The 56,592-nt window shown below is 64.6% G+C and carries 56 protein-coding genes; 28 read left to right on the top strand and 28 right to left on the bottom strand.

What is annotated here, in order from left to right; translation table 11 throughout:
* Positions 1-46: 46 nt before the first annotated feature.
* From VFA60_11105 to VFA60_11065, 9 genes are all read right to left on the bottom strand, one after another.
* On the bottom strand, positions 47-313 hold the full coding sequence (locus VFA60_11105; GenBank protein HZQ92332.1) for a hypothetical protein: 267 nt from the start codon (positions 311-313) through the stop codon (positions 47-49).
* The gene (locus VFA60_11100) at positions 310-615 is read right to left on the bottom strand and encodes a cytochrome C oxidase subunit IV family protein (protein HZQ92331.1); all 306 of its coding nucleotides are present in this window, start codon (positions 613-615) and stop codon (positions 310-312) included. Before VFA60_11100 ends, VFA60_11105 begins: the two co-directional genes overlap by 4 nt.
* Before the next feature lie 79 nt (positions 616-694).
* Positions 695-1,495: a cytochrome oxidase subunit III gene (locus VFA60_11095; GenBank protein HZQ92330.1), complete on the bottom strand. Its 801-nt coding sequence runs from the start codon at positions 1,493-1,495 to the stop codon at positions 695-697.
* Positions 1,496-1,511: 16 nt separating this feature from the next.
* Complete coding sequence (locus tag VFA60_11090) at positions 1,512-2,249, bottom strand: cytochrome c oxidase subunit 3 (GenBank protein ID HZQ92329.1); 738 nt, start codon at positions 2,247-2,249, stop codon at positions 1,512-1,514.
* A gap of 55 nt (positions 2,250-2,304) precedes the next feature.
* A complete protein-coding gene (locus tag VFA60_11085; protein HZQ92328.1) occupies positions 2,305-4,038 on the bottom strand; it encodes a cbb3-type cytochrome c oxidase subunit I in 1,734 nt (577 codons plus the stop codon).
* Entirely contained in the window at positions 4,035-4,844 is an 810-nt protein-coding gene (gene coxB, locus VFA60_11080; GenBank protein ID HZQ92327.1) for a cytochrome c oxidase subunit II, read from the bottom strand. Before coxB ends, VFA60_11085 begins: the two co-directional genes overlap by 4 nt.
* Positions 4,845-5,197: 353 nt before the next feature.
* Entirely contained in the window at positions 5,198-5,755 is a 558-nt protein-coding gene (gene pdxT, locus VFA60_11075; GenBank protein HZQ92326.1) for a pyridoxal 5'-phosphate synthase glutaminase subunit PdxT, read from the bottom strand.
* A 106-nt stretch (positions 5,756-5,861) separates the two neighbouring features.
* Complete coding sequence (pdxS, locus tag VFA60_11070; protein HZQ92325.1) at positions 5,862-6,800, bottom strand: pyridoxal 5'-phosphate synthase lyase subunit PdxS; 939 nt, start codon at positions 6,798-6,800, stop codon at positions 5,862-5,864.
* Between the two features lie 209 nt (positions 6,801-7,009).
* Complete coding sequence (locus VFA60_11065; protein HZQ92324.1) at positions 7,010-7,483, bottom strand: PaaI family thioesterase; 474 nt, start codon at positions 7,481-7,483, stop codon at positions 7,010-7,012.
* Positions 7,484-7,846: 363 nt separating this feature from the next.
* Here VFA60_11065 and VFA60_11060 point away from each other — a divergent pair, with 363 nt between their 5' ends.
* Positions 7,847-10,369, top strand: a complete 2,523-nt coding sequence (locus VFA60_11060; GenBank protein ID HZQ92323.1) for a prolyl oligopeptidase family serine peptidase — start codon at positions 7,847-7,849, stop codon at positions 10,367-10,369.
* Positions 10,370-10,406: 37 nt separating this feature from the next.
* Here the strand turns inward: VFA60_11060 and VFA60_11055 are convergent, their stop codons facing one another.
* A complete protein-coding gene (locus VFA60_11055) occupies positions 10,407-10,613 on the bottom strand; it encodes a hypothetical protein (GenBank protein ID HZQ92322.1) in 207 nt (68 codons plus the stop codon).
* 136 nt (positions 10,614-10,749) lie between these two features.
* Between VFA60_11055 and VFA60_11050 the strand changes: the two genes are divergently transcribed.
* A complete protein-coding gene (locus VFA60_11050; protein HZQ92321.1) occupies positions 10,750-10,962 on the top strand; it encodes a hypothetical protein in 213 nt (70 codons plus the stop codon).
* 124 nt (positions 10,963-11,086) lie between these two features.
* Here the strand turns inward: VFA60_11050 and VFA60_11045 are convergent, their stop codons facing one another.
* The 4 genes from VFA60_11045 to VFA60_11030 all read right to left on the bottom strand — a co-directional run bounded on the left by VFA60_11045 (position 11,087) and on the right by VFA60_11030 (position 15,819).
* Entirely contained in the window at positions 11,087-12,010 is a 924-nt protein-coding gene (locus VFA60_11045; protein HZQ92320.1) for a hypothetical protein, read from the bottom strand.
* An 8-nt stretch (positions 12,011-12,018) separates the two neighbouring features.
* Positions 12,019-13,218 (bottom strand): hypothetical protein, encoded by a 1,200-nt coding sequence (locus VFA60_11040; protein ID HZQ92319.1) that lies wholly within the window; start codon positions 13,216-13,218, stop codon positions 12,019-12,021.
* A gap of 14 nt (positions 13,219-13,232) precedes the next feature.
* Positions 13,233-13,781 carry a hypothetical protein gene (locus VFA60_11035; protein ID HZQ92318.1) on the bottom strand — a complete coding sequence of 183 codons (549 nt, stop codon included), beginning with the start codon at positions 13,779-13,781 and terminating at the stop codon, positions 13,233-13,235.
* A gap of 439 nt (positions 13,782-14,220) precedes the next feature.
* Complete coding sequence (locus tag VFA60_11030) at positions 14,221-15,819, bottom strand: S41 family peptidase (GenBank protein ID HZQ92317.1); 1,599 nt, start codon at positions 15,817-15,819, stop codon at positions 14,221-14,223.
* Between the two features lie 336 nt (positions 15,820-16,155).
* Here VFA60_11030 and VFA60_11025 point away from each other — a divergent pair, with 336 nt between their 5' ends.
* The 3 genes from VFA60_11025 to VFA60_11015 are packed head-to-tail and all read left to right on the top strand — an operon-like array spanning position 16,156 to position 18,213.
* Positions 16,156-16,467, top strand: coding sequence for a TatA/E family twin arginine-targeting protein translocase (locus VFA60_11025; GenBank protein ID HZQ92316.1), 312 nt, complete (start codon positions 16,156-16,158; stop codon positions 16,465-16,467).
* A complete protein-coding gene (gene tatC / locus VFA60_11020; protein ID HZQ92315.1) occupies positions 16,460-17,266 on the top strand; it encodes a twin-arginine translocase subunit TatC in 807 nt (268 codons plus the stop codon). The genes VFA60_11025 and tatC overlap by 8 nt, the downstream gene beginning before the upstream one ends.
* Positions 17,263-18,213 carry a M28 family peptidase gene (locus VFA60_11015; protein HZQ92314.1) on the top strand — a complete coding sequence of 317 codons (951 nt, stop codon included), beginning with the start codon at positions 17,263-17,265 and terminating at the stop codon, positions 18,211-18,213. Before tatC ends, VFA60_11015 begins: the two co-directional genes overlap by 4 nt.
* Positions 18,214-18,363: 150 nt before the next feature.
* Here the strand turns inward: VFA60_11015 and VFA60_11010 are convergent, their stop codons facing one another.
* Positions 18,364-18,867, bottom strand: coding sequence for a Rieske 2Fe-2S domain-containing protein (locus VFA60_11010; GenBank protein ID HZQ92313.1), 504 nt, complete (start codon positions 18,865-18,867; stop codon positions 18,364-18,366).
* A 175-nt stretch (positions 18,868-19,042) separates the two neighbouring features.
* On the opposite strand from VFA60_11010, the gene VFA60_11005 reads away from it, so the two are divergent.
* The 3 genes from VFA60_11005 to VFA60_10995 all read left to right on the top strand — a co-directional run bounded on the left by VFA60_11005 (position 19,043) and on the right by VFA60_10995 (position 22,573).
* Complete coding sequence (locus tag VFA60_11005) at positions 19,043-20,494, top strand: M20/M25/M40 family metallo-hydrolase (GenBank protein ID HZQ92312.1); 1,452 nt, start codon at positions 19,043-19,045, stop codon at positions 20,492-20,494.
* An 87-nt stretch (positions 20,495-20,581) separates the two neighbouring features.
* On the top strand, positions 20,582-21,505 hold the full coding sequence (locus tag VFA60_11000) for a carbon-nitrogen hydrolase family protein (GenBank protein ID HZQ92311.1): 924 nt from the start codon (positions 20,582-20,584) through the stop codon (positions 21,503-21,505).
* Positions 21,506-21,655: 150 nt separating this feature from the next.
* Complete coding sequence (locus tag VFA60_10995; GenBank protein HZQ92310.1) at positions 21,656-22,573, top strand: TerC family protein; 918 nt, start codon at positions 21,656-21,658, stop codon at positions 22,571-22,573.
* Positions 22,574-22,644: 71 nt separating this feature from the next.
* Here VFA60_10995 and nadB read toward each other — a convergent pair whose 3' ends face one another.
* Positions 22,645-24,213 (bottom strand): L-aspartate oxidase, encoded by a 1,569-nt coding sequence (gene nadB / locus VFA60_10990; GenBank protein HZQ92309.1) that lies wholly within the window; start codon positions 24,211-24,213, stop codon positions 22,645-22,647.
* A gap of 212 nt (positions 24,214-24,425) precedes the next feature.
* Between nadB and aroB the strand changes: the two genes are divergently transcribed.
* Positions 24,426-25,523 carry a 3-dehydroquinate synthase gene (aroB, locus tag VFA60_10985; GenBank protein ID HZQ92308.1) on the top strand — a complete coding sequence of 366 codons (1,098 nt, stop codon included), beginning with the start codon at positions 24,426-24,428 and terminating at the stop codon, positions 25,521-25,523.
* A gap of 133 nt (positions 25,524-25,656) precedes the next feature.
* Positions 25,657-26,436, top strand: a complete 780-nt coding sequence (locus VFA60_10980) for a ubiquinone/menaquinone biosynthesis methyltransferase (GenBank protein HZQ92307.1) — start codon at positions 25,657-25,659, stop codon at positions 26,434-26,436.
* 94 nt (positions 26,437-26,530) lie between these two features.
* On the opposite strand, the gene VFA60_10975 is transcribed toward VFA60_10980, so the two are convergent.
* Together VFA60_10975 and VFA60_10970 are read right to left on the bottom strand one after the other, a co-directional pair.
* Positions 26,531-27,604 (bottom strand): NAD-dependent epimerase/dehydratase family protein, encoded by a 1,074-nt coding sequence (locus VFA60_10975; protein HZQ92306.1) that lies wholly within the window; start codon positions 27,602-27,604, stop codon positions 26,531-26,533.
* Positions 27,605-27,629: 25 nt separating this feature from the next.
* Positions 27,630-28,673 (bottom strand): peptidylprolyl isomerase, encoded by a 1,044-nt coding sequence (locus VFA60_10970; GenBank protein ID HZQ92305.1) that lies wholly within the window; start codon positions 28,671-28,673, stop codon positions 27,630-27,632.
* Between the two features lie 162 nt (positions 28,674-28,835).
* Between VFA60_10970 and VFA60_10965 the strand changes: the two genes are divergently transcribed.
* The 4 genes from VFA60_10965 to VFA60_10950 all read left to right on the top strand — a co-directional run bounded on the left by VFA60_10965 (position 28,836) and on the right by VFA60_10950 (position 31,979).
* Positions 28,836-30,260 (top strand): cation-efflux pump, encoded by a 1,425-nt coding sequence (locus VFA60_10965; GenBank protein ID HZQ92304.1) that lies wholly within the window; start codon positions 28,836-28,838, stop codon positions 30,258-30,260.
* 3 nt (positions 30,261-30,263) lie between these two features.
* Complete coding sequence (locus tag VFA60_10960; GenBank protein ID HZQ92303.1) at positions 30,264-30,671, top strand: OsmC family protein; 408 nt, start codon at positions 30,264-30,266, stop codon at positions 30,669-30,671.
* A gap of 156 nt (positions 30,672-30,827) precedes the next feature.
* Entirely contained in the window at positions 30,828-31,025 is a 198-nt protein-coding gene (locus tag VFA60_10955; GenBank protein ID HZQ92302.1) for a glutaredoxin domain-containing protein, read from the top strand.
* A gap of 3 nt (positions 31,026-31,028) precedes the next feature.
* Positions 31,029-31,979: an EamA family transporter gene (locus tag VFA60_10950; protein ID HZQ92301.1), complete on the top strand. Its 951-nt coding sequence runs from the start codon at positions 31,029-31,031 to the stop codon at positions 31,977-31,979.
* A gap of 62 nt (positions 31,980-32,041) precedes the next feature.
* Here VFA60_10950 and VFA60_10945 read toward each other — a convergent pair whose 3' ends face one another.
* The 5 genes from VFA60_10945 to VFA60_10925 form a co-directional block, all read right to left on the bottom strand.
* Complete coding sequence (locus VFA60_10945; protein HZQ92300.1) at positions 32,042-33,289, bottom strand: MFS transporter; 1,248 nt, start codon at positions 33,287-33,289, stop codon at positions 32,042-32,044.
* A 28-nt stretch (positions 33,290-33,317) separates the two neighbouring features.
* Positions 33,318-34,277 (bottom strand): bifunctional riboflavin kinase/FAD synthetase, encoded by a 960-nt coding sequence (locus tag VFA60_10940; GenBank protein HZQ92299.1) that lies wholly within the window; start codon positions 34,275-34,277, stop codon positions 33,318-33,320.
* A 117-nt stretch (positions 34,278-34,394) separates the two neighbouring features.
* The gene (locus tag VFA60_10935) at positions 34,395-35,162 is read right to left on the bottom strand and encodes an MBL fold metallo-hydrolase (GenBank protein HZQ92298.1); all 768 of its coding nucleotides are present in this window, start codon (positions 35,160-35,162) and stop codon (positions 34,395-34,397) included.
* Positions 35,159-35,734, bottom strand: coding sequence for a DUF1844 domain-containing protein (locus tag VFA60_10930; GenBank protein HZQ92297.1), 576 nt, complete (start codon positions 35,732-35,734; stop codon positions 35,159-35,161). Before VFA60_10930 ends, VFA60_10935 begins: the two co-directional genes overlap by 4 nt.
* Positions 35,735-35,787: 53 nt before the next feature.
* Entirely contained in the window at positions 35,788-36,846 is a 1,059-nt protein-coding gene (locus VFA60_10925) for a folate-binding protein (protein HZQ92296.1), read from the bottom strand.
* A 221-nt stretch (positions 36,847-37,067) separates the two neighbouring features.
* Here VFA60_10925 and VFA60_10920 point away from each other — a divergent pair, with 221 nt between their 5' ends.
* From VFA60_10920 to VFA60_10910, 3 genes are all read left to right on the top strand, one after another.
* A complete protein-coding gene (locus VFA60_10920; GenBank protein HZQ92295.1) occupies positions 37,068-38,132 on the top strand; it encodes a 3-isopropylmalate dehydrogenase in 1,065 nt (354 codons plus the stop codon).
* 203 nt (positions 38,133-38,335) lie between these two features.
* Positions 38,336-39,808 (top strand): hypothetical protein, encoded by a 1,473-nt coding sequence (locus tag VFA60_10915; protein HZQ92294.1) that lies wholly within the window; start codon positions 38,336-38,338, stop codon positions 39,806-39,808.
* Positions 39,809-39,821: 13 nt separating this feature from the next.
* Positions 39,822-40,541 carry a class I SAM-dependent methyltransferase gene (locus VFA60_10910; GenBank protein HZQ92293.1) on the top strand — a complete coding sequence of 240 codons (720 nt, stop codon included), beginning with the start codon at positions 39,822-39,824 and terminating at the stop codon, positions 40,539-40,541.
* Between the two features lies 1 nt (position 40,542).
* Here the strand turns inward: VFA60_10910 and VFA60_10905 are convergent, their stop codons facing one another.
* Complete coding sequence (locus VFA60_10905) at positions 40,543-40,911, bottom strand: hypothetical protein (protein ID HZQ92292.1); 369 nt, start codon at positions 40,909-40,911, stop codon at positions 40,543-40,545.
* A gap of 51 nt (positions 40,912-40,962) precedes the next feature.
* Positions 40,963-41,223 (bottom strand): hypothetical protein, encoded by a 261-nt coding sequence (locus VFA60_10900; protein ID HZQ92291.1) that lies wholly within the window; start codon positions 41,221-41,223, stop codon positions 40,963-40,965.
* A gap of 95 nt (positions 41,224-41,318) precedes the next feature.
* Here VFA60_10900 and mtnP point away from each other — a divergent pair, with 95 nt between their 5' ends.
* The 9 genes from mtnP to VFA60_10855 all read left to right on the top strand — a co-directional run bounded on the left by mtnP (position 41,319) and on the right by VFA60_10855 (position 51,516).
* The gene (gene mtnP, locus VFA60_10895; GenBank protein ID HZQ92290.1) at positions 41,319-42,188 is read left to right on the top strand and encodes an S-methyl-5'-thioadenosine phosphorylase; all 870 of its coding nucleotides are present in this window, start codon (positions 41,319-41,321) and stop codon (positions 42,186-42,188) included.
* A gap of 72 nt (positions 42,189-42,260) precedes the next feature.
* Entirely contained in the window at positions 42,261-43,187 is a 927-nt protein-coding gene (locus tag VFA60_10890) for a PfkB family carbohydrate kinase (protein ID HZQ92289.1), read from the top strand.
* Between the two features lie 36 nt (positions 43,188-43,223).
* Positions 43,224-44,882 (top strand): hypothetical protein, encoded by a 1,659-nt coding sequence (locus tag VFA60_10885; GenBank protein HZQ92288.1) that lies wholly within the window; start codon positions 43,224-43,226, stop codon positions 44,880-44,882.
* Between the two features lie 49 nt (positions 44,883-44,931).
* The gene (locus tag VFA60_10880) at positions 44,932-45,651 is read left to right on the top strand and encodes an MgtC/SapB family protein (GenBank protein HZQ92287.1); all 720 of its coding nucleotides are present in this window, start codon (positions 44,932-44,934) and stop codon (positions 45,649-45,651) included.
* A 3-nt stretch (positions 45,652-45,654) separates the two neighbouring features.
* On the top strand, positions 45,655-46,437 hold the full coding sequence (dapF, locus tag VFA60_10875; protein HZQ92286.1) for a diaminopimelate epimerase: 783 nt from the start codon (positions 45,655-45,657) through the stop codon (positions 46,435-46,437).
* Between the two features lie 71 nt (positions 46,438-46,508).
* On the top strand, positions 46,509-47,516 hold the full coding sequence (locus tag VFA60_10870; protein HZQ92285.1) for an LD-carboxypeptidase: 1,008 nt from the start codon (positions 46,509-46,511) through the stop codon (positions 47,514-47,516).
* Entirely contained in the window at positions 47,513-48,946 is a 1,434-nt protein-coding gene (gene mpl / locus VFA60_10865) for a UDP-N-acetylmuramate:L-alanyl-gamma-D-glutamyl-meso-diaminopimelate ligase (protein HZQ92284.1), read from the top strand. Before VFA60_10870 ends, mpl begins: the two co-directional genes overlap by 4 nt.
* Positions 48,947-48,991: 45 nt before the next feature.
* A complete protein-coding gene (locus VFA60_10860; GenBank protein ID HZQ92283.1) occupies positions 48,992-50,815 on the top strand; it encodes a PDZ domain-containing protein in 1,824 nt (607 codons plus the stop codon).
* The gene (locus tag VFA60_10855) at positions 50,812-51,516 is read left to right on the top strand and encodes a lysophospholipid acyltransferase family protein (protein ID HZQ92282.1); all 705 of its coding nucleotides are present in this window, start codon (positions 50,812-50,814) and stop codon (positions 51,514-51,516) included. Before VFA60_10860 ends, VFA60_10855 begins: the two co-directional genes overlap by 4 nt.
* A gap of 74 nt (positions 51,517-51,590) precedes the next feature.
* On the opposite strand, the gene VFA60_10850 is transcribed toward VFA60_10855, so the two are convergent.
* Positions 51,591-52,910 (bottom strand): amino acid permease, encoded by a 1,320-nt coding sequence (locus tag VFA60_10850; GenBank protein HZQ92281.1) that lies wholly within the window; start codon positions 52,908-52,910, stop codon positions 51,591-51,593.
* Between the two features lie 89 nt (positions 52,911-52,999).
* On the opposite strand from VFA60_10850, the gene VFA60_10845 reads away from it, so the two are divergent.
* The gene (locus VFA60_10845; GenBank protein ID HZQ92280.1) at positions 53,000-53,356 is read left to right on the top strand and encodes an iron-sulfur cluster assembly scaffold protein; all 357 of its coding nucleotides are present in this window, start codon (positions 53,000-53,002) and stop codon (positions 53,354-53,356) included.
* Between the two features lie 424 nt (positions 53,357-53,780).
* Positions 53,781-55,112: a VWA domain-containing protein gene (locus VFA60_10840; GenBank protein ID HZQ92279.1), complete on the top strand. Its 1,332-nt coding sequence runs from the start codon at positions 53,781-53,783 to the stop codon at positions 55,110-55,112.
* 22 nt (positions 55,113-55,134) lie between these two features.
* Here VFA60_10840 and VFA60_10835 read toward each other — a convergent pair whose 3' ends face one another.
* Complete coding sequence (locus VFA60_10835) at positions 55,135-56,097, bottom strand: Ig-like domain-containing protein (protein HZQ92278.1); 963 nt, start codon at positions 56,095-56,097, stop codon at positions 55,135-55,137.
* 368 nt (positions 56,098-56,465) lie between these two features.
* The coding region (locus tag VFA60_10830; protein ID HZQ92277.1) for an IS5/IS1182 family transposase at positions 56,466-56,592 on the bottom strand (127 nt) is incomplete at its 5' end.

Genomic DNA, 56,592 nt, shown 5'->3' with positions numbered 1-56,592 from the left:
CCCGAAGGTCTGCTGCCTGAATCCTGATGCCGAAGGCTTAAATACCCTACCAGCGATCCGCGTCACTCACCCCGGCCTGTTTGAATTGATGGCTCTTCCGGTGGAGCACAAAGAAAGCGAATGCCGTAAGGATCGTCGGTGGAACCACCAGGATCAGAATTCCGCTGCGCAATGCCTCGATCATCCGCGCGCCCGACGAAGCCGCCTGCGTGTAGCACAACGCGCAACTCTGGGAGAACGCCGGCATGGGCACTGCCACCGCCACCCATGCCGCCACTGCAAATATCACAAGCCTGCTGAAACTCATCTTCACTGCTGCACGACTCCTGGTTTCGGCTGGGTGTAAGGAACTCCAAGCTCCATGCGGAAGCTGTCTGTCCAGCCATACTGCATGGTGATCAGCGCAAATCCCGTGAAGATCAGCACGAACAGTAGGAATCCGCGCTTTTCCGCCCACAGGTGCATGAAGAACAGCAGGGCCAGCCCGGCCTCGACGATCGCCAGGAACAGCATGCGCGCAAACATCGCCGCCGTTCCCACGTGGCTATACGCGATCACGAACTGCAATGCCGCAATGATCAACAGGCAAATGTAGATCACAACATATTTGCCCATTGAATCTTTGTACGTTGCCGCGGGCTCAGATATATGGACATCCGGTGCGTCAACCATATTGTTCTACTCCCAATCTTCTTTAGTGACCGAGGTTCAGCAGATAAACAAACGGAACCACGAACATCCACACCAGGTCCACGAAGTGCCAATACAAGCCGCTGACTTCCACGTCGTGCGCGGTGTAGTCCTTGGGCTTCAGGAACAGGACCAAGGCGCAGACGACGAGCGAGACCAGCAGCACGTGCGCGCCGTAGTGGAACGGGCTCCAGGCAGGCGTCCCCAGCCAGGCGACGAGCCACAGAATGGCCAGGATGGGCAGGAACTTCTTGCGCAGCGCGACCACGCCCAGATAAACGACGCCGATGGTCACGTGCAGCATGTGCATGCCGGTCAGGGTGAAGAAGGTGCCGGCAAACTGCGGGGCAGACTTGGTAATGTCGGCGAACTCGCCGGTGGTCTGCACGTGCGGGGGCGCGGTGAAGCCGGAGATCCGCAAGCCTTCATGGATGAGGCCGTGCCACTCCATGCCGTGCAGCACGACGAAGCCGGCGCCGCAGAGCATGGTGGCCAGCAGCCACCCGGTGGTCCACTTCCGGTCGCCGCGATTGGCGGCGGCGACTCCCAGCACCATGGTCAGGGAGCTGGTGAGCAGGAAGAAGGTCATGATGCTGGCGCGCGCAATGCTTTCCCCGTGGAAAGGCGTGGGCCAGTGCGGAACCGAGATGCGCCCGTAACTGTAGGCGAAGAGCAGCGCCCCGAAAGTGAGGGAGTCGGAGAGCAGGAAGAGCCACATCCCTATCTTCTTCGAGTAAGTGCGGAACAGCGACGGCTCGTACACCTCGCCGTGGTAGCTAACGACTTGCTCAGCGGCAGTGCTCATCCCTTGTTCATCCTCGTCAACGCGAGAAGTGGAGCAGCGCAAAAATGTAAATCCACAGCAATCCCATGAAGTGCCAGTACCAGCCGGTGGCGTCAACCGCCAGGCGACGGCTGTCGAGCGGCTTATGCAGCAGGGGCATGCAGGCGGCGTAGAGCAGCGCCAGCAGGCCTCCCATAAGGTGCGCCGCGTGGGCGCCGGTCAGCACATAAAAGAACGAGCCGCTGGGGTTGGTGGCCAGGAACACGCCGGCGCGACGCAGTTCGTGCCACGCCGTGACCTGTCCGGCAAGGAAGGCGAAGCCGAGCACGAGCGTGATCCCCATCCACGGAAACGAACGTTCCGGCTCCTCGGCGACGCCGGGGACGTGCAGTCCCACGGTGGCGGCGTAGCGGTTCAGGCTGCGCCGCGACTTCTCCAGCGTGAAGCTGGAGGCCAGGAGCACCAGCGTGTTGATTGCCAGCAACGCGGTGGGCAGCGGGATTGGGCGCCAGTCAACAACGTATTGGCCGGCGTGGTCGTCCCATGAGCTGAGGCCCTGGCGCACGATGTAGGCGCTGGTAAGCGCCACGAAGAGCATGACAACCGAGGCGAGCCCGATGGCGACACCCAGCCGATAGCGGCGCAGGCGCTCGTAATAGCCGGGCGCGTCGCCGGCGGCGTCGTTTCCATCGTCGCCACCGCCGTGCGGCGGCAGATCGGGCGGACGCCCTCCGTGCCGCTTGTCGAGCGTGAGTGTCGGGTTCATGGTCGCCATAACGTTGGATGCGGTCGTCACAGCGAGACGCAGCAAGCTACGTCTCTGCAAAACCTCAATCGCCTGCCGCGTGCACCGTGGCCGGGTCGGTCTGCATGATGAAGTCTTTCGTCGCGCCGGGCACGCTGTATTCGTACGGGCCGTGGTGCACGACCGGGGCCTTGCCGGCAAAGTTGTCGAAGGGCGGCGGCGACGGAACGGTCCACTCCAGCGTCGTCGCCTCCCAGGGGTTCTCGCTCGCCTTCGCGCCCTTGAACATGCTCCAGAACAGGTTGATGAGGAACACGAACTGGCCGGCAATGGTGATGATGGCCGCGATCGTGATGAATCCCTGCACCGGTTTGAGCGGCTGCAAATAATCAAAGATGAGTTGTGAGTAGCGCCGCGGATGTCCCGCCATGCCGAGGTAATGCATCGGCATGAAGATGGCGTAGGTGCCGATGAACGATATCCAGAAGTGGACCTTGCCCAGCGTGTCGTTCATCATGCGGCCGAACATTTTGGGGAACCAGTAATACGTTCCGGCGAAGATGCCGAAGATGGCGGCCACGCCCATGATCAGGTGGAAGTGCGCAACAACGAAGTAGGTATCGTGCAGGTAGTTGTCGATCGAGGGCTGCGCCAGGAACGGGCCGCTGAGTCCACCGGTCACGAACAGCGAAACGAAGCCGAGCGCGAACAGCATGGGGACGGCGAAGCGGATGCGGCTGCGGTAGAGCGTGCCAAGCCAGTTGAACGTCTTGATGGCGGAGGGAACGCCGATCGCCATGGTCATGAGGCTGAACGTGAACGCCGAGTACGGGCTCATGCCGCTCATGAACATGTGGTGGCCCCACACCATGAAGCCCAGCAGGCCAATGCCGATGATGGCGTACACCATGGCGCGGTATCCGAAGATCGGTTTGCGCGCGAAGGTGGAGAGCAGCTGCGAGGCCACGCCCATGCCGGGCAGGATGGCGATGTAGACCTCGGGGTGTCCGAAGAACCAGAACAGGTGCTGCCACAGCAGAGGCGAGCCGCCCTGGTGTTTGATCTGCACGCCGCTGACGACGAGGCCGCCGGGCACGAAGAAGCTGGTGCCGAGGTTGCGGTCCATGAGCAGCAGGATGCCGCCGGCCAGGAGGACGCCGAAGGCGAGCAGGCCGAGGATGGCGGTGACGAACCAGGTCCAGCAGGTGAGCGGCAGCCGCCACATGCTCATGCCGCGGGCCCGCAGATCGAGCGTGGTGGTGATGAAGTTGAGCGCGCCCATCAGCGACGCAACGCAGAAGATGGCGATGCTGGCGATCCACAGGTCCGCACCGAGTCCCTGCCCGGGGCCGGCCTGCGGGATGGCGCTGAGCGGCGGATAGAACGTCCAGCCGGAAAGCGGCGCGCCGCCCTGCACGAAGAACGCCGCCAGCATCACCACGAACGAAACAAAGGTCGTCCAGAACGAGAGCATGTTCAGGACGGGGAAGGCCATATCTTCGGCGCCGATCTGGATCGGCAGGAAGTAGTTGCCGAAGCCCGACTGCGGCGCGGTGGTCAGCACGAAGAACACCATGATGGTGCCGTGCATGGTCAGCAGCGTGAGGTAGGTCTCCGGCATGATGTGGCCGAAGATGGGCAGGTTCACGTCAGGCCAGACCAGGTGGATGCGCATCAGCAGGCTGAGAAACATCCCGGTGAAGACGGCGACCAGGGCGAGGAAGTAATACTGGATGCCGATCACCTTGTGGTCGAGGCTGAAGATGTACTTGCGAACGAATCCCTGCGGCGGGTGATGGGCTGCATGGGTCTCGGTCATTGGGCTTGTTTCTCCGCCAGGCGCTCGGCCTGCCATTTCGAGAAGTCTTCTTCGCTTACCACGCGCAGCTTGGCGCGCATCTTGTAGTGGCCTAGCCCGCAGAGCTCGGCGCAGGCCACTTCGTATTCGCCGATCCTGGTCGGCGTGAAGTGGACGTGAATGTTGAGGCCGGGCACGGCGTCCTGCTTGAAGCGCAGCTCGGGCACGAAGAAATCGTGGATCACGTCTTCGGCGTGCAGCGTAGCGTCGATCTCGCGGTTCACCGGCAGAACCAGCGTACTGGTGACCACGTCGTCTTTGCCGGCGGGGTCGTCGGTGTCCACGCCGACGGCCGCTTCAGGGCCGGCCGAAGGATCGATCAGCTCGGGCCTGGTGCGCGCGAACTTGCCGTCGGGCCCGGGATAGCGGAAATACCATGCGAACTGCAGACCGGTGATCTCCACCTGCATGGCGCCCGGCTTCGGGCCCTGAAAGCGCTGCTCCGCCCACACGCGCGAACCCATCAGGTTCAGGCCAATAAAGAGGATGGCGGTGAGCACCGTCCAGGTGACTTCCATGCGCAGGTTGCCATGGCTGTATTCCACCCTGGCGCGCTCGCGGTCGCGGTACTTCCAGCAGAACAACCCGAGAGCGAGTTGCGCCGCCAAAAACACCACGCCCATGGCGATGTAGGTGACGTGGATCTGCGCGTCAATCGGCGCCGCATAGGCGGAGGCGCCCGCCGGCATCCACCAGGTTTTCGCTACGAAGAAATATGAGCTTGCCAGCGTGATGAGCCAGACAACGAACAGCAGTGCCAGCCCCATTTTGTTCCGGCCTCGTGCGTTCTGAAGTGAACCACGCGCTCGCCTGCACAGAAATCACAAATTTTAGCGAGCCGGGAAGAATAGCACACGCGCTGCGACGGGCTGCAAGAGGGGATTGTGCTTGGTCCTACAGCTCTGCTTTTTGTTCTTACATCCCGAGCGCAGCGAAAGAGCCATATCCGGACCCGCGCAGCTCGGGTCAAGGCGGGAATCCTTCGACTCGCCCTTTCCCGCTTCGCGGGACCGGGACTTCGCCCAGGATGCCACACTTTCGTGAGGGCCCGCCGGGAGCGGCACGGGCCGCGGTATAGGTCCTTCGCTTCCGCTCGGGATTTTCTCACGCAGCCGGTCAATCAGCGAACCAGCTTCAGGAACTCTGCGTGCACCCGCGTGTCTGCGCTCAGCTCGGGATGAAACGTGGCCGCCATGACCTTGCCCTGGCGGACGAGAACCGGATCGTTGCCTTCGCGCGCGAGGACTTCCACCTCTTTCCCAACGCGCTCGATCTTGGGAGCGCGGATGAAGACGGCTTCGAGCGGGCCGCCGGGCAGGGAAGTTTCGGCGGTGTGGATGGCGCTGTCGACCTGGCGGCCGTAGGCGTTGCGCCGCACGCCGATGTCGAGCGCGCCCAGGCTCTGCTGTTCGGGCCCGGTCACCTCACGCGCGAGCAGAATTGCGCCGGCGCATGTGCCGAACGTCGGTTTCGAGCGCACGAAATCGCGCAGCCTGCGCTCAAATTCCGCACCGAGAAGCTTCAGGAATGTGGACGATTCTCCGCCGGGGATGATGAGAGCGTCGAGGTTGTCGAGTTGTTCCGCCTTGCGCACCAGGACGACCTGGGCCCCGAGCTGCTCGAGCCGGCGGCGATGCGCGTCGAAGTCGCCTTGCAGTGCGAGAACACCAACCGTCATGGGAACAAAACCTTACCGCGGACCGGCGCGGATGAACGCCGATCCAAAGCGAACCGTGATACGCGCTTGTCCGCGTCAATCCGCGGTAGGAATTTTCTTCAGCCGCTTACCAGCCTCGCGTTTGCAACATGTCGGCCTCGCTCATGGCGCCGACGGCGAGGCCCTTCATCGAGCTGGGCACGTCCCGCGACACTTCAAGTAATACTTTAGGGTCTTGATAGTGCGTCGTCGCCAGCACGATGGCCCTGGCGCGGCGATAGGCTTCATCGGGCGGGCAGAAATTGACCGAATCCGCCATGAAAATGCCGGAGCCGACGAACACGGCCTCGGCGCCGAGTTGCATAACCAGCGACGCGTCTGCGGGCGTCGCAATGCCGCCGGCTGAGAAGTTCGGCACCGGCAGCTTGCCGTCGCGGGCGACGATGCGCACCAGCTCGTAAGGGGCCTGGTGTTCCTTGGCCTTGGCGTAGAGTTCTTCCTCACCGAGCACGGTGAGGATCTTCATCTCCTGCACGATCGAGCGCATGTGTTTGACGGCGTGGACCACGTCGCCCGTGCCGGCCTCGCCTTTGGTGCGGATCATGGCTGCGCCCTCGGCGATGCGCCGCAGGGCCTCGCCCAGATTGCGCGCGCCGCACACGAACGGGACCTTGAAGGCGTGTTTGTCCACGTGATGCGCCTCGTCGGCGGGGGTGAGGACCTCGGACTCGTCAATGTAATCAACCCCGAGTTCCTGGAGAACCTGCGCCTCGGCGAAGTGGCCGATGCGGCACTTGGCCATGACGGGAATGGAGACGGCGTCCATGATCTCGCGGATTTTTTTCGGCGAGGCCATGCGGGCCACGCCGCCCTCGGCGCGGATCTGCGCCGGCACGCGCTCCAGCGCCATGACGGCGACGGCGCCAGCCTTCTCGGCGATGGAAGCCTGCTCGGCGTTGGTGACATCCATGATGACGCCGCCCTTCAGCATCTCGGCCAGGCCGGTCTTCAGGCGCAACCCGGTGTCGCCGGGATTGAAGCTTTTGTTGCCGTTGTTGTCCGCCATAGAACCCTCCCCCGAACGCGTGTGCGCAGGCACGCTCCCGCTTTGGCCTACTGATGTGAGCAGTGGCTGGGCGGGAACACTTTATTTTAGCTTAAACCTCTCTCACCGCAGAGGCGGAGTGCAGGTGCCCGGCGCCCAAGATCACGCGCCGGGCTTTCCCGGCGTAGCGCTCGAACATCGCTTGCTCTCCGCTGGGTTTTTCGGGGGGCTCAGCGTCCTCGGCGTTGAAAAGCCATGAACTGTCCTGGATCGATCGCAATGAACACGCCGGTGCTGCGCGCCAGCACGTCGCCCTGTTCATTGAGGATGTGCGCGGCGTTCAGGTGGCGCCGTCCGCGGACGCTGCGTTCGTAGCCTTCCACGATGATCGGCTTGCCCAGCGGCACGGGTTTCAGATACTCCACGCGCATGTTGCGGGTGAGCGCGATGACGGAGCGCAATTTGTTGACCTTGCCCATGGCTTCGTCGAGGAGCGTGGCGATGATGCCGCCGTGGGCGTGGCCGGGAGGGCCCTGGTAGCGGCGCGGCAGGCGGAAGCGGCCCACGAAGCGGTGTCGCTTCTCGTCATAGTGGAAGCGCAGGCGCATGCCGTCGGGATTGTCCTGGCCGCAGCCAAAGCAGTAGTTGCGCGGAATCTTGACGAGCGCGGTGTCGTGTCCGCGACCGTGTCTCAGGGTGCTCATATAAGAGGATGCGGTACGAAGCTACCGTGCCGCGAGGGTAGCGGGCAACTGTGCGCTGGGACGGGCGGCGCCGCATCCAGATAGCAAACGACGCCGAAAAGGGACTTAGGCCACGAACACGCACGACCGCGCGGCGCCGGACCCGGCAAGGCCTGTTCGGGCGCCGAAAAGGTCTTCGACTCCCGGCGCAGCCCAGAGATCGCTTCGCAAAGCGCCTAGCCCCGGAACTTTCGTTTGGCTTCGGGGTTGTTGTCACCGGCGGCCACGCCGGAAAGCGCTGCCCAGCGGCCCGTACCCGGCTTGTCAATTCATCAGCTCTGAGCGAAACTTTCGCTTCGCCAGCCCGCTGATGTGAGGAGATCCATGCGCACCCGTTCAACACTCGTCCTGCTCTTTCTGTTGCTGTTCGCGTCCCTAGCCGCCTTCGCTGCCGACACGCCCGCAGTGGCGGCGCACGCGCCGTTCAAGTATCAGCGGCCGCCCGACCCGATTCCGGCCATGGTGGAAGCGTCGCCCACGCCGGAACTGGTGGTGAGCCCTACGCGCGACACCGTGATCCTGGTGGACTGGCTCCGCAATCCGCCCATCAGTGACCTGGCGGCGCCCATGCTGCGGCTCGCCGGGCTGCGCATCAATCCCGCGACGAACGGCGCACACCGCATCCAGCACAACATCGGCCTGCGCATCGTGACGATTGCCGGCGGCAAGGAGCAGAAGGTCGCTCTACCGTCGAATGCGCTGGTCAGCGTGCCAAGGTACTCGCCTGACGGGAAGAAGTTTTCCTTCACCAACACCACCGCGAACGGCATCGAGCTCTGGGTCGGCGATGTCGGCAGCGCGACCGCGCACAAAGTGCCGGGCGTGACGGTGAGCGCCATCTTCGCGAGCGGCTTTGGCGGACGCGATCCGGTGGAGTGGATGCCGGGCAGCAAGTCGCTGCTGGTGACGACCGTGCCGGCCGGCCGCGGGGCGGCGCCGAAGGCCGCCGACGTTCCCGATGGCCCGAACGTACAGGAAAGCTACGGCAAGCCTGCGCCGGTGGCCACCTACGAAGACCTGCTGAAAAATCCGCACGATGTGGCGCTGTTCGACTACTACGCCACCGCGCAGCTGGCGATGGTGGACGTGGCCAGCGGCCGCGCCACGCCGGTAGGTAAGCCGGCGGTGTTCGGCACAATTTCGCCGTCGCCCGACGGAAAGCACATTCTCGTGGCGAGGATCCACCATCCCTACTCGTACCTGGTGACGGTCGGCGAGTTCCCGCGCACGGTCGAAGTCTGGGACAGGACGGGCAAGCTCGAGCACACCGTGGCCGAAGTGCCGTCGGAAGAGGGCGTGCCCATCGAGGGCGTCGTTACCGGGCCGAGGAGCTGGGCGTGGCGTTCGAATGCTCCGGCCACGCTGGTCTGGGCAGAAGCGCTTGACGGCGGCGATCCGCGCAAGAAGGCTGACTTCCGCGATCGCCTGATGATGCAGGCGGCCCCGTTCACCACACCGGCCGTCGAACTGGCGAAGCTGGAGAAGCGCTTTGTTCCGCGCGCGGCCGGGGTGGGCGGCGTTGGGGCGCGCTCCACCGGTGGATACCTCTGGGGCAACAACGGACTGCTGCTGGTGAGCGATTACGACCGCGACAAGCGCTGGCTGCGCACGCTCATGCTCAACGCCGACAAGCCCGGCGAAGCGCCACAGGTGCTTTTCGCCCGCAATATTCGCGAGCGCTACAAAGACGCGGGAGCGCCGGTCACGCGCATGCTGCCGAGCGGGCACCTGGTCCTGTGGCAGCAGGGAAGCAGCATTTTCCTGCGCGGCGATGGCGCCTCGCGCAACGGCGACTTCCCGTTCCTCGACCGCTACGACCTGGAGGCGAAAAAGGCCGAACGTCTTTTCCAGGCCGCTGACCAGACCTTTGAAGAAGTGACCTCGCTGCTCTCCGACGATGGCACTCGCTTCCTCACGCGCTTTGAGACACCCGGCGATCCGCCGAACTACTACGTCCGTACGGCGGGCTCCAGCGAGCGCAAGGCGCTGACCCATTTCCCCGACCCGGCGCCGCAGTTCAAGGGCGTCACCAAAAAGTTCGTCACTTACAAGCGGGCCGACGGCGTGGACCTGAACTTCACCCTCTACCTGCCGGCGGGCTACAAGCAGGGCGAGCGGCTGCCCACGATTGTGTGGGCGTATCCGCTGGAATTCAGCGATGCCGATACGGCCGGGCAGCTCTCGGGCTCGCAGTATCGCTTCACCATCCCGACCGGCTATTCGCACCTGTTCCTGCTCACGCAGGGCTACGCCATCCTGGACAACACGGCCATGCCGGTAATCGGCGACGCGCGCACGATGAACGACACCTACGTCGATCAGGTTGTGGCTGACGCGAAAGCTGCGATCGACAAAGCGGTCGAGATCGGCGTGACCGACCGCAACCGCGTGGGAGTGGGCGGGCACAGCTATGGCGCGTTCATGACCGCCAACCTGCTGGCGCACTCCGACCTGTTCCGCGCGGGCGTGGCGCGCAGCGGCGCCTACAACCGCACGCTGACCCCGTTCGGCTTCCAGAGCGAGCGGCGCACCTTCTGGGAGGCGCCGGAGATGTACATGAACATTTCTCCGTTCCGCTACGCCGACAAGATCAAGTCGCCCATCCTGCTCATCCACGGCGAGGCGGACGACAATTCGGGGACGTTCCCCATCCAGAGTGAGCGCCTCTACCAGGCCATCAAGGGCAACGGCGGCAACGTGCGCTACGTCACCCTGCCCTATGAGGCGCACGGCTACACCGCGCGCGAGTCGGTGGAGCACACGCTGTGGGAGATGGTGAACTGGTTCAATAAGTACGTGAAGAACGCCCCGGCGGCGGCGGAAACAGCGACGGCGGCGGCGAAGTAGTGCGCATCCCCCGGGCGCGGGCGCCGCAGGCCGGCCGCTAAGCTGCTCGTTGAAACTGCCGAATGAACTCGACCAGGGCCTGGGCGGCCGTGTGCGCTTCCTGAGGGTCGCCCCCATGGCCCCGGCCCAGCAGGATGCCGGCTTCGCTGAACACCTTGTACTCGAACAGGGGCAGCAGGCCCCGGCCGAGGCGCAATGCGCGCTCGATCACGATCCGGAAGGCGGGGTCGGGGGAAACCGGCATAGTACCTCGACGCGCAGAGACTATAGCAGGCGACAGAAAAAATCGTAGCCTGCCGTGCGGGGAAACCAGTCGCACCCTGCATTACCCGACGCTTCGCGGGTGCCAGCGCCGGGCTGTCCCGCCGGGCGGCGCCGCCGTGCAGAAGAACTATCGCGACTTCCGCGTGATCACCATGGCCGAGGCGCCCGAGGTCGCGGTACACATCATCGAGGGCGCCGATCGCCCGGGCGGATTTGGCGAGACAGCCGTGCCGCCCGTCGCGCCCGCCGTCGCCAACGCCGTATTCGCCGCGACAGGAAAGCGGGTTCGGGCGCTGCCCATCAATGCGGCGGCGCTGCACTCAGGATGACAAACGAAAGGCCCGCCCATAGAGGCGGGCCTTCTTCCTTGCAGGTTGAATCGCTTACTGGCTGCCGGTGCGCATGGTGGCGGTGCGCTGGGCGACGGGGAAACGTCGGGCCACCCGGGCCATACTAGCTCCGAGGCCTTTGCGGTGCGCTTTCAAGGAGCTTCAGCGCTTGACGCGCAAAGTCCCTGATCTCTGCCTCCGTCCGGCGGGAAACATCGTCACCCTGGGTCGGTTCGGCCTCTTCGGCCAATTTGCGAAGAATAGGTTCCGCCAGACGCACCGGCTCCTTGCCCATGCGGGCGATTCCCTGAACGGCCGTGAACCGGACTGCGCGGTCTTCGCTTTGCAGCCCTTCAATCATTATTTCCACCAGCCTCGAATCGGCTGGAACCTCGCGGCTACGAATGTTAGCGAGCCCGTTCAGGACGCGAACTCTGGATTGCTCCGTCAACTGGCGGCGCCAGAAGCCCTGTACTGCGGTTATCACCGATTTATCGCCGGCCGCAACTCGTATAACCGCGCCGACCGCCCCGGCCTGCACGTATTCATCAACATCGGTACGTTTCAGATAGGCCAACCAGATCGGGACAACCTCGGGAGGAGGCGCAGGCTGAAGGCCGCCGAGCGTCATTAAGGCCAGGCTCCGAATCCGCTGATCCGGTGAGTTCAGCTCCCGAGCGACATCCGGCAGGTGGTCACGAAGGAGTGTTGCGCTGTCCGGCCGTGCACTAACGGCAAAGAGTGCTACGGCAGCGCAGATACGCGCGTCCAACCGCGAGTCTTTGACTGCCGAAGAAAATTCGGGCATCGTGACCTGGACCTCAGCAGCCTGCGACTTCAGGATGCTGTCTGAAATCTGCTTAACATCGTGATCATTGTAGGAATCATCGGCGCAGCTTCGCTGTCGCAACATCTGCTGAAACTCTTCTGCAAGCGGTCGAGGTGATGACGTCAGCTTCTCGCCTGGTTGAGCGAAGGCTTGCACAGAAAAGAAAATCAGCAGTAATAACCAAATTGCTCTTCGTCCGGGCTTGGGGGTCGCTGGCATGGTTCCTGCTACCGTCCCGTCACTGCCAGCGGGCCTATCTGCGTTGGTCCAACTGAGTTTAGTCCCGCAAGACAGCGACCTATTGAAAGGTAGTCATGGTCCGGGGCGGCAAAATGATAGACAACGGTTCCATTTACCTTAACCTGATGATCGGGATAGCAGTCGTGGCTGTATGTGATCGTGGCGGTCGGGTTTGCGGGAGTGGTCGTGTTGATGACCACGGTGACATCCCAGTCGATGTCGTTTGAGAACACCTGAATCGGGTCGCTTGCAGCTCCGACGAAGTGCACCTGAGCCCGGTGCGCTGCGGGGAATGTCGGGTCGGCGGTAAAACCACCGGACGGCGCCTGCCCTTGCGCATCCCAGAAATAGCAGTCATTCGGTACATGGTCTTCATCAGCGGCGGACAGAGTCGAGCCGTTTGCCGGCGAGCCCCACGCGTACCGGTCACTCAAACCCGTGCCAGGCTGGAAGTTGCTCCAGTTCCCAGTGTCCGGAGCCAGCGTAATGACTTCACGGGTGCGAACCGTTCCTCGGCCGCCGTCGCCTTTGTATATGGCTGGGGCCAACTGCCCCTGGAAGAAGCAGTAGCTAGGAACGGTAACGTGATCAACAGCGATAAAGCTGGCGTATTCCACATCAAACTGCGGAGCGGGCGGCGTTCTCAAGGATTTCCTGGTCTGGTTGGTATACAGATTGTCCACGTTACCCTGAACGGCAGGACCGGGTCCTTGGTTGCGTACAATAGGGCAATTGCAGGTGAAGTTGAAGCCCATGATGTACAAGAAATTAACGAGATCATTGTACATCGTCACCCAGTGCCCATTCTGCCAGACCGGCTCTGACATGATAGCCTCGGCGTAATGCCTGCCCTGCGCGGTGTAATTGGTGTCGAGCTGGGCATCGATTTGGAGTGTTACCGTCGCCGTTCCCCATCCTGTCAGGGTCTGCCCAGCCAGCGCATTGCCGTTATCGTCGAGGATCGAGCAGCGCACGTTAGGGCGGTAGTATTCCTGGATGTCCAGGTCAAGCTGAGTCGTGCAGGTGGCGATAATCTTATTGTTGTTCGCGTCGAAGCTGATCGTTGTGCTGCCTGTAATACCACTTGAGTCGCCGGGAGTGCCGCCGCCACCGCCGCCGTCCTGGGCGGAGACGTGGGTAGGAGCGAGGAGCAACAGCAATAGGGCGGAAATGGCGGCTTTCTTCATGATGTCTCCTTGGATCAGCGCGCGGGGGAGGTGGCCTGTGTTTCGGTTACGTCTTTCTTTACGTACCGGTCAAACTTCGCGAATGAGTCCTCGCCCAGCTCATTGCGAAGGCGGTCGCGAGCCAGCAGAACGAGGTTATTGCGCTCGGTCTGCATGGGTTTGAGCTCGGGCGGAGGCGGCGCCATGGGAATGCTGCTGTTGACAATGCCGTAGGGATAGCGCTCCAGATACTTGTTGATAATGACCTGAGCGCGAGCATCGAGCGCGGCCAGGTCCGCCTCACATTGCAAGGCAATCCGCTCAAGCACTGCGCCTTCAGACTCCGACAGCCGCGCTTCCTTGCGCACGATGCTGCGCAGGTTGGAGCGGTCGTCGCCTTTCTTCTGCGCCTCGTCCGCGATGCCTTTGAGCACCGCAATCTCGTGGAAGATGCGGGCGTAGGCGGCGTGGTCGGGGACGGGCGGCGGCGTATTGGACTGGGCAGGCGTCTGCGCCAAGCAGGTTGCGGCTAAGGACAGAATTGTCGCGGCGCAGACGTAAAGTCTCAGCGCGAAGCTGGTCATCGCGGGCCTCCGGTGAGCGCGCATCCAGCTCGCGCTCAGGCACTCCGCGACTCTACGCGCCCCCCCCCGCGAGGGAGCAAGCGCCATGAAACGTCAACCCGCTAGTTTGGCAATCGCTCCACTGGTTCAAATGCTTTTGAGACCGACCACCTGCTCACGTTGGCCAGAGCGCCGCCTGCAAATCCGCTGAAGGGCCTGAGTACTCTATGGAGGGGAGGGGACGGGTCCCCAACGAAACCCAAGGCCCGGTCTGCGAGTGCACGGGCGAGGTCGCCCGCGTCCACATGGGCCGTGATGGCTTTCCTTTCGTGCCCACCCACTACGTGGGGTAATGCACCGGGCGCGGTGAGAACCTTGCCGGAAATAAGACGCCAGCACCGTACCGCAAAACATAAGCCCGCCGGTGAGGCAGGCTTTGGGTTGACGCGTTCGGAATCGCTTACTGGCTGCCGGCGCGCATGGTGGCGGTGCGCTGCGCAATGATGCGCCGCGCGTTGTCGGCCAGTTCCTTCGCCTTGGGAAGCAGGTCGAGCGCCTTGAGCACTTGCGGGTCCGTTTCGGCGCGGACCTTGAGGCCCTCGGCTTGCCCGAACTCCGCGATGAAGATTTCGCTCTTGATGCTGGCCTTCACCCAGTCGTTGACGTCTTGCAGTTCGGCGTCGGTGAAGGGGACCTTCTCGTCGGCGAGGAAGGTGCGGAAGTCGTGCAGCACCGCGTCGTTGACCTCGAAGTTGCGGTCCACGTGCTTGCCGATCAGATAGCGCTTGGCGAAGTTAAAGAACGCGAAGTGCTGGAGCAGCACGTCCTGGAAGTGGTTGTTCTTGATGGCGGGGCTCTTGATGTCGGGCGTGATGCCGCCGCCGCCATACACCTGGCGTCCACTGTCGGTGGTCTTCAGCTCTTTGTTCGGGTTGTTGTCTTCGTTCTCGAGGTGGTTGTAGTAGTCGTAGAGCGAGACGCCGGAGTACTCGCGCTGAATCAGGCGGCCGCTGGGCGTGTAGTACTTGGCCGTGGTCAGCGCCAGGCCGGTGTTTTCCGACAGGGGATACACGGTCTGCACCAGGCCCTTACCGAACGTGGCTTCACCGACGATGAGGCCGCGGTCGTGGTCCTGGATGGCGCCGGCCACGATCTCAGCCGCTGAGGCAGTGTTGCGGTTCACCAGCACCACCACCGGATACGCCTTGCCGCCATTGCCGCGGCTGGCGCGATAGACCTTTTCCGCCGAAGCGCGCCCGTGGTGCGAAACGATGACCGCGCCCTTGGGCAGGAACTTGTCGCTCACGTCCACCGCTTCGCTGAGCAGCCCGCCGGGGTTGCCGCGCAGGTCGAGCACCAGGCCCTTCAGATCGCCGAACTGATCGAGCGCCTCGGCGACCTCGTGGCCGGTGGTCTCATTGAAGTTGGTGATGTGGATGTAGCCGACGCCCGGCCGGATGAGGAAGTGGACGTCGACGCTGTAGCGCGGAATTTCGTCGCGCGTGAGGGTGAACTCCATGGGCTTGTCCACGCCTTCGCGCAGGATGGTGATGTGAACGGTGGTGCCCTTGGGCCCCTTGAGCAGGTCGGCGACTTCGCCGGTGTTCATGTTCTCGGTGCTCTTGCCGTCAACGGCGACGATCACATCGCCCGGGCGCAGGCCGGCGCGATAGGCGGGCGTGCCCACGAACGGCGCGACCACGATGACCTTGTTATTGCGCGGACCCACCTGCATGCCCACGCCGTAGTACTTGCCGCGCTGGTCTTCGCGCAGCAGGGCGTAGCTCTTGGGGTCGAAGAAGTTGGAGTGCGGGTCGAGCACGCGCAGCATGCCCGGGATGGCGCCGTTGTAGATGGCCTTATCGGCATTCACCGGCTCAGCGTAGTTCTTCTCCACGAGGTCGTAGACCTGGGAGAAGTTACGCAGGCTGTCGCGGATATCAGTGTCACCCGAGGCGGCGCCGGCGCCGATGCGCTGTCCAAAGAGGGCGCCCAGGCAGCCAAACACCAGGATGACGATGAAAACAGAGTAGAAGGAGCGGCGAGAACTGGTGGCCATCGTTGACCTGACACCCCCGGCCGCGTGCTCGCGAAACACGCGGTCGCATGGAAATTACGTGCAGTATAGCACGCTGTTGCGCGGCTTCCCGTGCCGGCGAATCGGCTCCGGCACGCGCCCAAAACACTTTCGGCTTAGACGCGTGCCCGGCCCGGAAGCCACCAGAGAAATAGATGCGCAAGGCCCGTGGCGCGCTTCCACTCAGGCTGCAAACGCCTGAAAAAAGAGAACGCCGGACAACACCCGGCTTGCGCCCGGGTTCCAGTTGCATGGCCACGGCGGCCGCTGGCCCGCGTGCCGCCACTGCTTTATCATGCTGGGGGAAGGATTTGGGCAATGAACCTGGGAATGCCGGAAATGATCTTCATCTTCCTGCTGGCCCTGATCATCTTCGGGCCGCGGAGGCTGCCGGAGATCGGGCGCCAGCTGGGCCGCGCGCTGACCGAATTCAAGCGCGCGTCAAACGAGTTCAAGTCGCAGCTCGAGCAGGAAATCCGGGAAATCGAGTACCAGGAAGCCAACCGCATCGGGCCGCCGGCGGCCGCGCCGGAGGGCACGGTGAGCCAATTGCCCTCCACCACTTCGAGCAGCCCGGCGGTTGACGCCGAGCTGCACTCCCACCACGAAACCCACGGATACGATGCCTGAACTGGAAGTGGAACCGGCGCCGCCCGCCACCGGGCGCGAGCCCATGGCCAGCATGAGCTTCCTCGAGCACCTCGAGGAGCTGCGCCGGCGGATCATCTGGTCGATCGTGTTCATCGCGGCCGGGTTCTTCGCCTGCTGGTGGAAGGCCGAGGTCATTTACAAGTACATGAAGGTGCCGATCGACCAGGCGCTGGTCCGGCACAAACTCTCGCCCGACCTGTTCTTCACCAATCCCACCGAGCCGTTCAACATTTATCTGAAGATCGGGCTGCTGGCGGGAGTGTTCGTCGCGTCGCCATTTGTGCTCTACCAGGTGTGGGCGTTCATCGCGCCCGGGCTGTACCGCCACGAGCGGCGCTACGTGCTGCCGTTCATGTCGTCGAGCGTGTTCCTGTTCCTGGCCGGCGGATTTTTTGCCTACAAGCTGGTGTACCCGGCGGCGCTCGACTTCCTGATCGGCTACGGGGAGCAGTTCAAGCCGATCATCACCATCGGCGAGTACACGGACCTGTTCCTGACCATCATCATCGGGATGGGCATCATTTTCGAGCTGCCCATCCTGGTGTTCTTCCTCTCGCTGATGGGGATCGTGTCGCCCGGCTGGATGTGGCGCAACCTGCGCTACTCGATCCTGGTGATCTTCGTCATTGCCGCGATCATCACGCCGACGACCGACATCCTGAACATGTGCATCTTCGCCGCGCCCATGGTGGCGCTCTACCTGCTGAGCATCGGGGTCGCGTGGATTGTGCATCCCGCACAGCGTAAGAAGCGGGCGGCGAAGAAAGCCGCGCAATGAAGGCCGCCACCCTTAAGGCGGCGGGCCTCGCGCTGACCGCGGCGATCGGCCTCGCATTCACTGTTCCGGGTTGCGCGCAGGCGGGCAAGTCGTCAGCTAAGAAGATTTCGCAATCGCAGCCTGCGCCCGCGACCGGCCCGTTCAGCGGCGAACGCGCGATGCAGTACACGCGCGAGGTCGTGGCCATGGGGCCGCGGCCGGTGGGCAGCGCCGGGCACAAGAAGCTGGAAGAGTATCTGCACGCGCACCTGGCCAAAGACCAGGCCGAGGAAGACGCCTTCACCGCCTCCACTCCGGCCGGCACGTTCGCGATGAAAAACATCATCGCGAAGTTTCCGGGTACGAAGGACGGCATCATCGTTGTCGGGTCGCACTATGACACCTGTTATCCGCTGAAAACGTTTGTCGGCGCCAACGACGGCGGCTCGACGACCGCGCTGCTGCTCGAGCTGGCCAATCATCTGCGCGGCGGCAGGCGCGACGGATACAGCGTGTGGCTGGTGTGGTTCGACGGCGAGGAAGCCATCCGGCAGTGGACGCCCGACGACAGCCTCTACGGCAGCAAGCATCTCGCCGCCAGGTGGAAGGCTGACGGGACCGCCGCGAAGATCAAAGCGTTCCTGCTCGCCGACATGATCGGCGATCGCGACCTCAATATTCAGCGCGACACCAACTCCACGCCCTGGCTGCTCGACCTGGTCGGGCAGGCGGCTGCGAAGCTCAACTACCGCTCCTACTTCTTCGAACAGCAGACGGCGGTTGAGGACGATCACCTGCCATTTGCGCGCATCGGCGTGCCGGTGGCCGACATCATCGACCTCGACTACGGCTACAACAACGTCTTCCACCACACGCCGGAGGACACGATCGACAAGGTGTCCGCGAAGAGCCTGGGGATCTCGGGGAGCGTGATTTTGGAGACGATCAAGATGCTGGACAGTCGTTAGGCTCCCGAAGTGATCCTGAGCGAAGCCTGAGGATTCGCGAAGGCGAGTCGAAGGACCCCTACTCGACCCGTGCAGCCGAGGGTCAGCAGGGACCCTTCGACTTGGCCTCTCCCGCTTCGCGGGGCCGGCGTGCGCTCAGGATGACAAGCCTTACGCCGCCTTCCGCTCCAGCCCCCTCGGCGCCACGTAAACCTCGCCGCCGCGGACTTCCGTTTCGTAGGCCTCGATCTTGCTCTTCGCCGGTCCGGTAACGACGCGGCCGGTGTGGACGTCGAACTGCGAACCGTGCCACGGACACTGCACCGTGCAGCCGACCAGAGCACCGTCGGAGAGCGGTCCACCACGATGCGTGCAGCGGTCGCTGAAGGCGACGATGCCGTCGGAGCAGCGGCCGATGACGACCCGCTCGCCGCGCACACGCAGCAGCATCATCTGGCCCTGGCCGAGCTCGCCGGTGTTGCAGGCAGGATCGTTCCAGCTCGCCAACTCGCGCTCGCGGAATTGTGCGGCGTTGGCGTAGCGGTGGTCCACGCCGATCTGGTTGCGAAACACCAGTGTTCCCCCGGGCCATCCGGAGATGCCGAGCAGCACCACTCCCAGCAGCGACACGAGCAACGACCAGCGCCAGACCTCCGCCTCAGGGCCGCCGCGCATGACCACGACCAGACCCCCTGGAGCGCCAGCGCTGGCTGCAGACGGTGAAGCCGGGGACTGCGTCAAACGCCGCGCTGGTCAGACTGTTCGGCACCGATCTGATGACGGTGCGGATTGATCTGGATCCCAAGTAGCAGGTTGCGCTCGCCGCTCTCATCATTTCTAATCGCGCGCCATGAAGCGACTGCTGATTTGCACTCTTTTGTTTCTTTCTGCCGCCGCCCTTGCCCAGATGCCGGGCGAGCGCGTGATCGAAGAGGCGCTGAAGCCTTCGCCGCTCGGCGAGAACCTCCGCAAGCTGACCGATGAAGTGGGCGGACGCGTGCCCGGCACGCCGGCTTTCGACGGCGCCATCGCCTGGGCCCGGGAGGCGTTCAAGGCCGCCGGCGCCGACTCGGTGACGACGGAGGAATTCACCATGCCGCAGGGCTGGGAGGAAGGCGCGACCTCACTCGACGTGACGGCGCCCACTCGTTTCCACGCCCGTGCCATTTCCATCGCCTGGTCGTCGCCGTTGGCGAAGACGCGTGCGCGCGTGGTGGACATCGGTCGCGGCACGCCTGGCGATTTCGCCAAGGCCGGCGACGTCAGCGGCACGGTAGTGCTGGTTCACTCCGGCGTGCTGAAGACGTGGGAAGACCTCTTCGCCGAGTACCTGGAAGCGCCGGCGATCATCGATCAGGCGGCGAAGGCGAAAGCGGCCGCCATTGCCTTTACCGCGACGCGCGAGCACGACATCCTCTATCGCCACATCAATACTTTCAGCGGCAAAGTGTTCGGCATTCCGCAGGTGCTGATCGCGCGGGAAGATGCCGAGCGGATCGCGAGGCTGCTGGCGGCAGGAAAGCAGGTGGAAGTGGACCTGTCGCTGCCCAATCGCGTGTTGCCGCCCATCCATACGTCGAACGTGATCGCGGAGCTGCGCGGCTCGGAACGCCCAAATGAGTTCGTGATACTCGGCGCCCACCTGGATTCCTGGAACCTCGGCACCGGCGCGCTTGACAACGGCTGCAACGCGGCGCTGGTGGTGGACGCGCTGCGGGCGATCAAAGCGTCAGGCGTGAAGCCGCGGCGCAGCATCCGCTTCGTGTTGTTCTCCGGCGAAGAGCAGGGCACGTTCGGCTCGTGGGACTACGCCAAACGGCACCGCGCCGAGCTCGACAACATGGCGGGCGTGGTCATCTTCGACACCGGCATCGGCGAGGTCACAGGCTTTTCCGTCGGAGGCCGCAAAGATATTGCTACCGAACTGGCGCGCGCCATGCGTCCGCTGGAACGCTTCGGCGCCACGCAGCTCACTGCCGACGCGTTCGTGGGCACCGACAATTACGACTTCCTGATCGAGGGCGTGCCGAACTTCGTGGCCAACCAGAAAGAGGACAATTACCTGGTGAACTACCACGCGACCAGCGATACGTTCGACAAGGTGGACCTGGAGCGGCTGAAGCGGCACGTGGCGATCGCGGCGTATCTCACGACCGCGCTGGCGCACTCGCGGGAGAAGTTCAGCCGCCAGTCACGCCCGGAGATCGAGCAGCTCATGCGCGAAACCCACCTCGACGACCAGATGAAAGCGCTGCGCCTGTGGGACGAGTGGGAGAACGGGAGCCGCGGCCGGCAGAAATGAGAAGAGCGTCATCGGCCCTTAGCGATTCGCCCTTGGCCACAGGCCAAAAGCTGAGAGCCAAAAGCGCCATTCCCGAATCTGATGAGCATGACCTCACGCACAATCCGCGTCGCCATCGTGCAGGGTTCGCCGGAGTTCCTCGACCTGGCGGGCACGCTGCGGAAAACAATCTCGCTGGCCGAGAAGGCGGCGAAACAAGGCGCTCAGCTTGTCTGCTTCGGCGAGACGTGGCTGCCGGGATATCCGGCGTGGCTCGATTCGTGTCCTGACGCGGCGCTCTGGGACCACGCGCCAGCGAAGGAAGTGTTCGCCCGTCTGCGCGCCAACAGCGTTGCCGTGCCGGGTCCGGCGACGCAGGCGCTGTCGGAGGCGGCGGCACGGCTGAAGATCGCCATCGTGATCGGCATCAACGAGCGCGTGGACAGCGGGCCGGGACATGGCACGCTCTACAACAGCATCCTGACCCTCGGTCCCGACGGCGCGCTGCTCAACCGGCATCGCAAGCTGGTGCCGACCTTCACCGAGCGGCTGGTGTGGGGACAGGGCGATGCGCGCGGCTTGCGCTCGGTGGAAGCGCACGGCGTGCGCGTAGGCGCGTTGGTGTGCTGGGAGCACTGGATGCCGCTCGCGCGGCAGGTGCTGCACAACAGCGGTGAGCAGGTGCACATTGCTCTGTGGCCGCACGTCCACGAGATGCTGCAGATCGCCAGCCGCCACTACGCGTTCGAAGGGCGATGCTTCGTCCTCGCTGCCGGACAGATTCTGCGCGTGCGCGACCTGCCCGCGGAGTTGAAGCGGCCGGAGGGAATGGCGCCGGATGATCTCCTGCTGCGCGGCGGAAGCGCCATCATCGGCGCGGACGGAAAATACGTTGCCGGGCCGCTGGGCGCGGAGGAGCAGTTGCTGGTGGCTGATCTTGATCTCACCCAGATCGATCGCGAGAGCATGACGCTCGACGTGACCGGCCACTACTCCCGTCCGGATCTGTTCGATTTTGCGGTGAAGGCGTAAGCGGCGCGTCGCTTGCGAGAACTTCCGCCACAGAGGCGGCGACACAGAGAAAAGCGGGATCAGGCGCCTGCGTCGCGTTTGTCTCTGTGCCTCTGCGGTGGTACGCACTTTTTTCTTTTGCCTTTTGTCTTTTTCCTTTCTACTTAGCGGATGGAAGGTCCCGCCTTCTGGATTGGCTTCAACGTCTTCGTGCTGGCCATGATTGCGATGGACTTTTTTCTGGCCCAGCGCAAGCCGCATGCCATCAAGTTCCGCGAAGCGATGTGGTGGACGGCCTTCTGGGTCGGCCTGGCCGCCGCCTTTGCCGTGCTGGTTTACATCTGGCGCGGGCCGCAGAAGACCCTGGAATTCGCCACCGGCTACCTGATCGAAGAGTCCCTCAGCGTGGACAACCTGTTTGTCTTCCTGGTGCTTTTCGGCTACTTCAAGGTGCCGGAGCAGTACCAGCGCAAGGTGCTCACGCTGGGGATCCTGGGCGCGCTGGTGATGCGCGGGCTGTTCATCCTGGCGGGCGTGGGCCTGATCAACCGCTTCCACTGGATCATCTACGTGTTCGGCGTGTTCCTCATCTACACCGGGTTCACGCTGCTGCGAAAGAGCGACGAAGACGTGGAGCCGGAGAAGAACATTGTCCTGCGGCTGGCGCGGCGCTGGATTCCGATCACCTCGGACTACGAGGGCGACCGCTTCTTCGTGAAGCGCGACACCCGCACCTTCGCCACCCCGCTGTTTGCCGTGCTGCTGGTGGTGGAGACCACCGACGTCGTTTTCGCGCTCGACTCGATACCCGCGATCCTGGCCATCAGCAAAGACCCATTCATCGTTTACACGTCGAACGTCTTCGCGATACTGGGCCTGCGGGCGCTCTATTTCGCGCTGGCCGGCATGATGCAGGTGTTCCACTACCTGCACTACGGCCTGGCCGTCATCCTGATGTTTATCGGCGTGAAGATGCTGCTCTCGGCCAGGTATGAGATACCAATCTTCGTCGCACTGGGCGTCGTGATTCTGGTGCTGGCGATCTCGGTGGGGGCGTCGGTCGCGTTTCCCGCGAAAGTAAAAGCCTAAAACACAAGGAACACAGAGGACCGGAGAGATTTGTCTCTGCGGTTTTTTCCTCTGTGGTGAAGATTCTTTACCTACTCGAAGATCACTGCCGCGTCGCCGCGCACAACCGAGTGCTTCTTGAAGCGCTGGTCGTCGCGGGCAGGGAAATCGGCGCGGTAGTGCGCTCCGCGGCTCTCCTGGCGCGCCAGCGCCGAGCGCGTGATGAGCTGCGCGACGGTGTGCATATTCCACGCTTCGATCTGGCGGCGCGAAGCGCCCGCCGGCAGCAGCGAGCCAAGGCGCTCCAGATCGGCAACTGCCTGCTTCAGACCGGCGCCCGTGCGCACCACGCCAACGTTGTTCCACATCAGCTCGCGAATGGCCGCAATCGGGACTTCAGGATCGGCGGCGGCTGAGTTCGCCGGCCGTGGCGGGTTCTGGCGCTTTGCGGGGCCGGGAGCGGGCCCTTCTTCACGCATCGCAGCGCCGGCGCGCGCGCCGAACACGAGGCCTTCGAGCAGCGAGTTGCTGGCGAGGCGATTGGCGCCGTGCACGCCGGTGCCGGCAACTTCGCCCGCGGCGTAGAGTCCGGCGAGGCCGGTGCGTCCTTCCAGATCGGTGCGCACGCCGCCCATGGCATAGTGGGCGGCCGGACGCACGGGAACCATCTCGGCGGCGATGTCGAGGTTGTACTGCATGCAGGTGGAGTAGATCCGCGGAAAGCGCTTGCGCAGGCGCTCGCCGTTCAGGTGCGTCATGTCGAGGTAGACAACCGCATCGGGGTCCTTGCTGGCTGCCAGCTCGTTGGCGATGGCGCGCGAGACGACGTCGCGCGGCGCCAACTCCGCCATCTCGTGATACTTCGGCATGAAGCGCTCCAGCGCCGCATTGCGCAGGTAGGCGCCTTCGCCGCGCAGCGCCTCCGAGAGCAGGAAGCGCGGCGCACCTTTCAGGTAAAGCGCGGTGGGGTGGAACTGCACGAACTCCATGTCGGTGATTTCGGCGCCGGCATGGAAGGCCATGGCGACGCCGTCACCGGTGGCGACGGTGGGATTGGTTGTTTCGCGATAAACCTGCCCCAGCCCTCCGGTGGCGAGCAGGACGGCGCGGGCGCGGACGCGCGAGCGGCTGCCGTCTCGATTGATCAGTTCGGCGCCGCAGACGCGGCCGGAGTCGGCCCACAGTTCGGCGGTAAACTCAAATTCGGAAAACGTGATCTGCGGCAGAGCGGCGGCGCGGGCGTAGAGCGCGCGTCCGATCTCGCGTCCGGTGGAGTCGCCATGGGCGTGCAGCACGCGGCTGCGGCTGTGGGCGCCCTCGCGGGCGAACGTGAGTTTGGTGCCGCTGCGGTCGAACTCGGCGCCCCAGGCGATCAGCTCTTGGATGCGTTCGGGACCTTCTTCCACCAGGACGCGGGCGGCGGCTTCGTTGCACAGGCCGTCGCCGGCGGCGAGCGTGTCATGCAGGTGGAGGCTGATTTCGTCCTCGTCGCTGAGGGCGACGGCGATGCCTCCCTGGGCGTACTGCGTGGCCGACTCGGTCCACTCGCCCTTGGCCAGCACCAGGACGCGCCCGGCGGGCGCGAGCTCGATCGCCGCACGCAGGCCGGCGATCCCGGCGCCGATGACGAGAAAGTCGAATTCCGAAGGGGTTGGGGCCATGGCGTTCCGCAACGCGCAGCGCGACAGGCATGCACGCAACGCGCAGAGCAACTTTCGATGGTAACACCCGCCGCCTGACCGAACGCCCGCGACGCTGCGTTATCATCGTGAACGAAGAGCCGAGCTCGTACCACAGGTTTACACGGATGACACAGAACACGCCGCTTGTGATCCGTGTTTTTCCGCGTTGATCCGAGGGAGAGGTCATCGAGATGGAGCAAGTCCAGGTCAACGTCGGGCCGCGTCCGTATGACGCGCTGATCGGCTCGGGATTGCTGCGCCACGCCGGCGAGCACATCGTGGCGGCGCTGGAACGTCCGGCGCGCGTTTTTGTGATCACGGTGACGCCGGTCAAGCGGCGATGGTCGGCGCCGCTCGGGAAATCGCTGCGCGCGGCGAAACTCAAGTTCGACGTCATCACCATGCCCGACGGCGAGCGGCACAAGACGCTCGCGTCGCTGGAGAAACTCGCCGCCGAGCTGGCGCGCCGCGGCGCCGATCGCGGCGCCTGTGTTGTGGCGCTGGGCGGCGGCGTGGTGGGCGACGTGGCCGGCTTCCTCGGTTCGGTGTACATGCGCGGTGTTGACGTGGTGCAGGCGCCGACCACGTTCCTGGCGCAGGTGGACGCCAGCATCGGCGGCAAGACGGGCGTGAACCTTCGCGCCGGAAAGAACCTGGTCGGCACGTTTCATCAGCCGCGGCTGGTGATCATTGACCCGGCGGTCCTGGCCACGCTGCCCGAGCGCGAGTATCGCGCCGGGTTGTACGAGGCGCTGAAGTGCGGCGTGATCCGCAACCCCGCCATCTTCCGCTTCATGGAGGAGAACCGCGAAGCAATCCTCGGGCGCGAGCGGCAGGCGCTCGAGTGGCTGATCGCGGCGTGCGTGCGCGTGAAGGCCGAAGTGGTGGGCGCCGACGAGCGCGAGAACGGCCTGCGCCGCATACTGAACTTCGGACACACGCTTGGCCACGCGCTCGAGGCGGACACGGGGTATCGCCGCTTCCTGCACGGCGAGGCGGTGGCCTGGGGCATGGTGGCGGCGTGCCGCATCGCGGAAGAGATGCGTCAGATCAGCCCGCAGCAGTCGCAGCGGGTGATCGACCTGATCCGCGCGTACGCGCCGCTGCCTCGCGTGACTTCGAGCGCCTCCGGCCTGCTGCGCCGGCTGGCGGTCGACAAGAAGACATCGAATGGCGTGCCGCGCTTCGTGCTGCCGGTGGACATCGGCGAGGTGGAAATCGTGGCCGGAGTGCCGGAGAGCACGGTGAGGAGCGCGGTGGAGGACGTCAGGCGGCTCTCCAAAACCTGATTTGCTATTGGTTATTGGCCATTTGTTATTTGTGATTTGCCAACTGTTATTCTTTTCAGGTCCCCCGCTGTTGTTGCAATCACGTTGCCCGTCTAGAAATAACAAATAGCCAATAACAAATCACAAATAACAAATGTCGCAGGCCCTTCGGAAGACGGCAGACGGTGCGGCTCCAGCCGGGGCGACAGACGAGCGCGCGGCCGCCGAGCAGGTGCGGCAGATGTTCACCGACATCGCGCCGCGCTACGACCTGCTGAACCATCTTCTCTCCTGCAACGTTGACCGCCTGTGGTGGCGGCGCACGGCGCGGACGTTTGCCCACATCCTGCGGCGTCCGCAGGCGCGCGTGCTCGACCTGTGCTGCGGTACCGGCGACATGGCGCAGGCGATGCTGCGCGTGCGTGAGCACGCCGGGGCGGCGGGCGGCGGGCCGGGCGTCAATCCGATTACGGGCGTGGATTTTTCCGCGGCGATGCTGGAGCGTGCGCGCGCGAAGTCGACAGGCAAACCGTTGCGCTGGGTGGAAGCCGATGCTCTCCACATGCCGTTTGCCGACGGCAGCTTCGACCTGGTGGTCAGCTCGTTCGGCTTCCGCAACCTCGCCAACTACCAGGCTGGTCTCGACGAAATCCTTCGCGTGCTGGCGCCGGGCGGGGAAGTGGGAATCCTGGACTTCGGCGAGCCCGGCGGCGTGTTCGGCAGGCTCTACGGCTTCTACTTCCGCCGCGTGCTGCCCAAGATCGGCACGCTTATCTCCGGCGTGCGCGGCCCGTACTCGTACCTGCCGGAGTCGGTCGAGCGCTTTCCCGCGCCCGGCGAAATGCGGGAGCGCATGGAGCGCGCCGGCTTCCGCGAAGTGAACTGGACGCCGTACACGTTCGGGATCGCGGGCCTTCACCGCGGGACGAAGTAGAACTGTTCACACGAAGGGCGCAAAAAACACACCAGGGGCATCGGCCAACGCCCTTCGTCGTTCCTTTGTGTCCCTTGTGGGAAACACTGTTGGTTCACGTCGCCAAGGCGGTTGCTGTCGCCGCGGCGGGCTCGCGGCGCACGCTTTCGCGGACGGCGTCTTCCACCGTGTAGCGGATCACGCGCTCGAAGTCGGCGCCGAGGAACCGCTGAAGGTTTCCCAGGTCCATGATGTACTCGCCGGTCAGGTAGGGAAACGCTTCCGGCGGGAAGCCGGAGATGCCCATGCGCCAGGTGATCTCCAGCGCGAGCCTGGCGAGGGCGCGCGTGGGCAACTGGACGAGCTTGGCGCCGGCGATTTCCGCGCAGCGGCCGAGCGAGGGCGGAATCCCGCGGCCGCCCACGTTCAGGATGGTGACCTGCGGACCGGCGTCTGGACGGCGCACGATCCACGCCAGCAGGCGCGCCACGTCATCCACATGAACGAACTGGCAGCGATGCCGCAAATATTTGTCGCCCCAGGGCACGATCATGGGCAGGCGTTTTCCGCGCTCGCGCATGCGTTGCGCGCGCAGTCCCGCGCCCGAGGGCGTGCCGCGCAGCCCGGCCACGAGGTAGTTCTCCACGCTCGGCCCAACGAAAATGTGCGGACGAAGAATGAACGTCCGGCAGGGACTGATGCTGGCGGCGCGCTGCTGCACGACCAGGTCGCACTCCCGCTTGTGGATGGCGTAGGGAAGTGAGTGCCCGCCGAGCGGGAAGTCTTCCTTCACCGGTCCGGGCAGGTTTGGGCCGTAGGCGGAGACGCTGCTGGGAAAAATGAACTTGCGCACCTCGACGCCGCGGCGGCCGGCTTCGGTAATGGCTTCCATCACGCGCGCGGTGCCGGCCACGTTGATCTGCCACATGCGCTCCGGATCCAGCACGCCGGTGCGCACCGCGTCGAGCACGAACGCGAGGTGAATCACGCACGCGGGCTGCTCCTCGCGGATCAGCTTGACCAGGCCGGGGCATGAGTCTTCCACGCCCAGGTCCATGCGGACGAAGCGCGCGGGCTGCTCGCCGCGCGGCTCCACGAAGTCCACGCCGATCACGCGCATTCCAGCGAGCTGGGGAAGCAGCCGGCGTCCCAGGTTTCCCGCCACGCCGGTCACCAGCACGCTTTCCATGCCTGCTCCGTTTATGGATCAAACGCTACTTCGGCTGAGTCATCGTGGGGGCCTGTGGCGGCGCCGGGGGCGCGCCGGTCTTGAAGTATTGCTCGTTGAGAACGGGCTTGAAGTCGCCGAAGATCTGCTGCAAGTCGCGGCGATATGCCTCGGCAGCGAGGATCTGCTTGATGTTGTCGCGTACTTCGTCGAGCGGCAGCGTGCGCTTGGATTCGAGCTTGTAGATGTAGTCGCCCTCGCCGTCGCTCAAAACGGGCGAAATTCCGCCCGGCTGAAGCGCGAAGATGACCTCTTCGTGCGCCGGGTTAAGCGTGCCGCGGCGCCGCGTGCCGAGGTCCACGCTGGGCGGCTGCGCGGCCATTTGCAATTTCTCGTAGGCCTCTCGCTGCAGTGCCTGGAAGTCTTCGCCCTTGACGGCCCGCTCGTGAAGTTGCTGCGCCAGCTTGGCACGATCGGCGTCGCTCATTTTCGGCGCGGAAGCGGGCTGGTTGCGGGGCACGACAATGCGCTGCAGCTTCGCCTCCTGGAACTTCAAATCGTTGCCCTTGTAATAGAACTCCACGGCCTCGGGCGTGATCTGTTCGGCCTTGGCGCGCAAGCGGCGATCGAGGAGCTGGCTGAGCACCTCCATGCGCGCAAAGCGCAGCACCTGCTGATCGGCGGGGGCGGAGCCCACGCCGCGAGACTGCGCGGCATGCGCCATCACCGTCGTCCGGATGATCTGGTTAGCGAGTTGCGCGCGCACACCGGGCGGAGCGTTGGGCGCGATCACGGTGAGCATCTCGTCGAACTGCGCGCGCGTGATCACGGTGGAACAGTCTGCCGCGGCGGCGCCGGGGGCCTTTTCCGGACAAATGCCGGGCATGGTGATGACCGGAGCGGTGGGCGGAATTTCGGCGGGCGCTGTGGCGCCAGCTTCAGGCTTGGCGGATGGAGTTGCCGGCGCGGCGGGCTTGGGGGCTGAAGTTGACGGTTGCTGCGGCGCGGGCTTCGCCGGAGCTGCCGGTGTTTGCTGCGCAATCCCGGCGGAAACTGCAAGCAGGATCAGGAAGCCGGCCAGTGGCTTCAAAGTCAAAGCGATCTCCGAAACGCGCTCAAAGTCAAGATGCTAGCACAGCCAACTGAGGCAGACTGCCGCACAGACGGGTGCTGGGCGTTGCACGTGCGGTGCTCCGCGGTTGCGGCGCCGCTTTGCTTTGCTACCGCCGAGGTCAGCAGCGATAATCGAGGGGTGGGAACGCAGGCCATCAGCGGCGAAATAATGCGCGCCGAGAAGCGCCAGGTGGCGCTCACATCGGTGCTGGCCGCGGTCGGGATTACCGCGCTGAAGGCACTGGTGGGAATCAGCACCGGGTCGCTCGGAATTCTGTCTGAAGCGGCGCACTCGGCGCTCGATCTGGGCGCGGCGCTGATCACGCTTTTTTCGGTGCGCGTCTCCGACAAGCCCGCCGACGCCGACCATCAGTACGGCCACGGCAAGGTCGAGAATTTTTCCGCTTTTCTCGAAACCGGCCTTCTGCTGCTCACTTGCGCCTGGATCGTGTTCGAGGCGATACGCCGCGTCACGCTCCACCACATCCACATCGAGCCCAGCGTGGCGGCATTCGTGGTCATGTTTGTCTCGATCATGCTGGACGCGTGGCGTTCGCGGGCGCTGCGCCGCGTGGCAATCAAATACGACAGCCAGGCCCTGGAGGCGGACGCGCTTCATTTCTCCACCGACGTGTGGTCAAGCACGGTGGTGATCGTGGGACTCGCGCTGGTGGTGCTTGGCGACCGCCTCGGCGTGCCCAGCCTCGCGTATGCCGATATCGTCGCCGGCCTCGCCGTGGCAGGCGTGACTGTGTATGTAAGCTCGCGGCTGGCGCGGCAGACGATTGACGCCCTGCTCGACGCCGCCCCGGCCGGCATTCGCACGCGCATCGTGGAAGAAGTGGCGCGCGAGGATGGCGTGGTCGGCGTGGAGCGTGTCCGGATACGGCGCGCCGGCAACCGTTACTTCGCCGATCTCTCCGTCGCGCTGGCGCGCAGCGTGACTTTCCAGCGCTCCGAGCAGGTGGCCGAAGCGGTGACCGAAGCAGTGCACCGGGTGCTGCCCGATGCCGACGTGGTGGTGCACTCGGTGCCGCGCGCCTCGCTCACCGAGAACATTTTTGACCGCATCCGCGGCGTCGCGACGAGGAACAACCTGGTTGTCCACGACGTGAGCGTGCAGGACCTGGGCGGCCGGCTTCACGTGGAGCAGCACTTGGAGCTCGACGAATCGCTCACGCTGAAGGACGCACACGACCGCGTGACCCGTCTCGAAGCGGAAATGCGCGAGGAGCTGCCGGAAATCGCCAGCATCCTTACTCACATCGAAAGCGAGCTGGCGACCATCGAGACACCGGACGAAGTGCTGCACGATTCGCGCATGGAGCGCCGCCTGCGCAGCGTGGCGCGCGAGTTTCCCGAAGTGGAGGACCTGCACGAGCTGACCCTCACGCGCGTGCGCAACCGCATCCACATGACTTGCCATTGCACGTTTGCCGACAATCTTTCGCTCGCGCGCGTTCACGACGTGCAGACCGCGCTGGAAATCCGCTTCAAGCAGGAAGTGCCGGAAATCTTCAAAGTGCTGATTCATCCCGAGCCGCAGACGGACAACAGGAGATAGCGAATGCACACCACGGCTTGCGCAATCTGGGTTGATGGCGAGCGCTTCGTCGCGACCGGCACAAGCAATCACACCGTTCCGATGGATTCGGACCGCGAACGCAACACTGCTCCCGGGCCGATGGAAATGGTGCTGATCGCGCTGTGCGGCTGCACGGCGACGGACGTCGTTTCCATTCTCCGGAAGAAACGCGAGCCGTTCACGCGTGTGGAGGTCCGCGCCGAAGCGCAGCGCGCCGAGACGCCGCCCAAGGTATTCACCACGATCAAGCTGGTCTACAGAGTTTCCGGCAAGGTGGCGCGCAAAGCGGTGGAGGATGCGGTACGGCTGTCGGAGGGGAAGTATTGCTCGGTGTCCGCAATGCTGAAGAAAGGGACCGCGATCAGTTACACCATCGAGCTGGATTCATAGCCGGCTGCGACGCCCGCGGCGCCTGTTCGGTAAGAACTTTCCTGGTTCCACGCGCATCAAACATTGTGCGTTCGCCCTCGACGCGTGCATACTCTCAGCCCCATGCCGCAACTGCGCGTGCAGCTTTTCCTGACGCCCGGCTGACCGCCGTGCCTGGTGATGCGGGAACTCCTCTCGGCGAGAGGAGTGGCCTTTGAGGAGCGCGACGTTTCCGCCGACCGCGGCGCGCTGCGGGACATGGTGCGCCGCTACCACAGCCGCACCACGCCCACGGTGGTGGTGGGCGAAGAAGTGGTGATCGGCTTCGATCCCCGGCGCCTCGAAGAACTGCTGAACGCGCTCGAATCGCATTAAGCTTTGAAGCGCTTTCCTGACTGGGAATATCCAATCGCAATCAACGCACATCCCATTCGCGGATACTTCTATATAGCCGGCGCGGCGTTGTGCTGGGCTGCGTCGGCGGCGATGGCGCGCGCTGTCTTTACCGGCAAGCTGCTCGCCAGTGCAACCGGCGGCCAGCCGTTGGGCCCGCTCATCCTCTCGCAGACCCGCGTCACCCTCTCGCTGCTGGTGCTGCTGCCGGCGCTGCTGCTCGTCCGCGGGCGCGCGGCGTTTCGCATGCCGGCTGCTGACTTTGTCCGCTGCCTTCTGATCGGAACGGCGGGAATTGCAGCCTCCAACTACTTCTATTACCTCGCCGTGCAAAGGACCACGGTCGCTACCGCCATCACGTTGCAATACCTGTGCCCGATTCTCGTGCTCTCGTGGATGGTGGCGCGCGGACTGCAGCGCGCCACTGCGCAACGGGTGAGCGCGGTCCTGCTCGCCGTCGCCGGATGCGCGCTCGCCATCGGGTTGGGCCGCGCTGAAATCCGGCTGGTTCCGGCGGGGGTGGCTGCCGGCCTGGGCGCGGCCGTCGCCTTCGGCTTCTACAACGTGATGGGACGCGGCCTGCTCGAGCGCTACGACCGCTGGGCGGTTTTCACCTACGCCATGCTCGGAGCGTCGGCGTTCTGGGCGGTGGTGAACCCGCCGTGGAAGATCGCGGCGGCACACTACTCCGCCGCGCAATGGGAGTTCATGGCGCTGTTCGCGCTGGTCTCCATCCTGATCGGATACGCCCTCTACTTCTCAGGGCTGGCGGAGCTCGACGCGACGCGCGCCGTGGTCACCAGCTGTCTTGAGCCCGTGTTCGCGATTTTGCTGACCGCGGCGTTCCTCGCTGAAGGCTTGTTCTGGAGCCAGGCGCTGGGCGTTGCGCTGGTGCTGGCGGGGACGATCATCATTCAGACAGTGGAGAGCGGATAGCGGAGAGTGGATAGTGACGTCCCCTCGGGCAGGTTTGCTACTCACGATGCGCTATCCACTGGTTATTCGAGCGGCTTGCCCTTCGTCTCCGGCAACTGCATGCCGGCCAGCGCTGCCAGGAAGAACGACACGCCGCACAAGCCGAAGGCCCAGCTCAGGCCGTAGTGCTGCCCCACCCATCCAATGACGGAAGGCGCAATCGAGCTGAGGGTGCGCGCGCCGTTGTAGGTGAAGCCGAGCGCGCGGGCACGGACGTCGGTCGGGAACACCTCGCTGGCGATAATTCCCGAGCCGGAAAAGAATCCCGTGCCGAAGAAGGCTACCGGCGTCCCGAGGACGAGCAGCGCCATCGGATCGCGCGCAATGGCGTAGAGCGGCACCAGCAGCGCCGCCATCGTCGTGTAGAGGACGACGCTGCGCCGCCGGCCGATCTTATCGGCCACCCAGCCGAAGCCGGCGTAGCCGGGGAACATGCCCACCAGGTTCAGCACCACGAGCATGGTTGTGACCTGGGCGGCAGGGAAGCCGCGTCCGCCTTCACCGGCAGGCAGCGACAAGTACGCCGGCACCCACGTGAACAGTCCCCACCAGGCAAACATGCCGAAAAAGTTCATGAAAAGCAGCGCGAGCGTTGGTCGAACCCAGCGGCGCGAAAAAATCTCGCGGAATGCAACCGTCGGCTGGGTTTCGCCGGAACCGCTCCCCTGGCGCGACTTCCACATTTCCGATTCAGGCACGTCTTTGCGAATCCAGAGCGTGACCAGGGCGGGCAGTACGCCCACGAAGAACACGGCGCGCCAGTTCCAGCGCCGCAGCACGGTCCACGACGTGAGCGCCGCCAGCGCGTAGCCGATCGCCCACGAGCTTTGGACCAGGGCGATGGCCCTGGCGCGCAGATGTGTCGGCCAGGTTTCGGCGACGAGCGTGGCGCCCGTGTTCCACTCGCCGCCCATGCCGAGTCCGAGGATGAACCGGAAGGCGGCGAGCATGAGGATGGAAGTGGACAGGCCCGAGGCAAACGAGCAGATCGAGTACGTCAGAATGCTGAGCATCAGGGCGCGGGTGCGCCCGATGCGGTCGGCGACGAGCCCGAACATCACACCACCGATGCCCGAAGCCAGCAAAGTAAGGGTGTTGAGCAGCCCGGCGGTCGCTTTCGACATGCCCAGGTCGCGCATCACGTGCGCCAGCACGAGCGCGTAGAGCATGACGTCGAAGCCATCGAGCATCCAGCCGAGCGCGGCGGCGATGAGCGTCTTGCGCTGGGCCGGGCCGACGGTCAGCTGCGGATTCTGCGCGATGGCGGACACGAGTGAGGGATTGTACGCGAGGGCGAGGCTAGCGTTTGGCCGCCAGGTTGCGGGCCTCGCACGCCCGGAAGTACCGCTGTGCGCGCTTCACGTCGCGCGCGATCTGGGCGCGCAGCGCCTCCACGCCGGGAAACCTGATCTCCGGACGCAGCCGGTACAGGAACGAAAGCTTCACGTCGCTCTCCGGCGCGACCTCGATGGGATGAAAGTTCAGCAGGTGCGTCTCCACCGCGAAGCCGGCGCCGTCGAACGTGGGCCGTGAGCCCACGTTGCTCACCGACTGGAAGCACTCCCCGCCAACTTCCGTACAGGTTATGTACACGCCGTCGCCGGGAAGGAGTTCGTCGTAGCGGGCGAGGTTGATGGTAGGGACGGTGTACCTGTGTCCGACTCCGCGGCCGCTGGCGGGCGGAGCGGCGATGCTGAACGGCCGGCCGAGCAACCGCTGCACGCGCGTCACACGGCCTTCGGCAATGAGCTGCCGGATGCGGCTCGATGACACCACGTCGCCGCGCACCCGCATTTCCGGATACACACGCAGGGAAAAGCCAAGCTCGCGGCCCAGCGCCTCGAGCTGCCGAACATCGCCGGCGGCGTCGTGTCCGAAGCGAAAATTGAAACCCTCGTGTACCTCGCGTGCGTTCAGCTTCTCCGCCAGGATCCGCCGCGCAAAGTCGGCGGGAGACATTTCGGAAAGCTGGCGTGTGAAGGGCAGCACCAGCACGGCGTCGAGGCCGGCGGCCCTGAGCAGCTCGAGCTTCGCCTCGGTTGGCGTGAGCATGCGCGTCTTCGACCCGGGCCGCAGCACGCGCACCGGGTGTGGGTCGAAGGTGACGGCCAGGGCGCGGGCGCCCAGCTCCCGCGCCCGCTCCACCACCTCACGCAGCACGTTGCGGTGCGCCAGGTGCACGCCGTCGAAGTTGCCCACGCTGAGCACACTGGGCCCGTAGTTCGCGGGGACTTGGTCGAGTTGGCGAAAGATCTGCATGATGCAAAGCACTCAGCAGTTAGCACTCAGCATTCGGCCCTTGCACATCCGGGGTGCGAATGCGCACTTTCGCCGAGGCCCATCGGAGGCTGAATGCTGACTGCTGAATGCTGGTTTTCACAATTCAAACTCCAGTTTCAGGCCGTCGTGCGCCAGGCGGACGTGTTCGGGCAGCGCGCCGTTGGTTTCTTGGTGGCCGAGGTCGTGCGAAATATGCGTAAAGAAAGCGCGGCGCGGCTTCAGCTCTTCCACAAGGCGCAGCGAGTTCTCCAGCGTCGAGTGCGTGGGGTGCGGCTTGCGGCGCAGAGCGTCCAAAAACAAAATGTCGAGCTCGCGCAGGCGGGCCATCGACGCGTCAGGAATCTCGCTGTGGTCGGTGAGGTACGCCATGTTTCCCACCCGATAGCCGTGGATAGTGGCGTCGCCGTGCATGACCGGCACCGGCTCAAAACACACGCCGAACAGGTCGAGCGGCCCGGTCATCTCCTTGAGCTCGACCTTGGCCAGCCCGCCGTACTTGTAATCGTTGTCAAAAATGTAGCGGAAGATGCTGCGCAGCGTAGCCAGCGTTTCAGGATGGGCGTAGAGCGGAATGTTGCCGGTGCGGAAGCTGAGCGGGCGCAGGTCGTCGAGGCCCAGGATGTGATCGGCGTGGCCGTGGGTGTAGAGCACGGCGTCGAGCGTGCGGATGCCTTCGCGGATGGCCTGCTCGCGGAAGTCGGGCGTGGTGTCGATGAGCACGGTGTGGCCATCGAACTCCACCAGCACCGAGGGACGCGTGCGCCGGTCGCGCGGATCGCGGGAGGTGCACACGGCGCAGCCGCAGCCGATGGTGGGGACGCCCATCGACGTCCCCGAACCGAGCACGGTAAGGGTTGCTTTCATCGCTGGCCGACGGTCGGCTCGCCCGGCGCGGGCTGGCGCGTGAGCATGTTGGTGATCTCGACGAACGCCATGCGCAGGCGGAAGAGCGCGTCCTGCAGGACGGCGCGCTCGCCCTCGGTCAGATTACCGCGCGTTTTCTCCTCGAGCATGGAGAGCGTGTCAATGGTGTGGCGCGCGCCCACCAGGTCCACCTGGGGCTGCTCGCCTTTTTCGTGCAGCATACCGAGCTGCATCATCGCCGTCATGTACATTGACGCGACCAGACTCTCGAAGCTGACCTGGAGCTTTTCCGGATGATGCTGGTTCCCCAGCGCTTCGCGCAGAATGTCGTCGACCTTCGCGCCGGCGTCGCGGAAGGCGCTGTGGCTGGCTTGATGCTCCTCGGCTGAGATTGGCGGCGGAGCGGCCGGAGCGGCGTTCGCGGCAGGCGTGGTCTCAGCGGCAGGCAGAGGCGGCGACGGAGCGGTTTCCTGCCGGCGCTCTTCGTCAACCACATCGGGGCGCAACTCGCCTTCGGCGTTGAACAGCCGGCGATCGGTGACTTTCAGTTCGGGTTCGTTCTTCGGCGACATCGCAATCTCACTCGGAAAGGAATGTATGTATTACCTCAAGTAATCGCCATAACTCACTGAATCGGAGGCCTCACGACCGTGGCCGAAGATCCTCCAACTTGAACCGCCGTGCCCGGCGCGGCGGCTTCGCGCCGAATGTACCCGAGCGCCGCCGTCTTCGCGCCCGACTCCAGCGGCAGCGACGCCGCGCTGGTGACCTCGCCCGCGTCTTTGCCGTCCACTTGAATCCTGGCGCCGGCGGCGGGCGGCGGTCCGTTGACCGCAAACGCAGCCAACAGGCGATGCACCAGGCCACGCGAGTGTATGCGCTCCACAATCTCCTGGCCGACGTAGCATCCCTTGTTGAAGTGCAGGGCGCGGTCCTGCGCGGTTTCCTGCGGCAGGTAGCGCTGGCTGATGTCTGCCCCATACTGCGGACGCCCGGCCCACACGCGCAGCAGCTCCATCGCTTCGTAGCCCACCGGCGTTGCTCCGGAATCGTGCAGCGATTGCCACAGTTCGGCGGCAACGGTTGCCGGCAGCCAGACCTCGAAGCTGGGTAGGACGGCGAAGTCGGTGCGTATCACGGTCGGGGTGGCGCCATGCCACGAAACGTCGCGCATGTGGAGCGGGGCCAGCGTGGCCAGGTCCTCGCTCCATGCCAGGGCGCTGCGAAGGACTTCGGCGGCGCGCGGGCCAGTCACCGCAAACTTCGTGTCCGGCTCGGCGTCGGCGAGTTCCACCTCGTCCATGATGATGTACTTCTCCAGCGCCTCGCGCAGGCCGGCGACCTGGGCCGCGTCGGTTTCGATCACCAGGTGGTCGCCGCAATTGAAGCAGACCATGTCGGCCAGGATCCGCCCCTGCGGGTTCAGCAGATACGAGTACACGCCCCGATTCGGGTCCAGGCCGCGAATGTTGTTGGTGACCATGCCGTTCAACCAGCGGACACGGTCGGGCCCGCGAACCAGGAAGCGCTGGCGCCAGGTCAGGCTGGTGATGCCGCAGGCGCGGCGCAGCGCGGCGAACTCGACGGCCGTGTCGCCATACCCGGCCACCGCCGGCGCGCCAAGGTATTCGCCCATGCGCGTCGGGCTCGCAACCAGCCGCTCCTGGAGCGCACGATCACTCATATCAAACAATCGATTATAAATCGCTCCTGGTTCGGGCCGCGGGAGCCGCTGTAGAGCTCCAACATGGGCTGTTGTGGTGTGAGTGCGCGGGCGAGGGCGCCCGCGCCACATGCAATGGGCCCTCCCGATATTCGCCAGTTGCGCGCCGGCGGGCGAGGGCGCCCGCCGCTACAACGTGCAAGCATTCGGTCCTGTGAACTGCTTCTGATATTGTGTCGCTCGTGGCTTCAGCCGCCAGCACCAACAAACGCATTGCCGTGATTCCCGGCGACGGCATTGGTCCGGAAGTGATCGGCGAGGCGGTCCGCGTGCTGCGCGCCTCGGGCGCGCCGCTCACCTTCACCGAGCTCGACTGGAGCGCCAACCGCTACCTGCGCGACGGCACAACCGTTCCGCCCGGCGGCTTCGCGATGCTGGGGCGCGACTTCGACGCCATCCTGCTCGGCGCTTTCGGCGATCCGCGCGTGCCCTCGAACATCCATGCCAAGGAAACGCTGCTCGGCATGCGTTTTCAGATGGACCTCTACGTGAACCTGCGCCCGGTAAAGCTGCTCGACGAATCGCTGTGTCCACTGAAGAACTGCAAGCCCGAGGACGTGGACTTCGTCGTCGTCCGTGAGAACACCGAGGGCCCGTATCTCGATGCCGGCGGCGTGCTGAAGAAAGATACTCCCGACGAAATCGCCACGCAGGAAGACGTGAACACGCGCAAGGGCGTAGAGCGCATCATTCGCTACGCTTTTGAATTGGCGCGCCGGCGCCCGCGCAAGCGGCTGCTGATGGCCGACAAATCCAACGTCATGACCTACGCCGGCGGCCTGTGGCAGCGCGTGTTCAGGCTGGTCGCAGGCGAGTACAGCGACGTGCAGTCGTCGCACATGTACATTGACGCGCTCTGCCTGCAAATGGTCCGCGAGCCGAAGGCGTTTGACGTGATCGTGACCAACAACATGTTCGGCGACATCATCACCGACCTCGCCGCGGCGCTCCAGGGCGGGCTCGGGATGGCGGCGAGCGGGAACATACATCCGGGACGGACGTCGATGTTCGAGCCGGTGCACGGCTCCGCGCCGCCGCTGGCGGGGAAGAACGTCGCCAACCCGATGGGCGCGATCCTCACGGCGGCGCTGATGCTCGAGCACCTCGGACTTGCTGATCACGCCACCAGAATCAACACCGCCGTCACCGCGGCTCTCCGCTCGAAGAAAACGACGAGCGACATTGGCGGGACGATGGGAACGCGGGAAGTCGCCGAGTGGATCGCCGGACAGGTGGCTCGCCTGTAGTGCCTGGATCAGAGAAAACAGAAAAGCGGATGACCACGGACACAATCCGCGTTCATCCGCGTAAATCCGCAGGTAAGCAGTGTTGTTTTCTACTCTCCCGCGCCGTTCAGCCGGTTGGACACAGAGCCTGCGAGTCGAGCTCGACTGCTCCGCCTTGATCGAGGATGAGAATGTTGCCGCAGTACCCGTTACACTGGAGTCGAATGATCGGCCGTCGCGCCCTCGCCCTGTTGGTGGCCCTGCTGCTGGCGGCCGCTGCCGTCGCCCAGGGGCCCCCGCAGCCGCCGCCACAGCCCCAGCCGCCCGCCAAGCCCGAGCACCAGATCGCGCCACAGGAAGCCAAAGACCTGTTCCGCTCGGTGGATTCGATCCTGAAGTGGGTGAGCGCCGACACGAACCTGCCAATCAAGCACTCGGTGAAGCGCAAGCTCTCCAGCCGCAAGGACGTTGAGAAGTTCGTCAGCGACCGGTTGAAGAACGACGAAGACGCGCAGCGCCTGAAGAACTCCGAACTCGTCCTGAAAAAACTCGGGCTGCTGCCGCGGGACTTCAACCTGAGCAGGTTCCTGGTGGAACTGCTGGGCGAGCAGGTGGCCGGCTTTTACGATCCGAAGAAGAAGACCGTTTACCTGCTGAACTGGATCGAGCCGCAGCAGCAGCGCGACGTGCTGGCCCACGAGCTGACGCACGCGCTTCAGGACCAAAGCGTAGGTCTGGAAAAGTGGCAGCGGGCGGGCGAGCCGCCCGATCGCAAGCCGTCGAAGAAAAAACTCGAGCCCGAGGAGGAGCGCCGTCAGCTGCAGGCGCTAGTGGATTCCGACGAGGCCGGCGCCGCGCGACAGGCCGTGGCCGAGGGACAGGGCATGGCCGTGCTGCTGGATTTTCAGTTGCGCCCGCAGGGCAAGACGGTCCGCGATCTGCCCGAATTCGTGAACATGGTGCGCGCCGGCATCGGACTGGGCGGCGATTCACCCGTCTTCCAGAGCGCTCCGCGCTTCCTGCGCGAGGTGCTCACCTTCGCCTACAACTATGGCCTCGGCTTCACGGCGGCGCTGCTGGCCCGCGGCGGGAAAGACATGGCGTACGCCGGCGCGCTGCGCAATCCGCCGGCGACGTCGCGCCACATCATGCAGCCGGAGACGTACCTCGACCACGAGACGATCACGCCGCTGCTGGTTCCGGCGCTCGACTCGCTCGCCGGTGATGGCTACGTGCGCTTCGACGTGGGCACCATGGGCCAGTTCGACACCTTCCTGCTCTTGCAGCAGTACGCGAAGGATCCCGTGCCGCGGGACCTCTCACCCTCATGGCGCGGCGGCTACTACTACGCGGCGCAAAAGAGGAACGGCAACGCGTCTCCGGGCGGCGGCTCGAAGGCGGACGCGATGCCGGCCTCGACCGCCGAGGTGGCGCTCTTTTACGTTTCGCGGTGGTCGTCTCCAGCGGCCGCGCAACAATTCGCCGGCCACTACGCGGCCGGTTTGGCCAAGCGCTACCGCAGCGCTACTCCGGCGCATAGCGGCAAGGAAAACACGCTCTGGAACACCGACGAGGGTCCGGTGCTGATCCAGGTTGCAGGCGATGTGGTGATCGTCGCCGAGAGCTTTGACGCCGAAACGACCAACCGCCTGCGGGATGGCGCGCTCGCGCTCGACGCCCCAGCGCCAACGCCGTAGTCTTCTCCCCTCCATGCCGATCTTCGCCATGCAACGCGTCCCCGAGCCGGAGGTGATGGACGACTCCTCCGAAGTCGAGGCCTACGCATCGGCCGCGGCGCAAACGTATCTGGAAAAAATAGATCGCACGTTTGTGGACCACCTTGCGCGCCTGCTGGCGCCGCGCTTCGGCTTGCGACCAGTAAGCGCGCTGGCCCTCGACATCGGCTGCGGCCCCGGGCAGATTCCGATTTTGATGGCGCAGCGCTGGCCCGGCCTGCGCATCACCGGCATTGACGCCGCGGCGACCATGGTCCAGCAGGCGCGGGAGAACGCGGCCAAGGCGCAGGTGGCGATTTCGTTCCAGGTGCTGCGCGTCGCGCCCGAAGGCCGCCTGCCGTTCGATGACGGCGCCTTCGACGTAGTCACCTGCAACTCGGTGCTGCATCACCTGGCCGATCCGCTGGCTCTGTTGAACGAGGCCGCCCGCATCGCCAAGCCCGGCGGCGCCGTGCTGTTGCGCGACCTGCGGCGGCCATCGGCGCTGACGCACGGCCTGCACGTGCGCTGGTTCGGGCGGAAGTATTCCGGCGAGATGCTGCGGCTGTACCGTGCCTCGGTGCGCGCGGCATACACCGCGGCCGAGCTGCAACGGATGCTGAGCCGGTCGCGACTCAACGACGGGCGCAGCCGCGTCTTCCGCCATCACCTGACGCACATCGGCATCGAGCGCGCCATGCTTCCGACCGGCTGAGCTATCCGCTCTTTCTTGCGGCCCGGCCGGCGCGCAAGTCCTCCAGCGTTCGCAGGGTTTCCAGGAGGTGGCTGTGGCTGTCGCTGGCGATCACGGCATCGGCCAGCTCCGTTTCTGAAATGCTGCCGGCATGCAGCATCACCACGCGGATCCCCGGAGTCCTGGACTTGGCTTCGGCGGCGATCCGGTGGCGCGAAGCGGCTCTTACCGCGTGCCCAATGACCACGGCCTCATAAGGCTCGGCGGCAAGCAGGAGCAGCGCCTGCTCCGCGCTCGTGGCCGTACTCACCCGATATCCTGCGCTCTCCAGGACCCGGCTGCGTTCGCGCAGCAGCGACCGGATTTTTCCGACGGAAAGAATTCTCTTCATGTCCCACCTTTGGCTTTGGGTGTAACGGGTCGAAGCCCGACGGGAATGAACTCAGATGAGCAGGACGCAAATCGGGCAGGGCACGCTGCATGCCCGCCCCAGGGAACGCTCGATGCGCCGGACCGGCGCAGGATCCAGGCCCAGGTGTCGGCGCGGCAAAAGATTCGGCCCAACCAGCGCCCAGGCAAGCAGCAGCAGTATTTGCTTGAAGCGCAGCGCAGAGGGTTCCAGGTCCAGCTGCGGATGGAGGGTGATCACCAGGACAACCAGCAGAACCGCGAGAACGAGCCCGATCTGGACCAGACGGCGCATCCAAGAAACTCAGGACGCGATTCTAGCATCGCGACAATCCGCCACGCGAGCCGCGGCGGTACGCGGAAATCGCTCTTGTATAATCGCCAGTTCTCATGGCCCCATCGGCGCACGCAGAAATCGGCATCATTGGCGGCAGCGGGCTGTACTCCATGCCCGGATTCACCGGCGTGCATGAAGTTCGGCTGCAAACGCCGTTCGGCGATCCGTCGGACGCGTATGTAATCGGCGAACTGGAAGGCCGCAGGGTCGCGTTCCTGGCGCGGCACGGCCGCGGGCATCGCCTGATGCCCAGCGAGCTGAACTTCCGCGCCAACATCTATGGTTTCAAGCTGCTCGGGGCCGAGCGAATCATTTCGCTCTCGGCCGTCGGGTCGCTGAAGGAAGAGCACAGGCCCACCGACTTCGTGATCCCCGACCAGTTTTTCGACCGCACGAGCAAGCGTGTCTCGACGTTTTTCGGCAACGGGGTAGTGGTGCACATGGCATTCGCCGATCCGGTGTGCGCTGAAGTCGCGCGCGCCGCGCACGCGGGTTGCAGCAAGGCGGGAGTGAACGGCAAGCTGGGCGGCACCTATCTGTGCATGGAAGGGCCGCAGTTTTCGACCAAGGCCGAGTCGCACGTGTATCGCTCCTGGGGCATGGACGTGATCGGCATGACCAACCTGCAGGAAGCCAAGCTCGCGCGCGAGGCCGAGATCTGCTACGCCACCGTCGCCATGGTCACCGACTACGACTGCTGGCACGAGGGGCACGACTCGGTCACCGTGGAGCAGATCGTTGCCGTGCTGAGGAAGAACGCGGAGAACGCCTGCGCCGTCGTGCGCCACGCCGTGGCCGGCATGCCGCGCGCGCGCGGTTGCCAATGCGGCTCGGCACTGGCCAGCGCCATCATGACGCAACGCGACCTGATCCCGGCGGAGATGAAGAAGAACCTGAGCGCGATCCTGGGCAAATACTTGTGATTTGCTATTTGTCATTGCCGGACGGGGACGGACGCCAAACTTTCTCGCTCAATAACAAATAGCCAATAACCAATGTCCGCCATTCTCGCCGTCGGTTCGCTTGCGTTTGACACCATCGAAACTCCCTTTGGCCGAGTTGAGAAGGAACTCGGCGGCTCGTGCACGTATTTTTCTCTGGCCGCCAGCTACTTTGCCGAAGTGCGCCCGGTGGGCGTGGTCGGCGACGACTTCGGCCCGGAGCAGGAAGGCGTCCTGCGCCGCCGCGGCGTGCGCCTGGAAGGCGTGGAGCGCATCGCCGGCAAGACGTTCCATTGGGGCGGCGAATACCACGGCAGCATGAACGAGGCGAAGACGAATTTCACGCACCTGAATGTCTTCGAAAAGTTCCAGCCCAAGGTTCCGGCCGAGTTCGCCGCTTCCGAGTTTCTCTTCCTCGGCAACATTCAGCCCACCCTGCAGGTGGACGTGCGGCGGCAGGCGCGCGGCGCGTCGCTGGTGTGCGGCGACACCATGAACTACTGGATCAACAACACGCGCGCCGAGCTGACCGAAGCGCTGAAGATCATGGACGTGCTGCTGATTAACGACGCCGAGGCGAAAGCCATCGGGAACGACGCCAACCTGCCGCGCGCCGCGCTCAAAGTGCTGGCCTTGGGGCCGAAGGCGCTGGTGATCAAGCACGGCGAATATGGCGCGACCATCTTCTTCCGCGAGGGCGCGTTCGGCATCGGGCGGCATCCGTTTCGCGCGCCGGCTCTCCCGCTGGATGCGGTGCGTGATCCCACCGGCGCTGGCGATTCGTTCGCCGGCGGCTTCGTCGGCTACCTCGCCTCGCAGGGCGCGGTCACACGCGAGACACTCAAGCGCGCCATGTTCTATGGCGGCGTGATGGGATCGTTCGCCGTGGAAGACTTCGGCACGCGCCGTCTGCAGAACCTTACGCGCGAGCAGATTGAGGAGCGCTTCCAGATTTTCCGCGAGCTCACGCACCTGGGCTGACGCGCGAAGTGCCGGCTTCCCAGCTACACTCGTCGGGTGGACGAGCGCACCGTGCGTCGCGATCAGTGGGTGATCGCCGTGATCACCGCGGCCATCTCGGTCGCCGCGTTCTACCACTATCGCAACCAGCTTCTGCTTTACGGCGACGCGGTGGCGCACATCGGCATCGCGCGCCGCGTCATTGATTCGCTCACGCCTGGCCCGGGACAACTCGGCACGGTCTGGCTGCCGCTCCCGCACCTGCTGATCTTGCCCTTCGTGATTTCCACGCGCATGTGGCAAGCGGGCGCCGGGGCGTCCATTCCTTCGATGGTGGCGCACGTTCTTGCCGCCGCCGGCCTGCTGCGCCTGGTCATAAGCTCGCTGACTCGCGCGGGCCTGCCCACGGACCTGGTGCGCGGGGCGGCGTGGACTGCCGCGCTCGCGTACGAGACCAATCCCAACCTGCTCTACCTGCAAACCACGGCCATGACGGAGCCGCTCTACCTGGCGCTGTTTGTGTGGGCGCTGGTTTACCTGGGCGATTTCGTCTTTGCACCGGCGGCAGCAAGGCGCGCGCTTCTCCGCTGCGCTTTGCTGCTCGCCGCCGCAGAGCTGACCCGCTACGACGGATGGTGGGCCGCAGCGTGGACGGTTGTGCTTGCCGCTGCCGTCACGATCCGGGCGTCGCGAGCCGCAGACGCCGCATCGCGCCGCGCGCTCCTGCGACGCTTCACCGTTTTCCTTCTCGTTGTCGCCGGGGCGCCGGCCCTGTGGATGGCATGGAACTGGAAGAACTACGGCAACGCGCTCGAGTTCGCGACCGGGCCCTACTCGGCCCGGGCCATTGAAAAACGCACCGGCACGGGAATGCGATATCCTGGACAGGACAGAATCGTTGAAGCCGCGGGCGTCTATCGCAACGCCGTGCAGCGCAATCTCGGCGAGGGACGCTGGGGCCGCGTGATGTATTGGATCGCCGTAGGCGGGGCGTTCTTTCTGCTCCTGCTGGTCGCCACGCGGACCTTGCCGCTGCGGCCGGCGCTGCCGTTGTTTCTGCTGTGGATGCCGCGCGGCTTCTACGCTCTTTCCATCGCCTACGGCAGCGTCCCCATCTTCACGCCCTACGAGTGGCCGTTCTCCTACTACAACCTGCGCTATGGCCTGGCGATGTTGCCGGCCGCAGCTGTGTCGGCTGTGTTGCCGTTTGCGCTGCTCGGGTTTGGTTTTCAGCGGAAAGCGCCGCGCAGGGCGCTGCTCGCCGCGGCAGCGCTGCTGATCGGAAGCGCCTGGGTCTCGTGCTGGAAGCGGCCGGATCGGCCCAAGTCTTTGCTGCCAGCCGAGCCGCTGCGCGGGCCGATCGTGTGGCGTGAGGCGGTAGTGAACGCGCGCACGCGCGACGCCTTCGAGCAGAAGCTGGCGGCGGCCCTGTCGTCGCTTCCCAGCGATTCTCGCCTGCTCATGTTCACCGGCGCGCACGTGGGCGCACTGCAGCGCGCGGGGATTCCACTGCGGCGCACCATCAATGAAGGCAACTACCGGCTGTGGCCGACGGCGCTGCTGGCGCCGTCGCGCGCCGGTGTGGACTTCGTCGTCGCCAGCGAAGGCGACCCGGTCGCCGCTGCTATCACGCGCTATCCCGACGGATTGCAGCCGGTCGCGGTGCTCGAAAGCGAGGGCCAGCCGCGGACACTGGTCTACCGAGTCACGCGTTGAACCTGGAATGGCACGGCGACTCAATATTCAGTGTTAGAATCCGCGCACTGTGAGCACATGGATTCGCGATCTGATGCAGGAGGTTTCGCCGCGCATGCACATGGCATCGCTGGTCTCGGCGACCATCCTCCGCCTGCTGCTGGCGGCGTTTCTGGGCGGGATCATCGGCCTGGAGCGCGAACTGAAGCACAAGCCGGCCGGGCTGCGGACGAACATGTTTATCTGCTTCGGCTCGGCCATGTTCACCATTCTCTCGGTTGAGCTGGCGGGGAGTTTCACCGGCGACCACACCCGCATTGCGGCGCAGATCATCCCCGGCATCGGCTTCATCGGCGCCGGCTCGATTCTGCACTCGCGCGGCTCGGTTACGGGGCTGACGACGGCGGCGACGCTCTTCGTGGTGGCGTCGGTCGGCATGGCGGTCGGCGGAGGACTGTACCTGCCGGCGATCTTTGCAACGATGGTGATTTTTCTCGCCCTGGAAGTGCTGGGACGCTTCGAAAACCGTTTCCTGATGAAAGCCGTCCCTGCCGGGTTCCAGGTGATGGGAAAGAGCGGCGAGGAGTTGCTCACCGCCACCACCCGCGTGCTCGACCGCGTGGAGCGCTCCATGGAGCGCGTGACGCTGAGCAAGACCGCCGAGTTCGCCCGCCTGCAATTCTTCACCGAAGTTTCGAAAAAAGAGCAGAACGACATCATCAGGCGGCTGCAGCTGGAGCCCGGCGTGACATCGGCGGCCGCGCTTGGCGCCGACCGCGACGCAGAATAACGCATGCCCTCGCTCCCCTTCGTCAAGGCCACGGCCTGCGGCAACGACTTCATCATCATTGATGGCATGCACGCGCCGGCCGGCCTGGCGGCGTTCACGCGCAGGATCTGCGACCGCCACCTGGGCTTGGGCGCCGACGGCGTGGAGTGGCTCTTTCCCGCGCCCGACGCCGATGTTCGCGCGCGCCTGCTCAACGCCGACGGCAGCGAAGGGGAAATCTCGGGCAATGGGACGCGCTGCGTGGCCGCGCACTGGATCGCCGAGCACGGCGGCGAGCGTGTGGTGGTCCGCACGGGCGCGGGCTTGAAGACGTGCACGCTCATCGCGCGTGACGGCCCCGGATTTCAGTTCGAGATGGCGATGGGCGAACCGCAGGTCGGCGATCCGTTCGGCATCAAGCTGGCGTTTGGCGAGGTGAGCGGCATGCCGGTTTCCATGGGGAACCCGCACTTCGTCGTCTTCGTCGAACAGTTCTCGCCGGGATGGCAGGCCGAGGCCGCCGAGATCGGCAAGCACCACGACTTCAAGCACGGCATCAACGTCGAACTGGTGCGCGTCGTCGACCGCGGCCGCGTGGAGGCCCGCTTCTTCGAGCGCGGCGCGGGCGAAACGCAAAGCTCCGGCACCGGCTCCTGCGCCTCGGCGGTGGCGGCGATCGCTGCCGGGAAGTGCGCGTCGCCGGTGGAGGTTGTCGCGCCCGGCGGCCCGCAAACCGTACGCTGGGAGGGCGAGGTCTTTCTGCGCGGCCCGGCGCGGCTGGTGTGCAAGGGCGAGTACTACGGCTAGTTTGCAGTTCGCAGTCACACTTCACGCCGGTCCGATCCAACTGTGAACTGTAAACTGTAAACTGTGAACTCATGCCGCGCGCAGCAATCATAAAGCCCCAACCTCTCCGCCCCGGCGACACGGTGGGCATCGTGGCGCCCTCCAGCAACATTCAGCCGGACCAGTTGCGCGCCGGATGCGATGCGCTGCGGCTGCTCGGCTACAGGCCGTATTTCCGCGATTCGATCTTCGAGCGCGAACTGCTCTTTGCCGGGTCGCTGGAGCGCCGGCTCGACGAGTTGCGGCACATGTTCGAGCATCCCGACGTGCGCGCCATCGTGTGCGCGCGCGGCGGATACGGCGCCGGATACGTTCTGGAGCGGCTCGATCCCGCCATCGTCCGCCAACATCCGAAGATTTTTGTCGGTTACAGCGACGTGACCAACATGCTCACGTGGCTGCACGACAGGTTGGGCGTGGTCACATTCCACGGCCCCATGGTGGCGAAAGACTTTGCCCGCTCCGATGGCGTGGATTTGGCCTCGTGGCAGAGCGCGCTGGGCGGCGCCGGGAAATGGTCGCTGGGCGCCGAATCCGGCATGACCGGCCTGCGCGACGGCCGCGCCAGCGGCGCGCTGTACGGCGGATGCCTCTCCCTGCTCGTGGCGGCGCTGGGCACCAAGTTCGAGCCCAACTTCCGCGGGCGCATTGCATTCATCGAAGACATCGGCGCCAAGCCTTACCAGATCGACCGCATGCTTACGCAGCTGGCGCTGACGGGCAAGTTCGCCGGCGTGCGCGGCTTCGTCTTCGGCGAGATGGTCGACTGCACCCAGGCCGGGGGGCAGGACTACTCGCTGCAGGACGTGATCATGAACGTGCTGCGCCAGCGCTGCCCCGGCCTGCCCGTCGCGTTCGGCCTGAGGTCCGGGCACGTCTTGCGACGCAACATTACTCTTCCCATTGGTGTACAGGTAGAACTTGAAGTAAGAGATGAACAAGTGCGGCTCACGCTCCTGGAACCGTCAGTTGCTGCGCCTTCGCGGAGCGCCATCGCCAGGAACGCAAAGGCCAGGCGCGCCCGGGCAGGGAAACGATGAGCGCCACGCGCGCCGAGCGCATTCACCTGATCGGCATCTGCGGCACGGCGATGGCGTCGCTGGCCGGTATGCTGCGCGCGCGCGGCTTCACGGTGACCGGCTCGGACGCAGCCGCCTATCCGCCCATGTCCGACTTCCTTGCTGGACTCGGCATCCCCGTGCAGCAGCCGTTCGCGGAGAAAAACCTCGAGCCCGTGCCCCACGTCGTGGTGGTCGGCAATGCGATCTCGCGCGGCAACGTTGAGCTCGAAGCGGCGCTCGACCGGCGTCTGCCGCTCATCTCGCTGCCGCAGCTGCTGCGCGAACACTTCCTCAGCGGACGCGAGACGCTGGTGGTCGCCGGGACGCACGGAAAAACGACGACCACATCCATGCTGGCATGGATATTCCACACAGCAGGGAAGCAGCCTTCCTTCCTGATCGGCGGCATTGCGGAAAACTTCAGCTCCAGCTTCGCGGTGACGGACAGCGAACAGTTCATCATCGAGGGCGACGAGTACGACACTGCGTTCTTCGATAAGGGCCCGAAGTTCCTGCACTACTTTCCCGCGTCCGCCATTCTGACGTCGGTGGAATTCGACCACGCCGACATCTACAAAGACCTCGACGCGGTGAAGACCGCGTTCAAGCGCCTGGTGAACCTGGTGCCGCGCCGCGGGCGCATCATTGCCTACGACGCGAATGAAAATGTAGGTGAGTGCCTGGCTCGCGCCTTCTGCAAGGTCGAGCGCTACGGCTTCACGGAAAAGGCGCAGTGGCGCGTCGCCGACGTGAAGTACGAACCGGCGCGCACCACCTGGCGCGTGCTGCGCGATGGCGCACCGTGGGCTGAGTTCGAGTTCGCGCTCGCGGGTGAGTACAACGTGCTGAACGCGACGGCGGCGGCGGCGCTGGCGGCGGGATACGGCATCGGCGTGCAGCAGATTGCCGAAGCGCTGCGCACGTTCAAGAGCGTGAAGCGCCGGCTGGAAGTGAAGGCCGAAGTCGCCGGCGTAACCTTCATTGACGACTTCGCTCACCACCCCACCGCGATCGCGGAAACGCTGAAGGCATTGCGCACCCGTTACGCCGGACGCCGCCTGTGGGCCATCTTCGAACCACGGTCCAACACGCTGCGCAGGTCGTCGCTCCAGGACGCGCTCGGAGCTTCGCTCGCACTGGCCGATGAAGTGGTGATGGCCGCGGTCTTCAAGCCGGAAGCGATTCCCGAAGCCGAGCGCTTGAATTCCGACGCTGTGCTGGCCGAGATTCGTCGCCGCGGCCGCGGCGCCGTGCAGCTCGCCGACGCCGACGCCATCGTCGCCAGCGTCGCGCCACGCCTGCGCTCCGGTGACGTCGTCGCCATCCTCAGCAACGGCGGCTTCGGAGGCATCTACGAGAAACTGCCGAAAAAGCTGCGCGAGTTGATGGCCGCGGCAGGCCGCCTCTGATGCTAGGTCCCGCCTTGCGTTGTGTAAACTAACGCCCACACAAGCATGCGCCGAATTAATCGTTGCCTTGCCGTCGTCATCCTCCTCGCACTTCCGGCTGCCGCTTCTGGCGTTCCCAGCGTCCGGTACACGGTCCGATTCGGCGATCCGGCCCGCCATCTGCTTCACGTGAGCATGTGCCTGCCCGCCGGCGCCGCTGAGCGCGACCTTCAGCTACCGGTGTGGAATGCGACCTACCAGGTACGGGACTTCGCTCAGTTCGTGCGCGATGTGACAGCGCACGACGCGCAGGGCCGGACGCTGCCGATTCGCTCGCTCGACAAGACGACATGGCGCATCTCCGGCGCGGCTGCCGGCGCCTGCGCTGAGTACGACACCGCGCTCGACCTGCCGGGCCCCTTCGGCGCGCAGTACAACGAGCACCACGCGTTTCTGAACTGGGCAATGGTGCTGATGTACCCGGTAGGCCAACGCGGGTTGCCGGTCAACGTAGCTTTGGAGAACCTCCCGGCCGAATGGAGTGTTTGCAGCGGTTTTATCGAATGCATGGGAGTCTGCCGGACCGGCGTGGACGCTCCCAATTACGACACGCTAGTCGACTCCCCGGCCGAGATCGGCAATTTCAAGTTCGCCACCTTTGACCAGGGCGGCGCCCGCTACAACGTCGCTATTGATGCCGACCCGGCCGACTACAACCTTGAATCCATCGTGGCCACTTTGCGCCGTATCGTCGCGACCGAAACTGCGTGGATGAACGACCGCCCCTTCGATCACTACACGTTTATCTACCACTTTCCGCGCGGGCCGGCGGGCGGCGGCATGGAGCACGCCTATTCCACCGCAATCGACGCCAGTTCCGAGCGGCTAAAGCGCAACCCGAATGCGATCGCGGGGGTCACCGCGCACGAGTTCTTCCACTTGTGGAACGTAAAGCGCATCCGTCCGCAGTCCCTCGAACCGATTGATTACACGAAGGAGCAGTACACAACCGCGCTGTGGTTCAGCGAAGGCGTAACCAGCACGGTGGGTGACTACATGCTGCTGCGCGCCGGCCTCACCGACGAGCGCGCATTCCTGGCGCGCCTGGCCGACGCCATCCAGGAGTTGCAGTCGCGCCCGGCGCACAAGACCATGTCGGCGGAGGAGTCGAGCCTGAACACGTGGTTCGACAAGTATCCGGCGTACCGCCTGCCGGAGCGCAGCATCAACTACTACAACAAGGGCGAAATCCTCGGCGTGCTGCTCGACCTGGCCATGCTCGAGGCCAGCAACGGCCGCGCTTCGCTGCGCGAGTTGTTCCAGTACATGAACCGCGAGTACGCGCAGAAGGGCCGCTACTTTCCCGATTCGGATGGTGTTCGCCAGGCCGCCGAAGCAGTAAGCGGCGGAAGGTTTGCCGACTTCTTCGCGCGCTACGTGGCTGGCACCGACGAGATTCCCTACGACGACTTCTTTCGCAGCGTCGGTCTGCGGCTGGAGTTGCGCACGGTCTCGTCGCCGGATGCGGGCTTCACGACCACACGTAATTTCAGCGACCCGCCGGTCATCTCAGCGATCACGCCGGGCGGTGCCGCCGCGCAGGCAGGGCTGGCGCTGGGCGACATCATCGTGAGCGTCAACGACCAGCAACCTCAGGGCGACCGGCTCTTCACCGGCAATCGCCCCGGCGACACGGTGAAGATGAAGATCACGCGCCGCGGCGCGACGCGCGAAGTGCACCTGAAGCTCGGTGAGCGCCAGACCTCCGATTATCGCTTCGTCGAGGTGAGCGGCATCACGCCGCAGCAGCGCGCGCGCCGCGACGTGTGGCTCGGCCGCGCCTCCGCCACCGCGTCGGCAACTCCGGCCACGGGGGCGCCGGCCCCGTGATCCGCGCTCTGGTGGCGGTCACCTTCTACGCGGTCATGATTCCGATCGCGGCGCTCATTGCCTTTCCCTGGGCATTCCTCAGCGGCAGCGTCGACTTTCTCTACCGCGTCGCCATGTGGATCGCGCGCACCGGCGTGCGCCTGGCCGGCGTAAGGATCGACGTGATCGGGCTCGACACGCTCAACCTCGATCGCAACTACATCTTCATGGCGAACCACGTCTCCAACGCCGACCCGCCGATTCTCATCCCGTCGCTGCCGCGGCGCACGTCTGTGCTGGTGAAGCGCGAGCTGTTCAAGATTCCGGTGCTGGCGCAGGCCATGCGCATGGCGTCACTGGTCCCGATTGACCGCCACAACAAGGACGCGGCCATCGCCAGCGTGCGCCGCGCCGCCGACGTGCTCGCCACCGGGCTCGACATGACCGTCTTTCCCGAGGGCACGCGCTCGCCCGACGGCCGCCTGCTACCGTTCAAGAAAGGTCCGTTCTACATGGCCATGGACAGCGGTGTGCCTATCGTGCCGGTGACCATTGTCGGCACGCACCGCATACTGCCGAAGGGCACGCTGCGGGTCTTTCCCGGACGCGCCGTCCTCATCTTCCATCCGCCTATCGATCCGCACGACTATCCCGATCGCGACGCCCTCATCGGCGCGGTGCGGGATGCAATTGCCGCATCGCTGCCGCCGGAATTGCAGTAGCTCGCCGCAGAGACGCAGAGCGCGCGGAGTGACCTGCGCTTTGTGTCCTTCGTGGTCCTTCTTGTCCTTTGTGTTTAGCTTTTGACCTTCGCGCGCATTACGGCGAATATCGCCAACCCGACCAGCGTCGCCAACGCAGTGTTGCCAGTCTCCTGCCACCCGGCGCTGGAGAGCATCCACAGGCCCAGCAGGACGGCGGCGCAGGCGATCAGCGCTCCGAACCGAAGCGTGAACATGGCCGGCGTCGCGCCCGGCATTCGCCGCAGCCGGATCAGCGCGGCGCAGGTCACGATGTAGGCCGAAAGGCGCGCCAGCGTGCTGATGGTGGCGAGCCCCACGAATCCGCCGGACACCGACAGCACCATCATGAGGCTGCCGGTCAGCAGCACCGCCCAGTGCGGTGTGCGGCGCCGGGGATGGATCGTCGCCAGCGCGCGCGGCAGTTCGCCGCGCTCCGCGATGGCGAAAACCACGCGCGAACCGGCCAGCAGCACGGTGTTCAGGTTGCCGCCGAGCGAGAGCACAATGCCCACGGTGATGAGCACCGCGCCGCCCGCTCCCAGGAAGCGCACCGCCGCGTCGGTCAGCGGGCGCTGTGAAGCGGCCAATTCCGGCAGCGTCCCGATGCAGACCACCTGTATCGCGATGTAAATGGCCACCACCACAGCCATGCCCGCCAGCAGCGCGCGCGGCAGGTCGCGCTGCGGATCGCGCATCTCCCCGCCGGGGATCACCGCCATCTCGAAGCCGGTGAAGGCGTAGAGCAGCAGCAGGACCGACATCGTAAAGGCGTGCCCGTCGGGGAGCGGGCCCAGGGTGAACGCGCCCGGCGACAGGTGAAACATTCCCCAGATCACGAAAATGGCCAGCGGCACGATTTTCCCGACCGAGAAAAAGTTGTTGGCGTTGGTGGAGTCGCGAATGCCGAGTACGTTGATCGCGATCAGCGCGCCGGTCACACCAATCAGCAGGCCGGCGCGCCCCACTCCGACGGCGGCGGCAGGGAAGAAGAAGCCGAGATAGGCGACCAACAAATTTGCGTTCGCCGAGAACGACGTGAGCCGCGCCAGCCACACCAGCCATCCCACCACAAAGCCGGCGGCCGGGCCGAAGGCTTCGCGGGCGTACAAATACGGCCCGCCGGTGGCGCTGTATCGGCTGGCGACCTCGGCAAAGCAGAGCACGATCAGGCTTGCCGCCAGCGCGCACACTACGAACGACACCAGGCTCCACTCGGCCGCCAGCGCAAATGCTTTGGAAGGAAGGCCAAAGATTCCGCCGCCGATCACCGAGTTGATGGTGACCAGCACCAGCTCCCAGCGCCGTATGGTGCGCTGCAGCGAAGGCTGCCCTGAAGGTGTGGCTGACGGGGCCGGCTGAATGGGAGTCGCCACGCGCGCGCAGCTTAGCACGACCCTGGCGTCTGCCGATTCACTCGCCTGTTAACCTATTCGAACCGGCTCACGCAACCGGTTTACGCACCATGTACACGCCCCAGGTCCTCGACCACTTCCAGAACCCACGCAACGCCGGCGACCTGCCCGATGCCGACGCGGTCGTGGAGCTGTCGAATCCCGCTTGCGGCGATATTCTCCGGCTCGCGGTGAAGCTCGATGACGGCCGCGTGGGCGCCGTGCGCTTCCGCTGCCAGGGATGCGTGCCCGCCGTGGCGTGCGCCTCGCGGTTGACGGAGATGATGATCGGTCGCGATGCGGCGGGCCTACGAGTGATTTCGCGCGCCGAGCTGGTGGACAGCCTCGGCGGGCTGCCGCTGGGTTCCTCCCATGCGGGGCATCTGGCGATGGATGCGCTCAGGCGGCTGCTTTGTTTCTTCGAATGACGTGAGTTGACGTTTCTTGCTTGCGAGCAGGCGGTGCAGAGTTACTCAGCCGCAGAACAACCGCGGCAGTGGTACTCTTCGAGAGGAGAACAGCAATGCACAAGAGGCTCCTGATGGCTGTCGTGACGCTTGGAGTGGCCCTGGCCCCCGCGGGCAGCGGTCGTAAGACGAGAATCGGAACGCCGATATTGCCGTTGTTCGACGCTCCTACCCGCCACCAGAGTGCAATGTCGTACCCGATCCACCAATCCAATGTCCGTGTCCACCCGATCCCTGTCAGCCTCCTCGGTAGAACAGCCTGAGGGCGGCAGGAGGCCGGTCAAGGGCCGCTCTCCTGCCGCTCCCTTGCACACGGTAGCGGGGATGTTGCGAACCGCCCTGTTCGATGACACGCTTTTGCAGAATCGAGACCAGAGAGGGAGTCATGAGTCCTCGTAGCTACTCGGGTGTGTTGCAGGTGTTTGTTTCGGCAATCCTGTTATCGGCTGTGTCCGTTGCGCAGGAGCCTGCAATGCCGGATCGATCATCTGCCACGTTCACCGCCAGCTCGCGCCTGGTAGTCATTGATGTGGTCGCGACAGATAAAAACTCCGCTGTCATTGATCTGCAGCGTGACAATTTCGTGGTTTACGAGGACGGCAAACCCCAACAAGTGGTTTCTTTCGACGTGCACGCTGGCGTACTGCAAACTGCACCAGACAGGCCCAGTGCTGCCACGGGGCTGAGCGCCTCGCCGCAGAACCAGGGGCCACTAAACATCGTCTTGCTGGATGCACTAAACACCGAAGTCGAGTACCAGGTCGGAGCCCGCCGCCAGATGTTGCAGTTCTTGAGAGAGCTGCCGACGGGACCGACAATCGCGGTGTTTGCTTTAGGTTCCTCGCTCCGTCTGCTTCAGCCGCCCACGTCGGACCCCACACATTTGTCGACATTAGTCGCCAAACTACTGCCTGCGCGCTCACCCGTGTTGACCACGCAACAAGAGAAGGAGGAAGAAGAGAATTGGATATTGGAACTGAAGGATGCCGGGATGGCATTGCCCCCTCAGGTGATCGAAAACATCCGTCAGTTTCTAGCGGAAACGCAAGCTGCTCGCGACGATCGCCGCATCCGCATCACCCTGGACGCATTCCAGCAGATTGGTGGGGCGGTTGCCTCTTACCCCGGACGTAAGAACCTGATCTGGCTCTCCGGCGGTTTCCCTTTCTCCTTTGGGCCAAATGACCAGTTGCGCGACCCGATGAGCGTACAGCGAAATTACTTTGACGTTGTGCAGCGCACAGCCGCGCTACTCTCCTCACACCAGGTTGCGGTATATCCAATCGATGTCCGCGGCTTGCTGCCGATTACGAACAGCGCCAGCACACCGGCGTACGTTGCCAGTGCGCGCACCGAAGGACTAATGAACGACCGCCGCATAGCCGTGGTTGACCCCCAAACGACCATGCAGGAACTGGCAAAAATGACCGGCGGTACCGCCTTCTATAACCGCAACGATCTGGGTGTGGCGATCCGGCAGAGTATCGAGCAGGGCTCCTCCTACTACTCGATTGGGTATGTTCCACAGAATCCAAGATGGGATGGCAAGTTTCGACGCGTTGAAGTGAAGTTGTTGCATCGCAAGGCGTCACTCTCCTATCGGCGGGGTTACTATGCCCGGCGTGATGGTCCCGAGGCAGCAATCGTCCCTCCGCCAAAAAAAATAGAGACGCAGCAAGCTACGTCTCTTCAGGTTCGGTATCCCGGTTCCAGCTAACGATGAACGCCCAACGACAGCTCTACCAGTACTTCAACGAAACTTTGTCCACCCACACGCTGTAGGTCGTGGGGGTCGCGATGCCGTCCATCTGGAAGGCCACGTTCAGCTCGTTCACGCTCACCGGCTGCGGGTTGTAATACTTGTTCACGTAGTGGCGTACGCCGTCAAGTGTCACGGCGATGAAATGCGTCTTGCCGTTCACCCGCTCCAGCTCCCACGTCAGGTGGTGCCATACGAAGGCCGTCTTGGCCGCGCACGCGATGCCGGTGCTCTGCCAATGCAGGTAGTAGTCCCAGATGCGCCACGTGCCGCCCGAGCGCATGCCGCACTCGCTGCCGAAGATGTAGCGTTTGCCGCCCAGCGACTGGTTTACGTCGAACTCCAGCGCCTGCGACGCCGACGGGTTCTTGAGGTAGAAATACAGGTCGTACACGAAATGCGACGCTCCGCTCTGCGCGCCAAGCTGCTTCCACCACAGCGCGTTGTTATACGACGAGACGGGCATGAGCTTGAACTCCACGCTGCGTCCGTCGAGCGAAGGCGACGCGATGTTCTGCGTCATCGAATACCTGGTCACCGGTCCGGCGCCATTGGCGCCCGCGCAGCGGTCGCAGCTGGCCCAGCCGGTCATCTGGTCGATGTTACTGATCAGCGTTCCAACGCCGGTTCCGATTGGGGGTTGTACGCTACCGCCACCGCTGGTTGTGCTGCCGACGGCGACGCTCATCGTGGACTTGAAAATGTGCCCCGCTGAGTCGTAGGCCTGTACCGTCAGGCGGTGAATGCCCGTGGCGGCTGAAACCGAAGTGTCCAGTTTGGCGCCGGCGACTTCGAACTTTTTGCTGCCGTCGAGGTAAATCTGCATCAGCGTAACGGCGCTGGTGGAAGATGCTGTCGCCGTCACCCGCATCGGCGATGCTACCGTGGCGCCGCTCGCCGGACTTGTGATGCTTACGCTCTGCGCCACCGCTCCCGTCGCCACAAGAGCCAGCGTTGCAGCAATCCATGCTCTGCTCGTCCTGCCATTCAACATCACCCGCTCCTGAAAAAAGATTCGCGTGTCGAGCGAGGGACCGTTCGGCACGCGTGCGATGAAGTGGCCAAAGTTGTCGCAGGGTAGGGCCAGGCGGACTAGAGCCCAATCGAGGGATTCGCCTAGACGGGATGCAGTTCTTTGTTTAGGTAATCCAGAGCACCCCTTAAGGCGTCATGCGGTTTTCGGGTTAAGGTCGCCGGGCCACAACCGCCCAGCAGTCCGCCCGGAGCTGATTTGGCCCAATCGAAACGACAGACGCGCGGCTGACGGTTGAATGCTGGGGCTGGCGTTCAGGCGAAGGACTAGAAGCCATCTCATAAATGTCTCAGCAGGACCAGAACGCACGCGAGCTGAACCATGCCGAGGAAGTTGGCCGCGTGGTACTCCCAGCGGGTGACCACGCGGCGATAGTTATGCAACCAGGCGAACAAACGCTCGATG

The organism is Terriglobales bacterium (assembly GCA_035651995.1).
Classification (GTDB): domain Bacteria; phylum Acidobacteriota; class Terriglobia; order Terriglobales; family Acidobacteriaceae; genus DASRER01.
This window is presented reverse-complemented; position numbering and strand designations above follow the sequence as displayed.

What these genes read in the sequence shown, in the direction of transcription:
- VFA60_10845 (HZQ92280.1), top strand. Translation starts at nt 53,000, where the DNA reads ATGTACACGCCCCAGGTCCTCGACCACTTCCAGAACCCACGCAACGCC.
- mpl (HZQ92284.1), top strand. Translation starts at nt 47,513, where the DNA reads ATGAGCGCCACGCGCGCCGAGCGCATTCACCTGATCGGCATCTGCGGC.
- VFA60_10980 (HZQ92307.1), top strand. Translation starts at nt 25,657, where the DNA reads ATGTCGCAGGCCCTTCGGAAGACGGCAGACGGTGCGGCTCCAGCCGGG.
- VFA60_11015 (HZQ92314.1), top strand. Translation starts at nt 17,263, where the DNA reads ATGAAGGCCGCCACCCTTAAGGCGGCGGGCCTCGCGCTGACCGCGGCG.
- pdxS (HZQ92325.1), bottom strand. Translation starts at nt 6,800, where the DNA reads ATGGCGGACAACAACGGCAACAAAAGCTTCAATCCCGGCGACACCGGG.
- VFA60_11040 (HZQ92319.1), bottom strand. Translation starts at nt 13,218, where the DNA reads ATGAAGAAAGCCGCCATTTCCGCCCTATTGCTGTTGCTCCTCGCTCCT.
- dapF (HZQ92286.1), top strand. Translation starts at nt 45,655, where the DNA reads ATGCCCTCGCTCCCCTTCGTCAAGGCCACGGCCTGCGGCAACGACTTC.
- VFA60_11005 (HZQ92312.1), top strand. Translation starts at nt 19,043, where the DNA reads ATGAAGCGACTGCTGATTTGCACTCTTTTGTTTCTTTCTGCCGCCGCC.
- VFA60_10890 (HZQ92289.1), top strand. Translation starts at nt 42,261, where the DNA reads ATGTCCGCCATTCTCGCCGTCGGTTCGCTTGCGTTTGACACCATCGAA.
- VFA60_10925 (HZQ92296.1), bottom strand. Translation starts at nt 36,846, where the DNA reads ATGAGTGATCGTGCGCTCCAGGAGCGGCTGGTTGCGAGCCCGACGCGC.
- VFA60_10915 (HZQ92294.1), top strand. Translation starts at nt 38,336, where the DNA reads ATGATCGGCCGTCGCGCCCTCGCCCTGTTGGTGGCCCTGCTGCTGGCG.
- VFA60_11095 (HZQ92330.1), bottom strand. Translation starts at nt 1,495, where the DNA reads ATGAGCACTGCCGCTGAGCAAGTCGTTAGCTACCACGGCGAGGTGTAC.
- nadB (HZQ92309.1), bottom strand. Translation starts at nt 24,213, where the DNA reads ATGGCCCCAACCCCTTCGGAATTCGACTTTCTCGTCATCGGCGCCGGG.
- VFA60_11030 (HZQ92317.1), bottom strand. Translation starts at nt 15,819, where the DNA reads ATGGCCACCAGTTCTCGCCGCTCCTTCTACTCTGTTTTCATCGTCATC.
- VFA60_10900 (HZQ92291.1), bottom strand. Translation starts at nt 41,223, where the DNA reads ATGCGCCGTCTGGTCCAGATCGGGCTCGTTCTCGCGGTTCTGCTGGTT.
- VFA60_10870 (HZQ92285.1), top strand. Translation starts at nt 46,509, where the DNA reads ATGCCGCGCGCAGCAATCATAAAGCCCCAACCTCTCCGCCCCGGCGAC.
- tatC (HZQ92315.1), top strand. Translation starts at nt 16,460, where the DNA reads ATGCCTGAACTGGAAGTGGAACCGGCGCCGCCCGCCACCGGGCGCGAG.
- VFA60_10975 (HZQ92306.1), bottom strand. Translation starts at nt 27,604, where the DNA reads ATGGAAAGCGTGCTGGTGACCGGCGTGGCGGGAAACCTGGGACGCCGG.
- pdxT (HZQ92326.1), bottom strand. Translation starts at nt 5,755, where the DNA reads ATGACGGTTGGTGTTCTCGCACTGCAAGGCGACTTCGACGCGCATCGC.
- VFA60_10910 (HZQ92293.1), top strand. Translation starts at nt 39,822, where the DNA reads ATGCCGATCTTCGCCATGCAACGCGTCCCCGAGCCGGAGGTGATGGAC.
- mtnP (HZQ92290.1), top strand. Translation starts at nt 41,319, where the DNA reads ATGGCCCCATCGGCGCACGCAGAAATCGGCATCATTGGCGGCAGCGGG.
- VFA60_11065 (HZQ92324.1), bottom strand. Translation starts at nt 7,483, where the DNA reads ATGAGCACCCTGAGACACGGTCGCGGACACGACACCGCGCTCGTCAAG.
- aroB (HZQ92308.1), top strand. Translation starts at nt 24,426, where the DNA reads ATGGAGCAAGTCCAGGTCAACGTCGGGCCGCGTCCGTATGACGCGCTG.
- VFA60_11090 (HZQ92329.1), bottom strand. Translation starts at nt 2,249, where the DNA reads ATGGCGACCATGAACCCGACACTCACGCTCGACAAGCGGCACGGAGGG.
- VFA60_11100 (HZQ92331.1), bottom strand. Translation starts at nt 615, where the DNA reads ATGGGCAAATATGTTGTGATCTACATTTGCCTGTTGATCATTGCGGCA.
- VFA60_11055 (HZQ92322.1), bottom strand. Translation starts at nt 10,613, where the DNA reads ATGCCGGTTTCCCCCGACCCCGCCTTCCGGATCGTGATCGAGCGCGCA.
- VFA60_10960 (HZQ92303.1), top strand. Translation starts at nt 30,264, where the DNA reads ATGCACACCACGGCTTGCGCAATCTGGGTTGATGGCGAGCGCTTCGTC.
- VFA60_10860 (HZQ92283.1), top strand. Translation starts at nt 48,992, where the DNA reads ATGCGCCGAATTAATCGTTGCCTTGCCGTCGTCATCCTCCTCGCACTT.
- VFA60_11085 (HZQ92328.1), bottom strand. Translation starts at nt 4,038, where the DNA reads ATGACCGAGACCCATGCAGCCCATCACCCGCCGCAGGGATTCGTTCGC.
- VFA60_10930 (HZQ92297.1), bottom strand. Translation starts at nt 35,734, where the DNA reads ATGTCGCCGAAGAACGAACCCGAACTGAAAGTCACCGATCGCCGGCTG.
- VFA60_11000 (HZQ92311.1), top strand. Translation starts at nt 20,582, where the DNA reads ATGACCTCACGCACAATCCGCGTCGCCATCGTGCAGGGTTCGCCGGAG.
- VFA60_10995 (HZQ92310.1), top strand. Translation starts at nt 21,656, where the DNA reads ATGGAAGGTCCCGCCTTCTGGATTGGCTTCAACGTCTTCGTGCTGGCC.
- VFA60_10935 (HZQ92298.1), bottom strand. Translation starts at nt 35,162, where the DNA reads ATGAAAGCAACCCTTACCGTGCTCGGTTCGGGGACGTCGATGGGCGTC.
- VFA60_10840 (HZQ92279.1), top strand. Translation starts at nt 53,781, where the DNA reads ATGAGTCCTCGTAGCTACTCGGGTGTGTTGCAGGTGTTTGTTTCGGCA.
- VFA60_11045 (HZQ92320.1), bottom strand. Translation starts at nt 12,010, where the DNA reads ATGCCAGCGACCCCCAAGCCCGGACGAAGAGCAATTTGGTTATTACTG.
- VFA60_10940 (HZQ92299.1), bottom strand. Translation starts at nt 34,277, where the DNA reads ATGCAGATCTTTCGCCAACTCGACCAAGTCCCCGCGAACTACGGGCCC.
- VFA60_11035 (HZQ92318.1), bottom strand. Translation starts at nt 13,781, where the DNA reads ATGACCAGCTTCGCGCTGAGACTTTACGTCTGCGCCGCGACAATTCTG.
- VFA60_11060 (HZQ92323.1), top strand. Translation starts at nt 7,847, where the DNA reads ATGCGCACCCGTTCAACACTCGTCCTGCTCTTTCTGTTGCTGTTCGCG.
- VFA60_10905 (HZQ92292.1), bottom strand. Translation starts at nt 40,911, where the DNA reads ATGAAGAGAATTCTTTCCGTCGGAAAAATCCGGTCGCTGCTGCGCGAA.
- VFA60_11025 (HZQ92316.1), top strand. Translation starts at nt 16,156, where the DNA reads ATGAACCTGGGAATGCCGGAAATGATCTTCATCTTCCTGCTGGCCCTG.
- coxB (HZQ92327.1), bottom strand. Translation starts at nt 4,844, where the DNA reads ATGGGGCTGGCACTGCTGTTCGTTGTCTGGCTCATCACGCTGGCAAGC.
- VFA60_11010 (HZQ92313.1), bottom strand. Translation starts at nt 18,867, where the DNA reads ATGCGCGGCGGCCCTGAGGCGGAGGTCTGGCGCTGGTCGTTGCTCGTG.